General features: G+C 46.9%; 39 protein-coding genes and 4 riboswitches (1 of these 43 running past the window's edge). Of the genes, 17 read left to right on the top strand and 22 right to left on the bottom strand.

The genetic code is table 11. The features are described 5' to 3' along the window. Together KTG12_RS13855 and KTG12_RS13850 are read right to left on the bottom strand one after the other, a co-directional pair. Positions 1 to 152, bottom strand: partial view of a YncE family protein gene (locus tag KTG12_RS13855; protein ID WP_138273136.1) — the beginning only. Its footprint begins 1,255 nt before the window's first position; 152 of the gene's 1,407 nt are visible here — the first part of the coding sequence; it begins with the start codon at positions 150 to 152; its stop codon lies off the left edge, out of view. A 20-nt stretch (positions 153 to 172) separates the two neighbouring features. Beyond that, on the bottom strand, positions 173 to 2,173 hold the full coding sequence (locus KTG12_RS13850) for a TonB-dependent receptor (RefSeq protein ID WP_155144156.1): 2,001 nt from the start codon (positions 2,171 to 2,173) through the stop codon (positions 173 to 175). Between the two features lie 33 nt (positions 2,174 to 2,206). Further along, positions 2,207 to 2,465, bottom strand: a riboswitch (cobalamin riboswitch). A 302-nt stretch (positions 2,466 to 2,767) separates the two neighbouring features. Between KTG12_RS13850 and atpD the strand changes: the two genes are divergently transcribed. The 11 genes from atpD (at position 2,768) to nrdG (ending at position 13,444) form a co-directional block, all read left to right on the top strand. Further along, the gene (gene atpD / locus KTG12_RS13845) at positions 2,768 to 4,285 is read left to right on the top strand and encodes a F0F1 ATP synthase subunit beta (RefSeq protein WP_138273134.1); all 1,518 of its coding nucleotides are present in this window, start codon (positions 2,768 to 2,770) and stop codon (positions 4,283 to 4,285) included. Between the two features lie 8 nt (positions 4,286 to 4,293). Beyond that, complete coding sequence (locus KTG12_RS13840) at positions 4,294 to 4,527, top strand: F0F1 ATP synthase subunit epsilon (protein ID WP_138273133.1); 234 nt, start codon at positions 4,294 to 4,296, stop codon at positions 4,525 to 4,527. A gap of 20 nt (positions 4,528 to 4,547) precedes the next feature. Then, complete coding sequence (locus KTG12_RS13835; RefSeq protein ID WP_005633048.1) at positions 4,548 to 4,976, top strand: hypothetical protein; 429 nt, start codon at positions 4,548 to 4,550, stop codon at positions 4,974 to 4,976. Continuing rightward, complete coding sequence (gene atpB / locus KTG12_RS13830; protein ID WP_138273132.1) at positions 4,954 to 6,012, top strand: F0F1 ATP synthase subunit A; 1,059 nt, start codon at positions 4,954 to 4,956, stop codon at positions 6,010 to 6,012. The genes KTG12_RS13835 and atpB overlap by 23 nt, the downstream gene beginning before the upstream one ends. A 35-nt stretch (positions 6,013 to 6,047) precedes the next feature. Then, complete coding sequence (gene atpE / locus KTG12_RS13825) at positions 6,048 to 6,302, top strand: ATP synthase F0 subunit C (protein WP_005633044.1); 255 nt, start codon at positions 6,048 to 6,050, stop codon at positions 6,300 to 6,302. A gap of 13 nt (positions 6,303 to 6,315) precedes the next feature. Next, on the top strand, positions 6,316 to 6,816 hold the full coding sequence (atpF, locus tag KTG12_RS13820) for a F0F1 ATP synthase subunit B (protein ID WP_005633036.1): 501 nt from the start codon (positions 6,316 to 6,318) through the stop codon (positions 6,814 to 6,816). A gap of 3 nt (positions 6,817 to 6,819) precedes the next feature. Then, the gene (locus KTG12_RS13815) at positions 6,820 to 7,362 is read left to right on the top strand and encodes a F0F1 ATP synthase subunit delta (protein WP_138273131.1); all 543 of its coding nucleotides are present in this window, start codon (positions 6,820 to 6,822) and stop codon (positions 7,360 to 7,362) included. Between the two features lie 14 nt (positions 7,363 to 7,376). Next, positions 7,377 to 8,957: a F0F1 ATP synthase subunit alpha gene (gene atpA, locus KTG12_RS13810; protein WP_122204886.1), complete on the top strand. Its 1,581-nt coding sequence runs from the start codon at positions 7,377 to 7,379 to the stop codon at positions 8,955 to 8,957. 52 nt (positions 8,958 to 9,009) lie between these two features. Then, positions 9,010 to 9,867, top strand: coding sequence for a F0F1 ATP synthase subunit gamma (locus KTG12_RS13805; protein WP_022321389.1), 858 nt, complete (start codon positions 9,010 to 9,012; stop codon positions 9,865 to 9,867). Positions 9,868 to 10,135: 268 nt separating this feature from the next. Then, positions 10,136 to 10,343: riboswitch (cobalamin riboswitch) on the bottom strand. Positions 10,344 to 10,631: 288 nt separating this feature from the next. Further along, positions 10,632 to 12,839 (top strand): anaerobic ribonucleoside triphosphate reductase, encoded by a 2,208-nt coding sequence (locus KTG12_RS13800; protein ID WP_046452522.1) that lies wholly within the window; start codon positions 10,632 to 10,634, stop codon positions 12,837 to 12,839. Positions 12,840 to 12,943: 104 nt separating this feature from the next. After that, positions 12,944 to 13,444, top strand: coding sequence for an anaerobic ribonucleoside-triphosphate reductase activating protein (gene nrdG, locus KTG12_RS13795; protein ID WP_005633029.1), 501 nt, complete (start codon positions 12,944 to 12,946; stop codon positions 13,442 to 13,444). A 38-nt stretch (positions 13,445 to 13,482) separates the two neighbouring features. Here the strand turns inward: nrdG and KTG12_RS13790 are convergent, their stop codons facing one another. From KTG12_RS13790 to KTG12_RS13770, 5 genes are all read right to left on the bottom strand, one after another. Continuing rightward, positions 13,483 to 14,832: a threonine/serine exporter ThrE family protein gene (locus tag KTG12_RS13790; protein WP_005646742.1), complete on the bottom strand. Its 1,350-nt coding sequence runs from the start codon at positions 14,830 to 14,832 to the stop codon at positions 13,483 to 13,485. A gap of 154 nt (positions 14,833 to 14,986) precedes the next feature. After that, on the bottom strand, positions 14,987 to 16,519 hold the full coding sequence (locus tag KTG12_RS13785; protein WP_005633024.1) for an acyl-CoA carboxylase subunit beta: 1,533 nt from the start codon (positions 16,517 to 16,519) through the stop codon (positions 14,987 to 14,989). Next, positions 16,497 to 17,036 (bottom strand): biotin/lipoyl-containing protein, encoded by a 540-nt coding sequence (locus tag KTG12_RS13780; protein WP_005646738.1) that lies wholly within the window; start codon positions 17,034 to 17,036, stop codon positions 16,497 to 16,499. The genes KTG12_RS13785 and KTG12_RS13780 overlap by 23 nt, the downstream gene beginning before the upstream one ends. A 13-nt stretch (positions 17,037 to 17,049) precedes the next feature. Next, positions 17,050 to 18,567: an acetyl-CoA carboxylase biotin carboxylase subunit gene (gene accC / locus KTG12_RS13775; RefSeq protein ID WP_138273129.1), complete on the bottom strand. Its 1,518-nt coding sequence runs from the start codon at positions 18,565 to 18,567 to the stop codon at positions 17,050 to 17,052. A gap of 46 nt (positions 18,568 to 18,613) precedes the next feature. Further along, positions 18,614 to 18,820: riboswitch (cobalamin riboswitch) on the bottom strand. Between the two features lie 220 nt (positions 18,821 to 19,040). Continuing rightward, positions 19,041 to 20,129 carry an acyltransferase gene (locus KTG12_RS13770; RefSeq protein ID WP_005633020.1) on the bottom strand — a complete coding sequence of 363 codons (1,089 nt, stop codon included), beginning with the start codon at positions 20,127 to 20,129 and terminating at the stop codon, positions 19,041 to 19,043. An 829-nt stretch (positions 20,130 to 20,958) separates the two neighbouring features. On the opposite strand from KTG12_RS13770, the gene KTG12_RS13765 reads away from it, so the two are divergent. Beyond that, positions 20,959 to 21,495, top strand: coding sequence for an RNA polymerase sigma factor (locus KTG12_RS13765; protein ID WP_005650715.1), 537 nt, complete (start codon positions 20,959 to 20,961; stop codon positions 21,493 to 21,495). A gap of 59 nt (positions 21,496 to 21,554) precedes the next feature. On the opposite strand, the gene KTG12_RS13760 is transcribed toward KTG12_RS13765, so the two are convergent. From KTG12_RS13760 to KTG12_RS13735, 6 genes are all read right to left on the bottom strand, one after another. Next, on the bottom strand, positions 21,555 to 23,513 hold the full coding sequence (locus KTG12_RS13760) for a RagB/SusD family nutrient uptake outer membrane protein (protein ID WP_155144154.1): 1,959 nt from the start codon (positions 23,511 to 23,513) through the stop codon (positions 21,555 to 21,557). Positions 23,514 to 23,542: 29 nt separating this feature from the next. Further along, the gene (locus tag KTG12_RS13755; RefSeq protein WP_005633011.1) at positions 23,543 to 26,902 is read right to left on the bottom strand and encodes a TonB-dependent receptor; all 3,360 of its coding nucleotides are present in this window, start codon (positions 26,900 to 26,902) and stop codon (positions 23,543 to 23,545) included. A 97-nt stretch (positions 26,903 to 26,999) separates the two neighbouring features. Beyond that, positions 27,000 to 28,205, bottom strand: coding sequence for a FecR family protein (locus KTG12_RS13750; RefSeq protein WP_022321356.1), 1,206 nt, complete (start codon positions 28,203 to 28,205; stop codon positions 27,000 to 27,002). 226 nt (positions 28,206 to 28,431) lie between these two features. Then, positions 28,432 to 30,867: a TonB-dependent receptor gene (locus KTG12_RS13745; protein ID WP_022321357.1), complete on the bottom strand. Its 2,436-nt coding sequence runs from the start codon at positions 30,865 to 30,867 to the stop codon at positions 28,432 to 28,434. A 176-nt stretch (positions 30,868 to 31,043) separates the two neighbouring features. Next, on the bottom strand, positions 31,044 to 31,406 hold the full coding sequence (locus tag KTG12_RS13740; protein WP_005633128.1) for a hypothetical protein: 363 nt from the start codon (positions 31,404 to 31,406) through the stop codon (positions 31,044 to 31,046). Positions 31,407 to 31,773: 367 nt separating this feature from the next. Further along, complete coding sequence (locus KTG12_RS13735; RefSeq protein ID WP_138273127.1) at positions 31,774 to 32,151, bottom strand: thioesterase family protein; 378 nt, start codon at positions 32,149 to 32,151, stop codon at positions 31,774 to 31,776. 120 nt (positions 32,152 to 32,271) lie between these two features. Beyond that, a riboswitch (cobalamin riboswitch) is annotated at positions 32,272 to 32,479 on the top strand. A gap of 126 nt (positions 32,480 to 32,605) precedes the next feature. On the opposite strand from KTG12_RS13735, the gene KTG12_RS13730 reads away from it, so the two are divergent. Beyond that, a complete protein-coding gene (locus tag KTG12_RS13730) occupies positions 32,606 to 34,966 on the top strand; it encodes a TonB-dependent receptor (RefSeq protein WP_138273126.1) in 2,361 nt (786 codons plus the stop codon). A 26-nt stretch (positions 34,967 to 34,992) separates the two neighbouring features. After that, on the top strand, positions 34,993 to 36,531 hold the full coding sequence (locus KTG12_RS13725; protein WP_138273125.1) for an Ig-like domain-containing protein: 1,539 nt from the start codon (positions 34,993 to 34,995) through the stop codon (positions 36,529 to 36,531). 404 nt (positions 36,532 to 36,935) lie between these two features. On the opposite strand, the gene KTG12_RS13720 is transcribed toward KTG12_RS13725, so the two are convergent. Then, complete coding sequence (locus KTG12_RS13720) at positions 36,936 to 37,724, bottom strand: inositol monophosphatase family protein (RefSeq protein ID WP_005633122.1); 789 nt, start codon at positions 37,722 to 37,724, stop codon at positions 36,936 to 36,938. 174 nt (positions 37,725 to 37,898) lie between these two features. On the opposite strand from KTG12_RS13720, the gene KTG12_RS13715 reads away from it, so the two are divergent. Further along, complete coding sequence (locus KTG12_RS13715) at positions 37,899 to 42,527, top strand: translocation/assembly module TamB domain-containing protein (RefSeq protein ID WP_138273124.1); 4,629 nt, start codon at positions 37,899 to 37,901, stop codon at positions 42,525 to 42,527. Continuing rightward, a complete protein-coding gene (locus KTG12_RS13710; RefSeq protein ID WP_155144152.1) occupies positions 42,524 to 44,827 on the top strand; it encodes a BamA/TamA family outer membrane protein in 2,304 nt (767 codons plus the stop codon). The genes KTG12_RS13715 and KTG12_RS13710 overlap by 4 nt, the downstream gene beginning before the upstream one ends. A gap of 104 nt (positions 44,828 to 44,931) precedes the next feature. Here the strand turns inward: KTG12_RS13710 and rocF are convergent, their stop codons facing one another. The 3 genes from rocF to KTG12_RS13695 form a co-directional block, all read right to left on the bottom strand. Next, the gene (gene rocF / locus KTG12_RS13705) at positions 44,932 to 45,828 is read right to left on the bottom strand and encodes an arginase (RefSeq protein WP_005646713.1); all 897 of its coding nucleotides are present in this window, start codon (positions 45,826 to 45,828) and stop codon (positions 44,932 to 44,934) included. Positions 45,829 to 45,834: 6 nt separating this feature from the next. Further along, positions 45,835 to 47,043, bottom strand: coding sequence for an ornithine--oxo-acid transaminase (gene rocD, locus KTG12_RS13700; RefSeq protein ID WP_155144150.1), 1,209 nt, complete (start codon positions 47,041 to 47,043; stop codon positions 45,835 to 45,837). A gap of 623 nt (positions 47,044 to 47,666) precedes the next feature. After that, entirely contained in the window at positions 47,667 to 48,899 is a 1,233-nt protein-coding gene (locus KTG12_RS13695) for an MFS transporter (RefSeq protein ID WP_022321742.1), read from the bottom strand. A gap of 223 nt (positions 48,900 to 49,122) precedes the next feature. On the opposite strand from KTG12_RS13695, the gene KTG12_RS13690 reads away from it, so the two are divergent. Beyond that, positions 49,123 to 53,091: a hybrid sensor histidine kinase/response regulator transcription factor gene (locus KTG12_RS13690; protein WP_046452510.1), complete on the top strand. Its 3,969-nt coding sequence runs from the start codon at positions 49,123 to 49,125 to the stop codon at positions 53,089 to 53,091. A gap of 108 nt (positions 53,092 to 53,199) precedes the next feature. Here the strand turns inward: KTG12_RS13690 and KTG12_RS13685 are convergent, their stop codons facing one another. From KTG12_RS13685 to rpmH, 5 genes are all read right to left on the bottom strand, one after another. After that, the gene (locus KTG12_RS13685) at positions 53,200 to 54,357 is read right to left on the bottom strand and encodes a 1-acyl-sn-glycerol-3-phosphate acyltransferase (protein WP_005633106.1); all 1,158 of its coding nucleotides are present in this window, start codon (positions 54,355 to 54,357) and stop codon (positions 53,200 to 53,202) included. Between the two features lie 89 nt (positions 54,358 to 54,446). Beyond that, positions 54,447 to 55,424 (bottom strand): D-alanine--D-alanine ligase, encoded by a 978-nt coding sequence (locus KTG12_RS13680; RefSeq protein WP_005650732.1) that lies wholly within the window; start codon positions 55,422 to 55,424, stop codon positions 54,447 to 54,449. A gap of 3 nt (positions 55,425 to 55,427) precedes the next feature. Beyond that, positions 55,428 to 56,507, bottom strand: a complete 1,080-nt coding sequence (locus tag KTG12_RS13675; RefSeq protein ID WP_005633104.1) for an RluA family pseudouridine synthase — start codon at positions 56,505 to 56,507, stop codon at positions 55,428 to 55,430. 2 nt (positions 56,508 to 56,509) lie between these two features. Next, complete coding sequence (locus KTG12_RS13670; RefSeq protein ID WP_005650734.1) at positions 56,510 to 57,142, bottom strand: PASTA domain-containing protein; 633 nt, start codon at positions 57,140 to 57,142, stop codon at positions 56,510 to 56,512. A gap of 120 nt (positions 57,143 to 57,262) precedes the next feature. Next, complete coding sequence (gene rpmH, locus KTG12_RS13665; RefSeq protein ID WP_005633099.1) at positions 57,263 to 57,415, bottom strand: 50S ribosomal protein L34; 153 nt, start codon at positions 57,413 to 57,415, stop codon at positions 57,263 to 57,265. Between the last annotated feature and the right edge of the window lie 256 nt (positions 57,416 to 57,671).

Genomic DNA, 57,671 nt, shown 5'->3' with positions numbered 1-57,671 from the left:
CCTTCAACCTGATCCGTGTCTGTAAAAGTGACCCCAGTCACAACTTCTGTCGGAACAGTAAGCTGATTTTCATCTTCATCCTTACATCCTGTAAAGACAAAAGACATCAGTGCACATAGGACTGAAACAAAAAAAACACTTTTCTTCTTCATACTATTTCTATTTTATCTAATTAATATGTAATACTTAAACTAAATCTCCATGAACGCCCCGGCATCGGATAATACTGAATAATGTCATACGTTTTATCTGTCAGATTCAGGATATCTCCCTGCACCTTAAACATACACTTCTTCAATGCAAAACTCCGGTTTACAGAAAGACTGTGTTCGAGATATGAATCTATTTGATTTGCCTCTATATTCTGCGGAAGGGCATAACGGTCACCTGCTGCCACAAGCGTATAGGTCACATTCACCCAAGGGTTTTCCAATGATGCCGAAACAGACCCCGAATGCCGTGGGGTATAAGGTATCTGGTTCTTATAGTTTTTTTCTTCCGGGTCAGTTACATCGATCGCATCCTGGTAGCTATAAGCAGACAAGAGCAAGAGGGAAAAAGTCTTATATAAAGGTATATTGGCACTTAGATTTACATCTATCCCCTTTATTTCCACTTCTCCCATATTCATCATTTTCCAGATGTACATATTCGGAATGGCGACAATCTTATCACTTACCTTATTATAATAGCCGTCAACAGAAACACTTAACAGGCGTATAAAAGGACTTATCTCATCATTCCATGTAAACCCGATATTATATTGAGTTGCTTTTTCCGGTTTCAAATTGACATTCCCCATACGCAGATAATACAGATCCGTAAAAGTCGGGACACGGAATATATCTTTATAAGAAGCCCGAATACGAAAAGACTGTTCCTGGAACGGACGCCAGGAGATACTTACTGCCGGAGAAAGCCTTTTCTTATCTGCCGGCCTATCTCCATTCTCAACCTTGTCCGTTATATAAGTGCTCAGCAAACTGGCTGTAGCTGTCAACACCGGGCTTTTATATTGTGCGGCAAATGCGGTAAGCGAAGTCCAACGTTTGGGAGTCGGAGTATTTACGAAATTGTTTACCAAAGTATTCCGCGCGATATCCGTATTCAACGAAAAAGAGACATAAGAACAGGGCGTATACAAAATTCCTGCCGATCCGTAATATTCGTTTTGAGTATTCAGATCTTCCTGTTTGCCTCCGGAATATTTATTGCTGATATCGCGATACTTGCTGAACGAATAATTGTATTTGGCATTTGCCTGGAATTTCAAGCGATCAAACCATTCGTTCTCATAATGAAGCTGTGTAAAAAAGTCATTATCCCATACCCGTTCACGGGCATTGCTATTATAAAGAATTACCGAACCGGGAAGTCCCCGTTCCGAATCGTAATAATAAACCTTGCCATTCAATTTTCCACCCCGTCCGAAATGACCATACACATTTCCTTCCAGACGAAGAGACTGAACATCGCTGTTCTTACGGATTTCTTCTGTAACCTCCTTACCATTTATCAGTGTAAAAGGATAATCTCCTTTTGCACTCAACCAATCTGCATGCAGAGATGCGGACCACCGATTTCCTATTCTCTGCTCATAACGTACCACCGGGTTGAACAATCCGAATGAACCTCCTTTCAGTTTCACATAAGCATTATAAGATTTTTCCTTAAACAGGGGAGCCGCAGTCTTTATGCTCAACGCCCCTGCCGAAGCGTACATCCGTGCCGTCTGGAAGATGTCGTCGGCCTGACCGATCGACAGGGAGATCATATCGACATTGTCCAGTGAAAAGCGACTGATATCCACCTGGCCGCTCTGTGCATCCGTGACCGTCACCCCGTCATAGCAGACAGCCGTATGTTTGGCACCGAGGCTGCGGACGGAAACGGTTTTCAAACCTCCTATACCTCCGTAATCCTGTACGGTCACACCGGAAAAGCGTTTTACGGCTTCCGACAAGTCCTGCACACCGAGCCGTTCGATCCCAGCCTTGTCCATCACCTGAAGCGGTGTACTCTCACGGGTGGTGGAAGGGCGTACCTTTCCTAACACCTCGACACCCGAAAGCTGGTGATAGGTCGTCGTGTCTACCTGCGCATACAAAGCGGCAAACGGAAATAGCCAGGCACATAACAGGCCCGACAATCGTTTTACAAATATATTCTGCATACCTTTTCGATTCATCAGTTCCTTTACCCGAGGAACCGGATACCGAATAATGGCAGGTTTTCTGGCTTGTTCCCCCCTTTTCAATTGATAATTGATAATGGACAATTACCAACTAACGGCAGCCTTCCCGGTGTTCAAATTGTCAATTCTCAATTGAACCACCAGTGGCAACAAGATTTGCCGGGGTTTCAGAACTTACAGCTACAGGTACAGCTCCGGACTTTCACCGGATTCCCTTTTACTAACCGTCAGCGGAAGCAAATACGGTTACACCATAATCCGATTGCAAAGGTAGAAAAAACAGATGAGTAATCCTTTTTATTTAACAAAGTAAAACATTTCATCTGTTTTTCGCCAACAAAACGGCATATCATGCTTAGAATCTTCTATCTCTATGGTTTACAAAATAAGCTATTCCTACTATTTTGGTTCATTTCAGAACTCGATTGGTTCATTTTAGAAGAGGTTGAAATTAGTTGAATATTTAACTAAGTACAAAAAGACTCAAAAAGTAATATTTCCGGTTTTCGGAAATTCATAATTCGTAATATTGCAGCTGAAGATTTGAATAGGATTAAGGAAAAAAGAGATTGTATGGGAGAAATAAAAGGTTATATCTCACAGGTTATCGGTCCGGTCGTGGACATCCATTTCGATAATGACAAGGAAGAAAAGATAACACTTCCCCGCATCCACGACGCAATGGAGATAACCCGCCCCAATGGAAAAATCCTGATTGTGGAAGTCCAGCAGCATATTGGGGAAAACACGGTCCGTACCGTAGCGATGGATACGACAGACGGACTGAAGAGAGGAATGGAAGCCATTTCGCACGGTTCGCCCATCACGATGCCGGTCGGCGACCAGGTAAAAGGGCGTTTGATGAACGTAACGGGGAATCCCATTGACGGAATGACCGAACTCGACAAGAAAGGGGCTCTTCCGATCCATCGTGAACCGCCCAAGTTCGAAGACCTGACCACCAGCCGTGAAGTCTTATACACCGGTATCAAGGTGATCGACCTGCTCGAACCTTACTCCAAAGGAGGCAAGATCGGTCTGTTCGGGGGAGCTGGCGTAGGAAAGACGGTTCTGATCATGGAGTTGATCAACAACATCGCGAAGAAGAACAACGGATTCTCCGTCTTTGCTGGTGTGGGTGAACGTACACGCGAAGGAAACGATCTGCTGCGCGAGATGATCCAATCCGGAGTCATCCGCTACGGCGAAGAATTCAAGAAAAGCATGGAGGCAGGTCATTGGGATTTGTCCAAGATCGATTATGATGAACTGGCCAAGTCGCAGGCGACACTGGTCTTCGGCCAGATGAACGAACCGCCGGGAGCCCGCTCTTCGGTAGCCCTTTCAGGACTGACGATCGCCGAGTCTTTTCGTGACCTAGCGGCAGAGGGGGAAACAAGAGACATCCTTTTCTTTATCGACAATATCTTCCGGTTCACACAGGCCGGTTCGGAAGTATCCGCCCTGCTGGGACGTATGCCGTCCGCCGTCGGTTACCAGCCGACACTGGCCACCGAGATGGGAGCCATGCAGGAACGCATCACTTCCACTAAGAAAGGTTCCATCACTTCCGTTCAGGCAGTTTATGTGCCAGCAGACGACCTGACGGACCCGGCTCCGGCAACGACCTTTACGCATCTGGATGCTACCACGGTATTGAGCCGTAAGATCACCGAACTCGGTATCTATCCGGCCGTCGACCCGCTGGAATCCACTTCGCGCATCCTGGACCCGTTGATTGTGGGCAAAGAGCATTACGAAACGGCACAGCGTGTGAAACAAATCCTCCAACGCAACAAGGAACTGCAAGACATCATCTCGATCCTCGGTATGGAAGAACTTTCCGACGAAGACCGTCTGACCGTCAACCGCGCTCGCCGTGTACAGCGTTTCCTTTCACAGCCGTTCTCCGTGGCGGAACAATTCACCGGCGTGCCGGGCGTCATGGTCTCCATCGAAGATACGATCCGAGGATTCAAGATGATCATGGACGGAGAGACGGACGATATCCCCGAACAGGCTTTCTTGAACGTAGGCACGATCGAGGACGTAATGGAAAAAGCAAAACGATTGGCAGAACAAGCAAATTAAAAATGGATATGAAATTGGAAATTGTATCACCGGACGGCATTCTTTTCGAAGGCGAAGCAGAGCGTGTTTCCTTTCCGGGCATGGTCGGTTCATTTGATATCCTCCCCCATCATGCCCCGCTAATAGCCGCCCTCCGACAGGGAGCCATCCAATATGAACACGATGGCAAAAAAGGCGAACAGGCTATCAAGAGCGGATTCGTAGAGGTTAAGGATGATTACATATCTGTTTGCATCGAATAAATAAAAGTATATACGACGACATGACTGGATGGTTAAAATTAAAGCTGATGGGATTGATTACATTTATCAATGCAGCCATCGGTGTGACGTTAGGAGGATTATTATACACGATCTGGCCGGATCATTATTTCAAATGGTATCCTTCCATTCCGATCTTTTACTGGGTGATGGCAATTGTGATGACCTATATACTTGACCGGAAGAAAAGAAAAAACGGCGATGTGACGATTACCGCTTTCATGGTAGTCCGTTTCTGCAAGTTCACCCTTGCCGTTGTTTTCCTGTGGCTTTATGCCGCACTGGTCAGAGAAAATTTGAGAATGTTCGGCTTCACCCTGATGCTTTTCTATTTTATCTATTTGGGATTGGAAACGTATACGGTTTATCTGTTCGAGAAGAAAAGAATGAAAAGAGAGAAAAAGGAAAATGATGAACAATATCAAAAATAACAGGTTGATATGGATAGTATTGCTGATGTGGCTCTGTTTTCTGGCCCCGGCTCATGCTGATTCCCAAAAGGAAGGCATCGATGTCCAGGATATTGTCTTTTCGCATATCCAAGACGCTTACACCTGGCATATTACCGAATGGAACGGAAAGGAGATCGCCATCTCTCTGCCGATATTGGTCAAAAGTGAAGAGCGTGGATGGGACATGTTCCTCTCCCACCATTTACATCACGGCCAAGCGCATCACAACTATTATATCGCTACAGAAGGCGAACACGCCGGCAAGGTGGTGGAAAAGAACAGCCGCGGAGAAGAGGTGCGTCCGGTCGACTTGTCGCTGACCAAGAATGTTTGCGGCCTGTTCCTGAGTTGCGGCATCCTGCTGTTCGTAGTTCTACGGACCGCCCATTGGTACAAGAGACATCCGAACCAGGTTCCGAGCGGGTTTACCGGCCTGATGGAAATGATTATTTCCTACATACAGGACGGCGTCATCAAGGAGTCGATCGGCAAAGAAGAGTACAGGCCGTTTTCCTCTTATCTGCTGACGGTCTTCTTCTTTATCCTGATCAACAATCTGATCGGAATCATCCCGGTCTTTCCGGGAGGGGCCAACATCACCGGCAACATTGCGGTCACGGCCGTCTTGGCGGGATGTACGTTTATCGCTGTCAACCTGTTTGCGACAAAGGAATATTGGAAAGAGATATTTTGGCCCAAAGCGCCGATCTACCTGAAACTGCCGTTACCGATCATGCCCTTTGTCGAGTTTTTCGGCGTATTCACCAAGCCGTTTGCCTTGATGATCCGTCTGTTTGCCAATATCATGGCAGGACATACGATCATCCTCGCCCTCACCTGCCTGATCTTTATCACGGTATCGATGGGGTTGTTGGTGAATTTCGGAATGACGATCGTTTCGGTGCTGTTCTGCGCGTTCATGAACTGTCTGGAATTGCTGGTGGCTTGTCTGCAAGCATATATATTCACATTATTGTCAGCCAATTATATAGGTTTGGCTAAGGTTAAAGATTAAATATATTAGGTTACTAATTTAAAGTTTAAAGCACAATGTTATCGACTATTTTATTACAAGCAGCTGCCGGAATGGGCATAGCGAAGATGGGAGCAACAATCGGAGCGGGATTTGCCGCTATCGGTGCAGGTATAGGTATCGGTCTGATCGGAAAAGGAGCTGTCGAAGCAATCGGCCGCCAGCCTTCTGCAGCGGGCGAGATCCGTACCTCGATGTTGATCATGGGAGCTCTGGTTGAAGGTGTGGCGTTGTTTGCCATCGTGGTATGTTTCCTGGCTTTGTTCCAATAAAAAGTAACAGGTTATGTCATTATTAACACCGGATTCGGGACTTCTGTTCTGGATGATCGTTTCATTCGGGATTGTCTTTGTCATCCTTTCCAAATACGGATTTCCTGTCATCATCAAGGCAGTGGAACAACGGAAAGCCTACATCGACAACTCTCTTGAAACGGCTCGCCAGGCGAATGAACAGCTTGCCAATATCCAGGCCGAAGGGGCCCGGATACTTGCCGAAGCAAAGGAAAAACAGAATGCCATCCTGAAAGAAGCATTTGCCGAAAAGGAACAAATCATCGACGAAGCTCACCGGAAAGCTGCCGCCGAAACTCGTTTGCAGGTGGAAGAGGCAGCCCGACGTATCCGCGAAGAGAAGGAGAAAGCAATCCGCGAGGTCCGTTCCGAGATTGCCGACCTTTCGATCGCCATAGCAGAGAAGGTGATGAAAGAAAAGATCAGCCGCGACAAGGAACAACAACAAATCATCGACCGGCTGTTGGATGAGGTATCGTTTTGTAAATCGTAACGTATGGATATAGGAACAATCTCTTCCCGGTATGCGAAAGCCCTTTTCTCCTTAGCGAAGGAGAAAGGACTGGAAACGCGGGTATACGATGATATGAAGATGCTGGCAGACAGCTTCTCGCTCGAACCCGGACTGCGGGTCGCCCTTGGCAATCCGATCCTCCCGGCAGAGGAAAAGCTCAAGCTGCTGACAGCGGCAGGCGGCATAGAGGTCTCCGACTTGTATGAACGTTTCATGCACCTCGTACTGGAACATAAACGGGAAAGCCTCCTGCTCTTCATGGCGCATATCTATATCCACCTGTACCGGAAAGACAAACGCATCACCCGCGTGCAGTTCAGTACCGCAGTTCCGGTAAGCGAGGAGGTGAAAGTACATCTCCAGGACAAGCTGAAGGAAGAGACAGGCAGCACCATCGAATTCTCCGGCATTGTACAACCGGAACTGATCGGCGGTTTCCGCCTGCGTATCGGGAACTACCGGATAGATGCCAGCTATGCGACACAGCTACGGGATATCCGTAGCCGGTTACTCGAAAACAGATAAAAACAGAAAGAAGTATGACAGATCAGATAAAAGTGAGTGAAGTTTCCGCCATCCTGCGCCAGCAATTGGAAGGGATCAGTACCGGTATCCGGACGGAAGAAGTAGGTACGGTGCTCCAGGTGAGCGATGGCGTAGCCCGGATTTACGGTCTCGACAATGCCGAGGCTAACGAACTCCTGCAGTTCGACAACGGGATGGAAGCGATCGTGATGAACCTGGAAGAGGACAACGTGGGAGCTGTCCTGCTGGGACCAACAGACCAGGTAAAGGAAGGCGACATCGTCAAACGCACAGGACGTATTGCCTCCATCAATGTCAGCGAAGGTATGATCGGACGTGTGATCGACCCGCTCGGAAACCCTATCGACGGAAAAGGGGAAATCACGGGAGAGACCTGCGAGATGCCACTCGAACGCAAGGCGCCGGGGGTTATCTTCCGCCAGCCCGTCAATGAACCGTTACAGACCGGTATCAAGGCTGTCGATGCGATGATCCCGATCGGACGCGGACAGCGCGAACTGATCATCGGAGACCGCCAGACCGGAAAGACCTCCATCGCCATCGACACGATCATCAACCAACGCAGCAGCTACGAAGCCGGAAATCCGGTCTACTGCATCTATGTAGCAATCGGACAGAAGGGTTCTACCGTCGCCTCGCTTGTCAACACGTTGCAAGAAAAAGGCGCGATGGACTATACGATCGTTGTCAGCGCGACAGCATCCGATCCGGCAGCCATGCAATATTTCGCTCCTTTTGCGGGTGCCGCCATCGGTGAATATTTCCGAGACAGCGGACGTCATGCTTTAGTTGTCTACGACGACCTTTCGAAACAGGCAGTCGCCTATCGAGAGGTCTCCCTGATCCTGCGCCGTCCTTCCGGACGCGAGGCATATCCGGGAGATATCTTCTACCTGCATTCCCGTCTGCTCGAACGAGCTGCCAAGATCATCAATCAGCCCGAAGTGGCCCGGCAGATGAACGACCTGCCGGACAGCATGAAGGATAAGGTAAAAGGCGGCGGTTCCCTGACTGCCCTGCCGATCATCGAAACCCAGGCGGGTGACGTGTCAGCCTACATCCCGACGAACGTCATCTCCATTACCGACGGGCAGATCTTCCTCGAAACTGACCTCTTCAACCAAGGAAACCGTCCGGCTATCAACGTCGGTATCTCGGTATCTCGTGTAGGAGGTAACGCCCAGCTAAAAGCGATGAAGAAGGTGGCTGGAACGCTGAAGATCGACCAGGCACAGTTTCGCGAACTGGAATCATTCTCCAAATTCGGCGGAGAGATGGATGCTGTAACGGCTTTCACGATCGACAAAGGACAAAAGAACACGCAACTGCTGATACAGCCCCAATACAGCCCGATGCCTGTAGAAGAGCAGATCGCCATCCTCTACTGCGGTACACAGGGATTGCTGAAAGGAGTCCCGTTGGATAAAGTGCACGACTTCGAAAAGGAATTCCTGCACGAACTGCATACATCACACCAGCACGACGTACTGGACATCCTGAAAACCGGAACCATCAACGACGATATCCGGAAGAAACTGGAAGAAACAGCAAAACAACTGACAATGAACAATTGACAATGGACAATTACAACAAGCGACACCTAATTGTCAATTAAAAAAAGGGATTATGGCATCATTAAAAGAAATAAAAGTTCGGATCGCGTCTATCCGGAGTACGCAAAAGATCACCGCAGCCATGAAAATGGTATCTTCAGCGAAACTCCATCATACCCAGACGCAAACCGCACACACACTCCTTTATGCAAACAAACTTTCCGCCATCTTAAACGGTCTTTTAGATGCGGAATGCGATCTGGAATCACCTTACACTGAAAAGCGTGAGGTGAAACAGGTCGCTATCGCCGTTTTCTCATCCAGCAGCGGACTATGCGGCACGTTCAATGCCAACGTATGGAAAGAGCTATCTGCCCGTTTGCACGAATTAGAAGCACAACACACCGCCGTCTGCCTCTACCCCATCGGGAAAAAGATTGCCGACGAATTGCACAAGGCTGGCTATACGACTGAAGACGATTTCCTGCATTTAGGAGAGAAACCTTCGTACGAAGAGGCTGTCCGCCTCGCCGGAAAACTGATGGAGATCTTTTCTTCGGGTAAGGCCGATCGAGTGGAGCTGCTTTACCATCATTTCAAGAATATGGCCACACAGGTATTGACCCATAAAGTCTATCTGCCGGTCACCCTGCCACAGGCCTCGGTTGAAAACACCGTCCCGACAACCGATTACATCCTGGAACCGTCGCCGGAAAGCCTTCAGGCATTGCTTTTTCCGAAGCTGCTCAACTTAACGATTTACACGACATTACTCGACACAACGACATCCGAGCATGCCGCCCGCATGATGGCGATGCAAACGGCCAACGACAATGCCAACGACCTGATCCAGGAATTGACCTTGCAATATAACAAAACCCGCCAGCAGGCTATCACCAACGAGCTGTTGGATATTATGGGAGGACAGTAAAAAAACATCCGGCTATGCGCTTAAAAGACACGAAACTCCGGCGAATCACTTCGACGGAGCTTCTTACTTTAATTACTATTGAACAATATTCTAACAACGAATAACAATACTATTTATGTATAGAAAAATAAGTAGCAGCAAAGTCGCCTGACAATAAATCAATATTGCCGGAAAACTTTGTGCCACAACACAAGCAAAGTTTTTCCATCTTTTTACTATTTATGAAGTTAGAAACATTTTCGAACCATTCTCCTAACCCACGAGGAAAGAATAGCCTTTAATGAACGGCAGGTCTTCTGACTGACTCCCATCCCGAAGCCTTCCCGGTTTATAACCATAAGCCAGTGGCAAAAGTAGTTTTCAGGATGTTGAAACGGAGCTTCACAGCAGCGGGACTGTCCGGGATTTTCACCCGATTCCCTTTTAATCCGTATCATCTGATTTGATCATACGAAACCGATCCGAAGACAAAATTAGACAAAAAAAGCATAGCGTGTATCTCTTTTCCAAGTTATTTTTTCACGTTAACACTTCCTTCAGAAGTTTTCCACATTATACACGAAAAGTTGAAAAAGATATACACTTTTGGACAACATTAAAACATGATAGTCATTTAAAGTTTTCCAATTACTCAAAATTTATAATTGTATATCAGCAAATTGACATATTTTAACCACATAAAAGTTTTCCAAAAAGTTTACCATATTGTTATACTATATACTTTTGCAACTACAAAATTCACAAACCTCAATAATAAATTTATCATGATTCAGACAGTTATTAAACGTGATGGACGTATCGTTGGATTCAACGAAGAAAAGATAGCAACAGCTATCCGCAAAGCGATGTTGCACACAGAAAACGGGGAAGACCGGGAGCTGGTTCGCCAGATCACGGATCATATTTCTTTCAAAGGCGACTCGCAAATGACTGTCGAAGCCATCCAAGACGCTGTCGAGTTGGAACTGATGAACAGTAGCCGCAAAGACGTTGCACAAAAATACATAGCTTACCGTAACCAGCGCAGTATCGCCCGCAAAGCCAAGACACGCGATATGTTCCTGGAGATCATCAATATCAAATCCAACGACATCACCCGCGAGAATGCCAATATGAATGCTGACACGCCCGCCGGCATGATGATGAAGTTCTCCAGCGAAACGACCAAGCCGTTCGTCGACGATTACTTGTTGAGCGAAGAGGTCAAGGAGGCGGTAGAAAACAACTATCTGCATATCCATGATAAAGACTATTATCCGACCAAGAGCCTCACATGCGTACAACATCCGTTGGACCACATCCTGAAATACGGTTTTTCAGCCGGACATGGCGAATCACGCCCGGCAAAGCGTATCGAAACAGCCAGTATTTTAGGCTGTATCTCGCTCGAAACAGCCCAGAACGAAATGCATGGTGGTCAGGCGATCCCGGCATTCGATTTCTATCTGGCTCCTTACGTGCGCAATAGTTTTATCGAAGAAATCAAGAACCTAGAAGAACTGAACGGACAGAATTATTCACATCTCTACCAGCAGAAACTGGATGACTATGTGAATCGTCCGCTCGAAGGATTGAGTGGCGATGAACGTATCATCCAACATGCCGTCAATAAAACTGTCAGCCGCGTGCATCAATCGATGGAAGCCTTTATCCACAATATGAACACCATCCATTCTCGTGGAGGCAACCAAGTAGTATTCAGTTCCATCAATTACGGAACGGACACTTCTGCCGAAGGACGCTGTATCATTCGCGAGATATTGAAAAGCACATATCGCGGAGTCGGCAATGGCGAAACGGCCATCTTCCCGATTCAGATATGGAAAAAGAAACGCGGGGTAAGCTATCTGCCGGAAGACCGTAACTACGACCTTTACCAGCTTGCCTGCAAGGTTACAGCTCGCCGTTTCTTCCCGAACTTCCTCAACCTCGACGCGACATTCAACCAGAGCGAAGACTGGCGTGCCGATGATCCGCAACGTTATATGCACGAAGTTGCGACCATGGGATGCCGCACGCGTGTATTCGAGAACCGCTTCGGTCCGAAAACATCTATCGGCCGCGGTAACCTCTCTTTCTCGACAATCAATATCGTACGCCTCGCTATCGAATGCATGCACATTGAAAACAAGGAAGAACGGATCGCCCAATTCTTTGCCAAGCTCGACCACATGCTGGATATAACCGCCCGCCAACTACACGAGCGCATGGAATTCCAAAAAACGGCATATGCCAAACAGTTCCCGTTGCTGATGTCATCTCTTTGGCTGGGTAGCGAGAAATTGAAACCGAACGACACGATCGCACCCGTTATCAATCAGGGTACATTGGGGATCGGTTTTATCGGCCTGGCAGAATGCCTGGTCGCCCTCACCGGCAAACACCACGGCGAAGATGCGGCTTCGCAGGAGTTAGGCCTGAAGATCGTCAGCTATATCCGTAACAGGGCCAATCAGTTTTCAGAGGAATACCAGCATAATTACAGCGTACTGGCAACACCGGCCGAAGGCTTGTCGGGCAAATTTACCCGTCGTGACCGTAAGAAATTCGGTTCGTTGCCCGGTATCACGGACCGCGACTACTATACAAACTCCAACCATGTACCCGTTTATTACAAATGTAGCGCCCGCCACAAGGCAGAAGTGGAGGCTCCCTATCACGAGATGACACGCGGAGGCCATATCTTCTATGTCGAAATGGATGGAGACGCGACCCATAACCCGGAAGTGATCATGCAAGTTGTCGATATGATGGACCGTTATAATATTGGCTACGGTTCCGTCAACCACAATCGTAACCGCTGCCTCGACTGCGGCTACGAAAATGCGGAAACCCATTTGGAGAAATGTCCGAAATGCGGCAGCACCCATCTCGACAAACTACAGCGCATCACCGGTTACCTGGTCGGTACGACAGATCGCTGGAACAAAGCGAAACTGGCAGAACTGAACGACAGGGTCGTCCATAATTAAAAATTGAAGATTGCGAGAGATATAAACAGTTATATTATAAACCAAGAATTGAAGCTTATAAGTCAAGCATTTTATTTTTCAATTCTTAATTTTCAAATTCCAAAGTGCTTTCCATCATTGATATCATAGAAGATACAACTGTCGACGGTCCGGGATTCCGGACCGCGATCTATGCGGCAGGTTGTCCGAACGCTTGTCCTGGCTGTCATAATCCCGAATCGTGGGACATAAAAAAGGGGAAACAAATATCGACGGAAGAGATTCTAACGAAGGTCTTGGCAGACGACTTTGCCAACGTGACCTTCAGCGGCGGCGACCCCATGTTCCAACCGGAAGGTTTCACCAAGCTGGCACAGGCGATCAAAGAAAAAAGCCGGAAAAACATCTGGTGTTATACCGGCTATACTTTCGAACGTCTTCTGGACAATCCGAAACAGGCAGAGCTGCTCAAATACATCGACGTCTTGGTAGATGGTAAATTCAAACAAGCCCTACGCGATGAAAGCCTTCTTTTCCGTGGCAGCAGCAACCAACGCCTGATCGATGTCAAAGCTTCCCTAAAAGCCAACAAGACTGTCTTGTTGGAACTGAATTATGATTTATGAATCTTTTATAACTCATAAATCATAATTCATGAATCTCCTTACCATTCAATGAACTTACCACGCTGCCTGCGTTTTTCAAGTTCTTCTTCAAGATAACGCTGGCGGTCTTTGGCAATGTAGCGACGAGCGAAGATATTCGGAACGGCAACACCTAAAGAGATACACAGGATAATTAAAGCCGAATTGATCCCGTTAGCAAAAGCATTGGTCACTTCACCAATCACCCCGTGCAGGTTGATAAAAGCAAACAACGAACGATACATCAGTACTCCCGGAATCATCGGGATAACAGACGGGATCGTTAACACATGATTGGGGACATCGAACCAATGAACCGCCTTTACCGCAATCAGACTCACGACAAAACTTCCCATAAACGAACCGATCACCGGACCATATCCCAACTCAAAATTCACAAAATTACGGGTACACACTGCAATGATCCCCCCTAAAGCCACAACCCACAACAAACGTCGCTGGATATTGAAAATCATTGAAAAACCCATCGCTGCAATAGCCGCTGCAATGGCATAAATATAATAAGGATCGTGCGGCACCATGCTCAATTCACTGAACTTATGGTCGATCTCTATATCGTTCATTACCAACACCCGCATGGCAAAAGCAATCCCGAACGTCATCGCTCCGACCATCATCATCGTATTGGCCGCCCGCGTAATCCCGACAAGCAAATGATTGTCAATCATGTCATCCACAAAATTGATTAACGGTACTCCCGGCACGATAAACAGAGCACAAGCCAGCAACGGATGGTAAGGCGTGGATGACAGCCCCGAAAAAGAAGAAGCATACGCCAGACAAGTCGCCACAAACGCCGCAATCGCAATACTCATATACACATTTATCCCGAACTCGATACAACGCGCTCGGACACGGAATCCGACAAATGCACAAATAGAAGCGAACAAAAACGCGATCCAGTCACAGCCGAACAACTTACAGAAACCGCCACAAGCAAACCCGGCACCGATTGCCACCAGGTAAGGCATATAGTTACGAGGTTTACGCGCAATCCGCTCAAGCTCTTCCTCATACTGGTCCAACGAATAGTCTTGTTCAATCGCCTTCCATGACAGATGGCTGACCTCCGTAATGGTCGTCATATTGATACCATGCTTCTCACACTTCTGAAATTTTGAAAAGGAATGTGTCTCGTCGCTCACATTCACCATAATCATCGTCCATCTGATATCCAGATGAAGCTTTTCTTCAGGAATCCCCATAAAAGCAGCCACACGCTTCATGTTCCGTTCGATGCGGTTCGTATCCGCGGCACTCTCCATCAGCAATTTTCCCGTACGGAGTAATAAGTCCAGTTTTCTCCGTAACAACAAAACCTCCCGGTCTGTCAAAGTCTCTTTTTCCATCCTTTTTGTCTTTTCTCTATTAAATGCGGGCACAAAAGTAAGAAGGCTGACTTTCACAAGCAAGCCTTCCTCTAATCAATTCTATTGATTCTGTCGAATGATTCTTTTGTTCACCATGTTAGTTATTTATAATTTTCAAATCGACGTCCTTGATTTACAAAGGCATATTGCCATGTTTCTTTGGCGGATTGCTCTGGCTCTTATTTTTTGCCATTTCAAGCGCCTGTATCAACTTGTAACGTGTCTGACGGGGCATGATGATCTCATCGATAAATCCTAATTCGGCTGCTCGATAAGGATTCGAGAACTGTTCATTGTATGCCTTCATAGCCTGTGCTTTTTCTTCTCCTTCCGCTTTCCGGTACAGGATATTGACAGCCCCTTCGGCTCCCATCACTGCGATTTCCGCCATCGGGTAAGCCAAGTTGATGTCGGCGCCGATCGGTTTGCTCGACATCACGATATAAGCGCCGCCGTAAGCTTTACGCGTAATCAACGTAATTTTGGGAACTGTCGCCTCGGCATAAGCGTAAACGATCTTCGCCCCGTGGCGGATAATCCCGTCATGCTCCTGCTGACAGCCGGGTAAAAAGCCGGGTACGTCCTCAAACGTCACCAACGGGATATTGAAGCAATCGCAAAAACGGATGAAACGAGCCGCCTTGTCCGAGGCATCGATATCCAGCACACCAGCTAGGAAAGCCGGCTGATTCGCCACAATACCAACCGACTGGCCACCCAGACGGGCAAAGCCGACCACCACATTCTTTGCAAAATGAGACATCACTTCGAAAAAATAATGATTGTCGACCACCGGCTCGATCACGTCCTTCATATCATACGGCACGTTCGGATCATCGGGAATCACCGTCTGTAACGTTTCCGTTTCACGACGGATATCGTCAGAACACGGGAGAGACGGCGCATCCTCCATATTGTTTGACGGCAGGAAGCTCAGCAGCTCGCGGATACTCATCAACGTTTCCTCCTCCGTATCGCACACGAAATGCGTCACGCCACTTTTACTGCTATGCACATAGGCGCCTCCCAATTCCTCTTTCTCCACCGTCTCATGCGTAACGGCCTTCACGACATCCGGTCCGGTTATGAACATATGGCTCTTCTCTTTCACCATAAAAATGAAATCGGTCAGTGCCGGCGAGTAACAAGCTCCACCGGCACAAGGACCGAGGATAGCCGAAATCTGGGGAACCACCCCGGAGGCCATCGTATTTTGATAGAAGATCGACGCATAACCTGCCAGGCTACCGACTCCTTCCTGGATACGCGCACCTCCCGAATCGTTCAATGCGATCACAGGCGCACCATTTTTCAGAGCTAGCGTCTGAACCTTTACGATCTTGGCGGCATTGGTCGAACTGAGCGTTCCTCCGTAAGCTGTAAAATCGTAGGCGTAGACAAAGACCTGACGACCTTCGATCTTACCATATCCAGAAACGACACCGTCTCCCGGAATCTTGTTTTTCTCCATGCCGAAATTCGTACATCGATGCGTCACGAACTTATCCAGTTCAACAAACGTACCTTTATCCAGCAACATATCAATACGTTCACGGGCTGTCATACGCCCCGCCTCATGTTGCTTATCGATACGAACTACGCCGCCACCCAGAGCAGCCACTTTATCTAGTTCTTCAAACTTCTTATATATCTCTTCTTTCTGCATTTCCTTCCTGATTAATTACTTCCAATGTCATCAACACCTGATTCACGTTTACCGTGTCTCCTTCCTTCACCAGGATTTCACGTACCCGACAATCAGAGCTGACCTTATAGTTGCTCTGCATCTTCATGGCTTCGAGCACCACCACGATATCCCCGGCAGACAGAAGGTCTCCTTCGTTCACAGGAATCTTCATGACCTTTCCGGGCATCGGCGATACAACCTTGTCGCCCTGCTTCTCTTCGCTGTTCTTGCGCATACGTAGATATTTGGCCTGCGAATCGATTATGTCGACCGAATAAGAGGAGAAAAGCGTGTTGACCTGATAGTTCTTTCCTCCTCCCGAACGGATCAGCTCGGCATTGTAAGAATGTCCGTCATGCAAGATCGAACAAGCCCCGTTCTCAGCCATCACGATATCCACCTCGTAGGGTTGTCCGTCTATGTCGAGCCGCACCTTGTTTCCATCCTTTCCAAGCAGCTCCACATCAGCCACCCGGTTTCCAATATGTATTTCCATTATAAACAATTTTTCAAATCCTTAACACACCTTTCTGCAACCCGAACTCACGCCAACGGCTGATCGGGCGGTTGTCCGCCGAAGAGCCCGATGCGTTCTCCTCCAGGTTCATCAGGTAATCCATATAAGCAGCGATCATGGCGATATTTTCCGATTCATGCTCGTCTCCGGGGTTCACCGGATGTTGCAGCTCCTCGCCATGCTTTCCGATAAACGATGTATCGTAGGTTCCATGCACAAAATCAGGTATATCCATGATCCGCCTGAGATAGCTGATATTCGTCTTCAGCCCGGTAATCTTGTATTCGTGCAAGACACGCCTCATTCGTTCGATCGCATACTCGCGGCTGGTAGCCCACACGATCAGCTTGCCGATCATCGGGTCATAATAGACCGGAATCTCATAACCTTCATAGACATAGCTGTCGATTCGCACTCCGATCCCGTTCGGTTCGGTCAGCTGGCGGATAATGCCGGGAGATGGCATGAAATTGTTGGCGGTATCTTCGGCACAGATCCGGCATTCGATAGCATGCCCACGCTGGGAGATATCTTCCTGCCGGATATGCAACGGTTCGTTGTCGGCAATACGAAGCTGCTCCTTTACCAAGTCGAGCCCCAACACCTCTTCGGTAATCGGATGCTCCACCTGCAAACGGGTGTTCATTTCGAGAAAATAAAAATTACGGTGTTTATCAACCAGGAACTCGATCGTCCCGGCACCGGAATAGTCGACGGCCTTAGCAGCCGCAACCGCCTTCTCGCCCATCTCTTTCCGCAGTTCCGGCGTAATGAACGGCGACGGACTTTCCTCGACAATTTTCTGGTTACGGCGTTGCACAGAGCATTCGCGTTCGCAGAGATGGACCACATTCCCGTAATTGTCGCCTAAAATCTGGAACTCGATATGATGTGGTCCCTCCACGTACTTTTCCAGATAAACTGTATCGTCACCAAAAGAAGAGAGCGACTCCGAGCGAGCGGCGTTGTAAGCCTCTTCCACCTCTTCTTCCTTATGGATCAGACGCATTCCCTTTCCACCGCCTCCCATCGAGGCTTTCAGCATGACCGGGAAACCGATCTCCCGGCAGACCCGGCATGCTTCTCCAACATCCTGCAAAGGCTGCTGCGTGCCAGGAACGACCGGCACGCCGGCGTCTATCATCCGCTTGCGGGCGGATATTTTATCTCCCATCGCCTCCATCGTTTCTGCCGACGGGCCGATAAAGACGATTCCTTCTTCTTTGCACCGGCGGGCAAAATCCGCATTCTCGGACAGGAAACCATATCCGGGATGAATCGCATCCACCTTGTGTTGCTTGGCTGCTCGGATGATCTTTTCGATATTCAGGTAACTATCTTTTGATGCTGCCGGTCCTATCAAGACCGCATCGTCGGCATAAAGGACATGACGTGCCGTCCGATCTGCTTCCGAAAAAACAGCCACCGACCGTATCCCCATTTCGCGACAGGAGCGCATAACCCTCACAGCTATCTCGCCCCGATTCGCAATCAGAACTTTTCTTATCATATTTATTGTATTTATGTTTCGCATCCATAGCCTAACCCACGAGGATATGAACCTTATAATGAACGGCAGGTCTTCTGACTGACTCCCATCCTGAAGCCTTCCCGACTTAATTATAACAAGTCAGTGGCGAAAGTAGTTCCAAGATGTTAAAACGGAGCTTCACAGCAGCGGGACTGTCCGGGATTTACACCCGATTCCCTTTTAATCCATATTCCCGAACGGGAAATACAGAACCGATTCGGTGGCAAATGTAAACTTTTTTTCTGATACGCTCTATTTCGACCGCCAAAATTCGGTACGGACACACGAAATATTCTGTAATCAATGGCAGCAATTACAAAATCAGCGACAGCAATTATATAATCACTGCCACTGATTACAGAATTGCTATCGCTGATTTTAGAATAAATGAAGGGATAACGATCTTTTTACCCCTTACAAAGTGAAAATCGAAAGTAACAAACGAATATATTCTACCCGACGATCCATTTGCCGCCCGGAATGAGCGAAATAACCTTGGTTGTCACGAAGCAGCAAATGAACGTGCATGTCGCAATCGCAGGAATGGCGGCAACAGTCGGTAACGGCAAGACGGACTTGAACACCGCCACCCACAGACCGAGCCAAAAGATATGCATCAGATACATCCCATAGCTGAGTTTAGAGAGTTCCAATACGAAGCGCGGAGTTTCGGGAAGTTCAATACAACTGAACATCAGGAACGTGCCGGCCGTAAGCAACACACAGTTGATGGTGCAGAAAGCCCACCCTATTTCCAGCACGGGCGTGGGGAGTATTTCTCCGGGAACGGCCTGAACATAGAACGAATATATGGTAATAGCTGCACCAATGAGCATCGAAACAATTCCGATAATAAAACGTTTGGAACGGTTCCAGGTCAGATGGACATGTATATAATGTGCGAGCACAAGATAGCCTAAGTAACCGGAGAAATACCACAGCATATGGTATTCGTTCCAAAAGCACTGTCCCCACACTTCTCCGAACCAACGGTTCAGATATGGCATACAGGTCGACAAGAGAAACAACCCGATAAAGAAACGTTCTTCTTTGACCGTCACTCTGCTCAACCAGGGCGAGATGATAGGAATAAACAGGTAAATGCTGATCAAGGGATACATAAACCATAGATGCCCGGCCAGCGTCGGGAAGTTCAGAAATATCCGCGACAGATCCTTGATCGAGGTCGCTCCATCAATCTGTCCCCACAACATCGGCAGAGTACTGTAGAGTATCATGAATATGAAAAACGGTGGTAGAATGCGGATACAACGCCGACGATAGAACTGCCACATGGTCTGCCCTTCCTTCATCGGCGCAAGAAGAAAAGCGGAGACTATTATAAACAACGGCACGGCCATACGCGAAAACCCATCGTATATGGACACCCATAGCCGGTCTGACTCATTTGCCAGAAAGGCTTGCGGTCCCACCATGTCCGTCGAACCGGGGGCACCGTAAAAGTTTTCACTGGCGTGGACGACCATAACAAGGAAACATGCGAACACGCGTACATAATCCAAAAAAACTATACGTTTCATTTTTTTGCTTAATTACTATATTAATAAGAGATTTAATTCTTTAGGCGAAGCATGCATTCATGGCGGAAATCTTCGTAATTTTCCTGATACTGCTTAATTGGCGGTAAAGATAGGAAAAAAGCCGGAAATCCTCTCAAACAGATTTGAACAACCAGGGCAACCGCACCAAAACCCGGAAATCGCATGAAATATACCAAAGAAAAAACAGAGCCTTTTTCTCTAAAAACGGCTATAAAATAGGTAAAACCGGGTGGTTTTGATTGTCCGGCAAGGCACTTTTGTTGCCGGACATCCCCATGTTGCCCCCTCTTACACCCGGATGTACCGACCCTCTACACCCGGATGTTAAGGATGGCAACATGGGGGTGTTTACGGAATTATCTGCTTGTTTCTGCTAAAAAAAGAGAGGACTTTTGTGAAATGAAGAACCGTATTTCTCCAATTTAATACCTATTATATTCGTTTTTACATTTGTTTATTCGATTATTTCATATGCTTTTTCAAAAGCGAAAGAAGGCAATACGCTGGTTTTCAATTATATGACAAAAGCACCATGTGTCAGAAGTGATAGAGGAGTGATAGAGGAAAACGTCCTGTATCACAGCCTCTAACGCTTGAATATTAATAGCCATAACCTTCGTAGTGATAGAGTGATAGAGGATTTGTGAAAACTCCGTATAGAGATCATGACCTTAGAAAATTGTGATACGGTCACCCTGTTGAACAACTAAGGCAATTACAATTTTGGTGCGTAGCCTTGATATTTCATTGCCTATTCGAATGAGATTCTATATTTTTGCGGTTTTGAATTTCACTGTACCAATACGAAATGTCAAATATCAAATCAGAAATTGATAAATGGTATGAGAACTATATAGATGAGTTGTTCGCCTATGGAATAGCCTTCGGAGTGGAAAAAGATTTTGTATTAGATGCAATACATGATCTCTTTTTGCACTTGTTTGAATCGGCTGATAAAATAGAAATTCTCGGTTCTCCGAAATCCTATCTGTTTAGTGCTCTCAAGAACAAGATAATAACATCTTTACGTAAACAGGCGAACTGGCTTAGCTTAGATGAAGAAGTCGAATACGATTTCAAAATAGAAGTTGATGCCGAAGCTTTAATGGAAGATGAAGAAGAAAGAAGAAACTATGAGAAAGAGGTTGAAAACCTATTGAATTTACTGACAAACAAGCAGCGGGAAGTCATATATTTGCGCTTTATCAAAGCACTCTCCATACAAGAAATTTCCGAAATACTTAATATCACTCCCAAAAGTGTGCGAAAAATGATCTACCGTGCCATAGAACGTATGCAACAAGGAAAAATTGAACTATTGTTTCTACTGATGTTCCTGAGATAAACAATAAAGAGGGGCAGTTTTGCCCCTCTTTAGCATTACGAATAACTTTTTGTACATTCTCACTTGTCCCAGAACGGAGCCTGAACAAGTGTCGGGTCTTTATCTATTTGATCTTGATAGATCGGATACCAATAGAATTTACGCTCGTAGACACGTTTGATATATTGCGTGCGCTTGAAGAATGCAGCATCATCATTTGGATCATCCGACAACTTCGTTCCACTGAAATTCATACCATACATAGGTTGATTCAACACTTTTTCCGCTTTCTTCCAACGACGGAGGTCTAAATAACGCAAGCCGTTTTCACAGCAAAGTTCTACGCGACGTTCATGATAGATCGCTTCGCGCACCTCATCCTGGCCGTTCAATGGAATTTTATCAAAACCATTACTATCCTTTCCGGTTCCATACTGCGGCATACCGGCACGTTCACGAATCAAGTTCAGATACTTCAAGATGTCAGGATTACCCGGATCGCACTCATTCAAAGCCTCGGCATAATTCAGATAAGCCTCGCCCAAACGGTAAAGGATACCCGGACGATACGGATGTATACCGTTACGCTGGTTTTGATCCAATGAGACTTTCTTACGGTTCAGATAACCGTTTTGCGGAGCGTCATGCGTAGGACCGCCGTCTTGTTCGTTCGACATCATTTGTACTTCACGTTCTGCCTGATGATACCACTGACGATTCCACATCACCGTCAAATAGAAACGAGGTTCACGACCGACATACATATTGTAAGTGCCGGAGGCAGCCACTTGATTATAGGTACAACCATCTGCGCCAACCGAGTCGACTGTAGCTCCCGGACAATTACGGTAAAGATTGTACTTAGTTTTACGGATATCCTTTTGCGCAGAAAAACCGCGTTCCGTATAGCCGGATTCCTTGTTGATAATCGGTTTTCCATAATTGCCATCATAACCGGTAATCGGAAGGGAACCATCCTTCATGGCGAAGGCATCGACCAATGTCTGATAGACACCCAAACCGCCGTTACCGGATGCTCCACGCGGAGTAGCATGTTTTTCAAACTCACTGAAATTACAGTCGGAACGGATGAACAGAGCTTCCGGATTCTGATCGCCGCGCAGGAAAAACACATTATAACAAGACATGAAAGGATCAATACTGCCATCGGCATTATATTCACGTACCAAATCATGACCGGCAGCATGTGCTGCTTCGATCAACTCCCGGTTAGCATCTGCGGCACGTTTCCATTTTGCAGGATCGTAAGTTTGGCTGAACCGGAATTTACCATCATAATTTTTGAAACCTGCATACCATTCGTTCCCATTTACCAACGGACTTGCAGCAAACAACAACATACGGGCACGAACCGCCAAACACATGATGGAAGTGGCACGACCATAAAATTGTGTAGATTCATTCAAGTAAGAAGCCGGAAGTTTCTTGGAAAGGTCAACCAACTGTGCATCAATCCAATCTACCATTTCATCGAAAGGCATTTGTCCACGCATCAAATTCGGATCATTCACATCTGCCAGTCCATCGAAAAAAGGAACACTTCCATAAGCTTCAATCATTTGCCAATAATAATAGGCAATCAAAAAACGACATTCATCCTTCATCCGTTCGATGTTAGCCTCACTCACCCCCTGATCCGGCAACGCGTGAGCATTTTCAATGAAAAGATAAGCCGAACGAATACGAATCGGGTTCGCACTCCAAATGGCAGCATCCCAGGTCGAACTAGTAAACCACTGTCCGATGATGAAGTTCAGTGAATTCCCCCACCATTGATACCAACGCTGCGACGGATCCAAATCATCCCCCATCGAGTCATACCCCCAAACTTTCAACAAATCCCAATAATTATCTGGAATACGATTATATACACCTGATAACCAATCCTCTGTACGAGTTCTATCATTGAAGACCATTTCCATTGTCAACGTATCATCCGGAGCATTATCCAAATAGTCCGAACAACCACACATAAAAAGACTTGAAAAAGCTATCGTTATGTATTTAAACAGTTTCATGATTCTATTTTTATAAACTTAAACTCAAATTAGAAATTAACATCAATACCGAATGAGACAGATTTCATAATCGGGTATTTCGCACCGTTCTGCGTATCAAGTTCCGGGTCCCAGAGATCAAAAGCCGAGAATGTCAATAAATTTGACCCTTTAGCATACAGGCGGATATTTTCCAATCCGATCCGACTCATCCAACGTTTGGGCAACGTATATCCGACTTCTATATCCTTCATACGCAGCATGCTCATATTACGCAGCCACCAAGTCGAATTCTGGCTGTTGTTCGTATTCGCCCCATAGCTTAGGCGCGGATAGAAAACATCTTCGCTCGGATTTTCCGGAGTCCAGCGGTCATTGTAGTTAGTCAAGACATTGCCCATTGCACCTTGTGAAGATCCGGGCAAGAAGTTCGAAGCCACACCACCGATGAAACGATGAGTCTTACCGTTTCCTTGGAAAAAGACATTGAAATCGACCTGCTTGTAACGAGCTGTCGCCCCGAAACCATAAACAATTTCCGGATTGACCGTTCCTCCCATGGCAACCTCATCCTTATTTGTGATCGATCCGTCACCGTCAATATCCACATATTTAATATCACCAGGACGCACACTGTTAAACGTATGCGACGGAATACCTTCTTTCAACACCAGATCCCCTTTATCATTAGTAACAAAATCATCTTCCGTAAAGAGCCCGTCTGCCACTAACCCGAACAGTTCGTTCACAGAATGTCCCGTCCGCTGGCGGTTCGTTCCCATAACACCGAGCGCTTCATCCATTTCGACAATCGTATTGTGAGCATATGTAAACGTACCTCTAAAACCGATATGCAAATCTTTTGTAATCTGTTGGTTGTAAGTCAGCGACAAATCCACACCGATATTATCCACCTTACCATAGTTTGCCCACGGCGTTTTACGGAATCCGGCTGCCGACGGAATGTTGTTACGCTGCATAAAGATGTCCCGACGCTGCTCTTTAAACCAGTCCACTTGCAAATCCAAGGCATTCCATAAACCTATTTCGGTTCCGACATTCAGTTTCTCAACCGTTTCCCAAGTCAGATTCATCACCCCAAATTCTCCTTCAAAACGGGAAGCACGGTTATAATCGTTGTTGACTCCCCATTTATAACTGCCATCCGTATCAATGGTCGGCAAAAAGGCAAAACGACGGCCATCCAACTGGTCATTACCGGTCAACCCCCAAGAAGCACGGAATTTGATCTTAGAAAAAGTATCTTTGTATTTCTCCATGAATTTTTCCTCTGAGAGCATATAGCCGACAGCCACAGAGGGGAAGAAACCAAAGCGGTTCCCTTTCGTGAAGTTTTCGGAGCCGTTATATCCAAAGTTAAATTCGGCAATGTAGCGATTGTCATACGTATAGGAAGCACGTCCGGCGATACCCATGCGGCGGAAAGGGACGACATTGCCGTCCTGATAGTCGCGTTGGTTATAAAGAAACATGGCGTTGACGGCATGTTTCCCATCAAACGTACGATCGTACGTGATATTTCCTTCCAAGTAAGTAGCCTTATTACCCCATTCGCCTTTGTTTTCCGTATCGAGGAACTCCTGTCCGTCCGTTCCGACACTCAGCAGTAAGTTACCCTCCTCATCACGGCCCGTAGCCGGATTGTAGTAGGTTGGTGTGCGATGCCGTTTCACCCACGACTTCGAATAGCGGTCAAAAGAAAACAGACCTTTGAATTTCAAACCGGGAGTAATAAATTTCAGATCTTGTTCAACCGAGAACAATGATTCAACTTTGGAACTGGATGTTGTCTGATAACCATGTTGTGTTGCTTCTGCCCATGGATTAGTTCGTTCCCGGACACGTACATCACGTCCCTCTGAATATTGGATCGGATGAACGAATGGAGGCGTTTCAAATGCATGATTCCAGACATCCTGTCCACTGACAGCCATACCGTTCTGTTCTTGCAGGTAACCACCGATACTAATGCCCACAACAGTCGTCTTCGTCACATTGATATCCACATTCGAACGAATATTATATTTGTTCAAGCGTGTAGACGAATCCCAATCCTTACTTTCATCCCGAACAAAGATGCCTCGTTCACCATAATACGATGCGACCAACGCATAACGAAGGATATCGCTACCACCGGTAATAGTCAAATCTCCACGCGTATTGGAAGCCATGTCTTTCGATACGGCATCCAACCAATTGACATTCGGATATAACTCCGGATCTACATTATTACGGTAGTTGTTGATCATTTCCTCTCCATAAAGCGGATTCGGATTACCGGCATCCATATACAATTCATCCATCAAGGAAAGATAATCTACCGAACCGATATAATCAGGCAACTGTGTCGGCTTGGTAAAACCTTGTTCCAAATGGAAATTGACTTTCGGTTTCCCCAATTGACCTCTCTTCGTTTTCACAAGGATGACACCGTTTGCACCTCGTACGCCATATACAGCACTAGCCGCTGCATCCTTTAGTACGGAAAACGATTCGATTTCGGCAGCCGACAAGTCATCCAGCGTACGCTCAATCCCATCGACCAACACCAATGGCGAAACACCAGTCCCCTTAAAAGAAGAGATACCGCGAATCCAAAAATCCGAACCATCAGATCCCGGTTCACCATTACGTTGTACGGCAATCACACCAGCCAATTGTCCTGCCAGATTGTTAGACACGGCACGGGTAGTCCCTTGTTGTAACTGAGCAGGCTCTATCGCTGTGATAGAACCGACTACAGAAGCTCTTTTCTGAGAGCCATAGCCGACAACCACCACTTCATCAAGGCTATTAGACTCTTCTGACATATTGACATTGATATTGATTTGTCCACCAACCTTCACTTCTTGCGATTCAAAGCCGATATAACTGAAGACTAGCACTGCATTCTTATCGGGAACGCTGATAAAATAATTTCCATCGATATCCGTCGTCGTACCGATAGTCGTACCTTTGACCAATACGTTGACTCCGGGCAAAGGTTCCTGTTGGGCATCCCTGACAGTTCCGTTGATTGATATTTTTTTCTCTTGCTGCGTTTTTTCCTCTTTCCTGATAATCATCACCTGCCTGTCGTTAAGGAAATACGTCAGATTCGTACCATCCAAAACTTCCGATAAGATTCGGTCAATGGTTTTATTCTTAATATTCACATCGACATTCCGGTATAATTCCGCACGAACTGCATCAGAATAAAAGAAACGATATTCACTATTTTTCTCAACAGATGCAAAAACATCACTGATCGTTGCGTTGGATAATTCCAATGACAAACGCGTAGACTGCGCATATGATTGTTCAGCCCAAAGTACAGGGCTAGGAATCAAAAATAAATTTGCGACTACGCATGCTGTGTACAAATTTCTTTTTAATTTTTGATATTTCATGATAGCATAAATTATTAAAAAAAATCACATGATTCATATTACCAAATACTTGGTTTCAATTAAACTTCACTTTGTATGTTTTCTCATAGGCTTTTTATTATTTATGAACATATTCTATTTTTATTACTTCATCCCGATGGCTAAAAGAAATAGAGAGAGTCCGTTGAAGTGTCTGCAAGACTTGGTCAATGTCATCAAACAAGACCAAATTACCCGAGCACTTTATCTGCCCAATCTCCATAGGGCAGTCAAAACGGACACGATAATAGCGTGATAAGCTGTTCAACACCTTTTGTAAACTTTTCTCATGAAATTGAAGTACACCATCTATCCATGAGATATAATCATAAACATCAACGTCCTTGACGGTCATTTCTTCTTTTTCAACCATCAGACATTGGTTAGGTTGAATTGTCTGTCCATTTCCCTGGTTATTCTTAACAAAGACGCTTCCTTCTTTTAATACGACAGTCTGGAAAATTTCGTCATCATACGCAGTAATCCCGAAAGAAGTACCTAAAACCTGTACTTCCATTTGATTCGTTTTAACATAAAAAGGCCATTGGGGATGTTTGGCTACTTCAATATAGATTTCCCCGTTCACATAGAGCACTCTTTTCTCTTTCTCGAATGTTTCAGGAAACTGCAATACCGTTCCTGAATTAATCCATACTTTTGTCCCATCAGACAAGATCAATGAAGATCGTCGCCCATTTGGGACACTCAACATGTTCAGATGTTCGTCTTCTTTTTCCTGCTCAGAATGTTGCTTTCGATCAATTGATTTTATTTCTATTTCAGCAACTTGTACATTACCCTTTTTATCGACTGAAATTGTAGAATTATCCGTAACCTGGATTTTTTCCTTTGACAAATGAAGTTCAACTTCTTTTTGTTCCGGATCCACTTTGACATCAGCTAAGACCGAAGTGCTCAATTCCACATTCGACACTTCTTGATACTGCAAGTATAAAGATCCCAAAAAACAGAATATCAACAAGCAAGCAGCCGCAGACAGCCAACTTAACCTAATATATTTAGGCTTACGGTGTTTCTCGTAATTATCCAGAATTCTTTTTTTCAATGCAGTCTTTTCCGCAAAGGCAAGTTGTACGTGGTTGAATTTAAGTCGGCAAACCTTCTCTCTAGCCAACATCAAAGTCTCCGCTTCTTCAGGATAAAGTGACAAATAATTCTCCTTCCATTGTTTATCCGATTCCTCTGTAGGAAACAGACACCAAAGAATAAAAGATTTGTCATGTAACAATTGGTCTATATTTTTTCTATGTCGCAGTTCTTCCACTTTGAGTTTGTTTTACCAAAAGACAAAAGAACGCCCCAAATGACCCCATCTTATTCGTTAAACACTGTTAACGATCAATTTTTCTTTTATCTTGACATAGTTCTCCCAAAATTTCGTCTATTCTTTTACAATCTACAACAACATAAAGAACCCGCGTATGGACGCCTGAATCGAAAGTTTAAATAAGAAGGAAATGAAATAACGAACAGGCGTCCATAAAGGAAAATCAAAAACTGAACTTTGCCCCCGCATAGTAGGTGCGGGGAGTTCCCGGACCGTAAATGTAGCCGGAGTCACGGGTTGCCCCTTTGTCGAAGTCATTCTGATAGGAATCGAACAGGTTCTGGATACCCAGGTTAAGTTGCAAGGTCATGGCTGCCGTCAACCTGAAATCATAGCTCAACTTGACTCCCAATTCAAAGAAATCCGGACTCTTCACCAAAACATCCGCCGTCCCATTCACTTCAGACATCAGATGAGGTACATACATTCGCCCGGTATAATTACCGTTAAACGCTATTGTAAACGGTTTTACCGGTGTATAGGATGCAGTGAAATAACCGTACAGATTCGGAGTACGCAAAATTTTATCGCTATACCGCTCCGCATCCGTCAAATGTTCCTTATCTGCGCTCCATTCCTCTGGTTCGTCATATAAACTCCGTTGTACCGTTATACCTGCCTGTATCTGTACTTTATTCCTCCAGACAATCTTTCCCTCCAGCGTAGAACCGTACACCTTTGCCCCCGAACCGTTGCTGCGAGTCTGCACCAGCGAACCATTTTCCGATTCTACAGGGGCTGACAAGACAAACGGGTCACTCAATTTCGTATAGAATCCTTCCAGTAACATATTTACCTGGAAATCTCCAAAATAATGATACCAGTCGACAGACCCGTTCACGCTCCGCGAACGCTCTTCCTTCAGATTCGGATCCCGCACGATCGAGACGCGCGCACCTCCGACATTACTGATATGCAAATCTTCGTCAAAGGCCTGCGGGGCACGGAAACCTTCGGCATAGCTCAACCGGAGATTGACGTCGGCTGTCGGATTATAGCGCACATTGGCACGTGGACTGAAAACAGCCTTATCCATAATGCTGTTTTTATCGACACGCCCACCGATAAGGAAGCTCCATTTATCATTTTTCCACTCGTTCTGTGCATAGGCGCTCCATACGTTTATGATCTGATGCAAGGATGCCGGCGTATATTTTTCGATCAGTTCCTGCAAATGCTGTCCGGTAGCCGTCGGATCTTCCGCCAGGGCCGCTTCCCGGTACTTCTGCTTGTCGGTGGCACGATCGTCCAGATCGTCGTGACTGAACTCGATACCTCCCGTCAGATCGGCAGGCATGAAGAGGCATTTGTCAAAACTGTAGATATACTGCGCTCCCATCACTCCTGTGAAATCCGTCGTCCGGCCATATGCGCTGTAATAACTGTCACGGTGGATATGCTGTCCGGACGCATAGAAGCTGAGGTTATGTTTCTGGTTCGGAGTAAAAAGATTAAACTTTAGGCTTCCCGTATTAATCGAATGTTGTAACTGTTCGACAAGCCCGGCCTCACCTGTTCCGTTGAGCTCGGGGTCTTCGGCGATATGCGGCGGAAGTTTCATTCCACTACCGCCTCTACGATATTCTTCCATATGATGGTATTCAATATTCAATTTGGAGTAGGCACTGGTCTTATAGAAGCCGTTGAAACCAATCGTCTGATTTTTCAGCTTTGGAAGCTCGGAAAAGCCGTCTCCATTCGAATCCCAGGCCGAACGATAGCGGTTTTGCCCATAGATATAAGCTCCCATCTTATTGTCAGACGATACCCACGAGAGGTTGAGGGTCGTATTGTTATCATACGCTCCAGATCCGTCCAGATTAGAAATCGTATGTCCAAAGGAACCGGAATTGCGAATGGGCTCTTTCGTTATGATATTGATTGTTCCGGCGATAGCCGACGAACCGAACAAAGCAGATCCTCCGCCCCGTATCACTTCGACCCGTTCGATCATATTGGCCGGAATTTGTTCCAATCCGTACACGCCAGCCAATGCAGAGAAGATAGGACGGGAATCAATCAATATCTGTGTATATTTTCCTTCCATACCGTTGATGCGGACTTGCGAGTAACCACAGTTCTGGCAATCGTTTTCGACCCGGACGCCCGGTTGGAAAACCAGCCCTTGTGCTAAAGTCGTGGAGTTGGTCTTTTCGAACACGGTCGGGCTGAGTACCTTCACCAGGGTAGGCGCCAGACGGCGTTTCGTCTCGTTGCGGTTGGCAGAGACGACCACTCCTTCGAGCGATATCAAATCTTCTTCAAGCTCAAAATTCAGTTCCTGCGTCTTCCCTTTTCCGGTCGTTACTTTTTTCGTAACTGTCTTGAAGCCGACAAAAGAGACTTCGATCGTAAACTCTCCTTCGGGGAGATTTTTTAACATATAATGCCCGGAGTCATCGGTCACGGAACCGATCGTCGTTCCTTTCAGGATGATCGTTATTCCCGGCAAATGTTCACCGGTCGCCTTATCCACGACATGCCCAAAAATATTGGCATCCGTAGGGCTCGTCACTTCTTTATCATTTTTATAGGTGTTTGCCATTATTGCCGAAACGGCATAGCAAAGGCATAGGAAAAGTATATAAATTTTGTTCATTGAGATGTCTTTTAAAAATTAATAATATAGGAAGTGGTAGGTATACAGAACCGCCTTGTTCCCACGTTAGACGCGAGATCACATAAAAGCCGGCCATAAAAACATCTGGTTGATAAGGCATGTTCTTTTACGGTCTCGCCGCAAGATGCAGGGACAAGTAGATTTTTGTACCGTCATTAATTATTAAAAAAGACAAATGGTGGCGCACGAAGCGAAACCTTCCCCAGGACGGGACGAAGGTGATCCGGATAAACCGGACAGGTGGATAAAACACAAAATGTTGCAAGAAACGCAGCAATCAGCACTTGTGCAAAAGCAGCACCGCTGATTTGAATAGTCGAAAGTTGGTGCAGCAACTGAAACTCGGCGTAGTTATGTTCTTTCTTGGGAGTCCCGTCGTCATTTTTCTGATAGGGATGGGAGTGGACGATCGTCACCCCGTTCACTATATGAACGTGGGTAAAAGCTATCAGGCATCCCAAATACGATATGAAAAGTAATGGGAGCGCAATCCTTAAATATTTCCTTAATCCTTCCATTTATCGAGAACTATAGACATAACAGCCATTTAGGTGACAAAGTTCGCAAATTTAACGATAATATCCAATCCCTATTTACAGGTAAAACAGACCTCCATACTACCTACATATAGTCATTTTCAGGATCGAGTTATCGGTAGAATACATTCAAATAAAAAAGGCCTCTCTCACGAGAAGCCTTCTTCGATTTTAGTTTCGTTGTCTATGCAAATTAGCAATTATGATTATATCTGATTATTTTAAATTGAGGCAAAGATAGAAGGTGGAAAAGAAATATAAAATCACCATAAATAACTATTCAGCAGACTGTAAATACCTACAAATAGGTAACTTCATATTCCTTTTCTCGCAGCAATCGAAGTGATGGTTAGCCTTTCAGTTTCAACAAAAATTTCGCTCTGTCGACAATATAGCGGATATGCGTGCCTTCGCCGATCACATCTGCCGAATCCCTGGCAACCAACGAGAAGGTCAACTTTCGCCCTTCCACCTCAACCAGCGTCGCTTCCGCATGCACTTCCTCACCTTCACCGGAAGGACGAACATGTATCATGTCCATTTTAGCACCGACAGTAGTCGCCCCTTCGGGGAGTTCAGCCGCTACGGCCAACATTGCCGCATTTTCCATCAATGCTACCAAAGCCGGCGTTGCCAATACAGGCAAATCTCCCGATCCCATCGTCAATGCGAAATTATCCGGCTGCACGACAGTCCGGCTGATATGTTTCAATCCTTTTTCCAACATAGTCACTTCATTTTTAATCGTTCCACATTCTGTTATTCTTTCACGGAGTCTAACGAATCCGGCGCCAAAAATAATGAATTTGTTTTTTAATCCGTTTTTTGTACAGACAGACTTTTTTCATACCTTTGCCACAGTTTTGGTTTCACGGCTCCCAACCGCTACGGGAGGCGTGATGAAAAGGGAATCAGGTGCGAATCCTGAACAGACCCGCTGCTGTAAGTTCCTCTCCAAATCTTTGAATACGCTACAAGCCACTGTCCGTCACCGGATGGGAAGGCATTCAAAGACGGAACAAGTCAGAAGACCTGCCAAAACAAACATAGTTTTAAAGCTTTCGGGAAATAAAGCTACAAAACATCGAGTCAAGTCATTCTTTATCCCCTTACATAAAGATATCATTTCTCCTTGTGTGTATTCCCTTAAGCAAGTCATGAACACTATATCAAGGATTAAAATGAAAGTCTTTGTACATGTATTCCTTTTGCTTGTCTGCCTGTTGCAACTAAGTCTGACGGCACAAAACAAAATTACGCTCTCCGGGAAAGTCACCGATCAGCAAGGTACGCCCCTGTCGTTGATAACGATCGCCGTCGAAAACACGGTCTCCGGCACTTATACGGATGACAGTGGGCTTTATTCCCTACAAGTATCCCCTGGCAAACACACATTCGTCGTATCCTCCTTAGGATACCAAACGATCAAAACCTCACTCGACCTTCATCACAACAAAACCCTCGACTTCAAACTGGAAGAAAGTTCCGTAAGCATAAGTCCAGTGGAGGTGTATGGGAAAACACAATCACAACAGGTAAGAGAAAGCGCACTTTCGGTTAATGCTCTTGACGTTAAGCCTGTCATTAATTCACTTAATAGCCTGAATGAATTAGTGAATCGTACAAGCGGTGTCAAAATACGCGAAGAGGGAGGCGTAGGTTCCGATTTCGACCTCTCGATCAACGGTCTGTCAGGTAATTCCGTCCGCTATTTCATAGACGGTGTTCCCTTGGATAGCAAAGGGAGCTATGTGACGCTCGCCAATCTGCCCGTCAACCTGATTGACCGAGTGGAAATCTATAAAGGCGTAGTACCAGCCTCATTGGGGACGGATGCATTAGGCGGAGCTGTCAACATTATCACCCAGGCAGAAAAGAAAAGTTTCATGGACGCTTCTTATAGCATCGGTTCCTTCCATACACATCGTGCCAACCTGAACGCACAGTTTATGGAACGGCACACCGGATTGGTCGTGCGTCCTGCCATCGGTATCAGCTATTCGAAAAACGACTACCGGATGAAAGACGTGCAGATGCGCAATGAGACAGGTGATCAATTCATCTACGGCAACCCAAAACGTTTCCATGACGGCTATTTTTCGCTATTGGCACAGATAGAAGCTGGAATCACAGGTAAGTTTTGGGCTGACGAACTTTTCGTTTCCGCTTCCTACTCCAAAACAGACAAGGAACTGCAGACCGGATCCATACAAACCAAAGTTTATGGTATGGCGGAACGTAATTCGGATGCATGGAACGTATCGGTTCGTTATAACAAATATAATTTCATGACCGAAGGCATGACATTGAAAGCAACTTTGTCACATACATGGGATCATTCCATTACTATCGATACAGCTTATCGGAAATATTATTGGGATGGAGGCTATATCGTGAGTCAACGCAACGAAATCAGAGGTAATGAACCTTCTATACGTCATTACAAACGCCCTCTGACTATCGTGCGTGTCAATTTGGATTACCAACTGGACGGACATCACGGTCTTAACCTGAATTATCATATGAACCGGACCGGAAATGATCGCTATGATGATTTGGACCAAAGTTTCGAACCATCAAACGATGCAGTTACCAAACATATCATCGGACTGACCTACAGCCAGTCGTTTTTTGATGGGAAAATGCAGAATGTATTCTTTGCCAAAGATTATGTGAATCACCCGAATATCCGGCAGACCGACCAGTCCACCGTGACGGGATCGGACAAAGTGCAAGGTTCTACTACCAAAAATTACTTTGGATATGGTACCGGACTGCGCTATATGTTCTTCGACCCATTAGCGGTAAAGGTTTCTTATGAACACAGCGTACGCTTGCCCATCGCCCGTGAATTGTTAGGCAACGGAACCACCATTTATGCAAATGTAGCGCTGAAACCAGAAAAAAGCAACAACGTCAATCTCGCCTTGTTCGGCACATGGCATCCTGCCGGCAGACATACTATCTATTACGAGGCAAACGGATTCCTACGTTATGTGGACAATTATATTCAAACCTCCGTCATTGAAAAAGAGGGTATGATGCAGTTTGTCAATGATCCAGCCGTCCATATCAAAGGCGTAGAAGGGGAAATTCGTTATGATTGGGACGGTCGATTACAACTCATGGCCAACGTCAGCTATCAAGACGCCCGTGACCAACAAAAATACAAAGAAGACGGCAAACCATCCGCCACATACGACAACCACGTACCCAACCGTCCCTGGCTATTCGGCAACGCGGAGGCGAGTTATACGTTCCACAACCTCCTACTACATGACAACAAGCTACGTTTAGGCTGTACATTCCAGTGGGTACATTGGTATTTCCTGACATGGGAAGCCTATGGCAACCGCGATACCAAAGCCCGTATACCCTCACAGCATATCTGCAATGCCAATATCACCTATTCATGGAAACACGACAGCTACAACATCTCACTGGAATGTTCTAATTTCCTCGACGAAACAGCTTATGACAACTATAAACTGCAAAAACCCGGACGCGCATTCTTTGCAAAATTCAGAGTATTTATCAATTAACATTCATATTTAAAAACAAGAAAAAAATGAAGAAGTTCAAATTTGCATTACTCACCTTCATGACAGCCCTGATCTCACTTAGTTTCACGGCTTGTTCTGATGACGATGATTTGAAAAACGTGTCTGTGACCGGTGTCACGATCACTCCTACCACATTAACACTAAAAACAGGAACTACAGGAACACTGACTGCGACTGTCGTTCCTGAAAATGCAGCTGTTACAACTGTCGCTTGGAGCAGTTCGGACACGAATATCGCTACAATAGAAAATGGTATTGTAACAGCAATTTCCGAAGGTTCGACTACAATCAAGGTAAAAACGGACGACGGTGGATTCACTGCCACTTGTGAAGTGACTGTAACCAACGATGCACCTGCCTTCGACGAAAGCAAGTATCATTTCGACCTGTTTCTGACCGTAGGAAAACATGGCGGCATGAGCAGCAAGAACACGACGGTTGTCAACAGCGTCAATAAACTGACAGCCGATATGGGGACTATCACTGTTAAAGGTGAAGGAACCGAATTGGGAGACTACTCGATGGAAAGCATCTCGAAAGGGAAATATTACTATCAGATCCCTTCAAGCAACGACCGTTTCGTAAAATATCAGATCAAAGATAACAAAGTAATAGAATGTGCATCATCTCCCTTTAAGACAAATACATACAAAGTACGCTCCTACACCCATGCCTGGATAGATGACAACACGCTTGTTGTCATGGCTGCCAACGGCGATGCAAGCAAGGTCATCTGGAGTAAGCTGAACACCGATAATATGTCGATTCTGGCAGAAGGCACACTGGACATCCTACTACCGGAATCAGAGGTTACAGGAGAAGAAACAAAGAAATTCACCACATCGGGCATCCTTACCTATAATGAAAAAACGGGAAAACTGTTCTATTTCTATTACGGGAAGAACGGTCTTTCAGGAAAGAGCGGCAAAACCACTACTGCTTTTTATACAGCAGTGCTCGATCCTGTCACTCTGGCGGTAGAAAGCAACAAGCGCAACTCGCTTGCCCGAGAAATGGCGGGAAGTGCCTACGGCGAATTGATGCAAGACTGCGTAATGTATGATGAAAGCGGTAACCTCTACCTCGCCGCAATCACCGAAAAGGGCGATTTGGAACAAGGACACCTGTTGCGTATCAACAATGGTGAAATCGATTTCGACGCCACTTACGAAGGATATCCGAATGCAGACGGTAAATTGCTCACCATCCAGTATTTGGGAAACGGCAAAGCTCTAGCTTATGCACGCAACGATGCTGCTGGTACAGCAATTGACAGTTACAGCCATTATTATTCTATCATCGATCTTACTACAGGCGAAAGGACACGTTTGAGCTATGAAGGAAAAGAACTCGCTTACAGTGGCGGCCGTTTCTCACAGCGTTCTGTCGTCTTCAACGAGAAAGCTTATTTCGGTGTGAACACTGAAGCCGACACTAATGCCATCATCTACATCTACGATACAAAGACAGGAGTTGTAGAAAAGGGAGCAGAAGTAGCCGGCGAATTCTACTTCGACATGATCCGTGTGATAGAAAACGATTGATCCGTTCCTAATCTGCCTGTATCTATTTAAATAAAAAGGTTGTGCGGGAACAAGACTGTTTCGGCACAACCTCTTTCACCAGAATTGATTAGTTTCGAGGGCTTGTTAGCAGGGATATCGCTCCTCATCACGATTCTTTCCGACAAATAAATCATTCTGCCCTTTACATTCATACCTAAAAATAGGTAGGACTTTTTTCATCTATCCGCCCAAAAGATACATTCCGAAGCAATACCCGATAAACAGGCCGACAAAGCATTGATGCCAGAGAACCTTTCATTTCTAACTCTTATGTTGATCAGCCTCTTTTGGATAGCTATCATATTTATCCCAATCATCCTAATCCGAAAGAAAGCCCTCAAAAAGGACTGGAAAAGGAAATAACGGCATTGATAAAAACAATACTACAACAAGCGGAGGATCTTATCATGTATCACCCCGTTACTCGCCATCACCTGCTCGGCAGAAGGCCAAGTGTCGCCACCGGCAAAGTCTGACAGCCTGCCACCCGCCTGCATCAGGATCAAGCCGCCTGCCGCAACATCCCACGGGCCGAGATGTCCTTCTATCCGAGCATCGAATCGCCCACAGGCGACGTAACAGAGCTCGGCCGCAGCAGATCCCAACAGCCTCGTCCCCCCGGCATAACCATACAAACGGTCCACCAGCTTTTGGGCGACCGGACGATAGTGGTCGGAATCATAGGGGAAACCAAGCGCAACAAAAGCCTTATCCAAAACAGCTACATCCGTTACCCGTATTTCTTTACCGTCCAGATAAGCCTTACTTCCTTTCCAAGCATAAAAACATTCATTGCGACAGACCTCATATACAACACCTAACAACAGTTCTTCCCTATCCCGCAAGGCAATACTGACACTGTAAGGAGCCATATCATGGATATAGTTGGAGGTTCCGTCGAGCGGATCGATCACCCAACAATACTCCTCGTCCGTCAGGCTTCCCGAACCCTCTTCGGCAATAAACCCTGCTTCGGGAAGCAATGTCGAAAGTTGTTCGACCAGACGCCGTTCGGATTCTTTATCCACATACGAGACATAATTGTGTGCACTCTTTTCCTCCACCCGCTCCCGATCGAACTTTTGCCGTTCATCACGCAGAAATGCACCGGCTTTACGGGCTATTTGCCGTACTTCCGCACAAAGGTATTCCAGGTCCGATATTCCAATCATCGTTTAATCTTTTTATGTTCAGCCTTAATATAACGGCTCCAAGCAGTTATTATTACCGTTTTATCGATATTACTTCTTTATTTTTAATTTATTCCCTATTTTTGTTAATGGAATGTCAAACAAAACAGGTCCTTTAACCGTTATGATTATAACGAAAACACACAATAAGAACAAATGAGACGTTGGATGAAGCGAATAGGGATCATATGCCTGATACCGGTGGTATTGGTCATCTTGATTTCAATTCTTTTATATATACCCCCCCTCCAGAATTTCGCTGTGCGGCTAGCCACCGAATATGCCAGTGAAACAACCGGTATGAATATCGGGATCGGGCAGATACGTCTTTCCTTCCCGCTGAATCTGACGATCCGGGACGTGAAAGTCATAACTCCTCCCGACACGTTATTGTCACTCGAAAGTTTCCAAGTCAACATCCGTCCGCTGCCACTGCTGAAAAAAGAAGTCTTGGTGGATGCGATCGACCTGCGCGGCGTGAAAGCCAATACAGGCAACCTGATCGAGGGAATGGAGATCAAAGGTACTTTAGGAAAGCTCTATGCTAAAGCAGATCGTATAGACCTCGGAAAAGAGATCGCCCGGCTGAACAAAATCGACCTTTCGGACACAGCCATCACTCTCCTGATGAACGACACGACAACAAACAAGGATACGACATCGACGGCGGTCAACTGGAAATTGATGCTGGATCAAATCGACCTGGATCGGGTAGCGTTTGCCATGCAGATACCGGGCGACTCGCTGCGTCTTTCGACTTATATCGACAAGGCTGGATTAACCGACGGGATAGTCGACCTCGGATCGGCACGCTACAGTGCATCCCAGTTTCTGCTGTCCGGCTCTTCCCTGAGCTACGACGGTAGCTATAGTGACCCGGCGCCGGGTTTCGATCCGGCACATATAGCCTTGAACGATGTGAATATCCGGATCGATTCGCTTTTGTACGGAGGCAGGGACATCAGTGCACGGATCAAAAAATTTTCTGCTAATGACCGCTCGGGTTTGACGCTCAGTTCACTGACCGGAGACATCAGCAGTGACAGCACGACGATACAGGTTCCGGGGCTTCTGTTGAAAACACCTTACTCAGAGATCCGCCTGCTGGCAACCGTTCCCTGGAATACGTTCGACAATACACCGAGCGGTACGCTCCATAGCCTGCTGACAGCCTCGGTAGGAAAAGAAGATGTATTTATCTTTGCCGGTCCTCTCCCCAAGGAGTTCAAACAAGCCTATCCCCAAAAAGAAATCAGCCTGACAGCCGGAATAGAAGGGAACCTGGCTGCTTTACGGCTGCGCCAGCTGAAAGGCGAACTGCCTGGCATCTTCAATCTGAATATCACAGGAGAAATGAGAGCCGTGGCAGACAGTATCCGCCGTTCGGGTAAGTTTCAGCTGGATGCCCAAACCGGGAATCTTGACTTTGTTCTCAGCATGCTACCGGAATCCGAACGGTCACGCTATAACCTTCCGGTAATGAAACTGAAAGGGGAAGCGACTTTGCAAAACCAAGAGTACCGCGCCGACCTTTTGCTCACGCAAGGCGAAGGCAAGGTCGGACTGACTGCACGTTATAACCCCGTACAAGCGTCTTACTTGGCTGACCTGAAGATTGACAGCCTGAAACCAACCGATTTCTTACCCAAAGATTCCCTTTACCACCTGGCCGCCTCGTTCCGTGCCGAGGGGAAAGGGTATGATCCGTTCCACGTTTCCACTTGGGCTAAATTAGAGGGGAAGATTACGAATATCGAGTATGGGGCATACGCCGTATCCGACGTAAGGTTAGACGGTTCGCTGGAAAAGAACTTGTTGAAATTCGACCTGCTCAGCCATTATCCGCTTGCGAAGATGGATATGTCGCTCAATGCAACCCTCCACAAGAAGAAAGTGAATGCGATGCTAATCGCCGACGTGCAAAACCTGGACCTATACGGCATGCACTTTATGAATGATTCGCTGGCGACCTCCTTCCAACTTTTCGCAGAGGCGGAAACAGACATGGGAAAGAATAACCAAGTGGACGTTACCCTCGGTAACTGGGAACTGATAAATCCGACCGGTAAGTTCCACCCGAAAACATTGACTTTACACGCTCACAGCGATAAAGACACTACCCGCGTCTCTTTCCACGCCGGAGACTTTGGAATCGTCCTGACCGGAAATGCGGATATCGAGACGATGACCGATAAGTTCACGAAAATAAACGAAGGTCTCACCCAACAGCTAGAACGCGATTCGATGATCGACATTCCATCTTTCCGTCCTCTCCTCCCGGATATGGACCTGAAAATCACAGCCGGTAAGGATAATCCGATCTACAACATCCTGCAACAATATTATATTACCTTCGACAACCTGAATATCGAAGCCAACACTTCACCAGAAAAGGGTTTCTTCCTCGATGCCGATCTCTTCAACCTGATGCAGGACACAACACGGATCGACACGATCTGCCTCATTGTCCGGCAGGATTCGCTCGGCTTGTTGTACGACACGAAAGTCATCAAGACAAAATACAGGAAACAACAACCTTTCACCGCCAGCTTGCTGGGAAAGCTCCGCAACACTTTTGTCGATGCCAAACTGGAATATACCGACGGCCAAGGTAAAACCGGTATCCGGTTAGGGGCTCGTGTCGACAAGGAAAAAGAGGGATTGCGCCTGCATCTTTTCCCGGAAGACCCGATACTGGCTTTCCGTACATTTAAATTGAATACCGATAATTATATCCTGTACCGCAACATAAAGGATATTGCCGCCGATGTCCGGCTGACCGGTGAAAACAATGCTTCGCTCTGGATTCACTCGCTTGCCGGAGAAGAAGGAATGGAAGAAATCCATGCCGAGCTAAGCCAGATAGACCTAGATGCGATCACGAAGGGATTCCCGGACCTCCCTTCCATGCGAGGAATGCTTAGCGCCGACTTGCAGTATGCCCCTTCGGACAGCAGCTTCATGGTTGTGGCGGACGCTCATATCGACAGCCTGTTCTATGAAGGGGGACGGGTAGGTGAACTGATGTTCAACACTGTTTACCTGCCACTTAGCGACAAGGAGCATCAGGTCGACATGCACCTTTTCCGCGACCGTAACGAGGTTGCGGCGATCAATGCCTATTACAAAATGGGAAAAACGGATTATCTGGACGGAAATATGAACATCACCGCCTTGCCATTGGAGATGGTAAACCCGTTCATTCCGGACAAGATGGCCAAACTGACGGGAGCCTTGCAAGGGGAACTGGCGATAACCGGAACCACCTCGGCCCCTGCCGTCAACGGGTATGTGCGGATGGACAGCTCGGCGGTATATGTCACGGCAGTCGGTTCTTCCTTCCGTTTCGACAAGCAGGATATCAAGATCAAGAATAATCTGATCAGTTTCGACAAATACAACATCTATGCATCGGGGATCAATCCGTTCGTAGTCGACGGAACGATCGACATTCACAATCTTTCCCGAATGACGGCAAACTTGAAACTGACAGCCCACGACATGCAACTGCTGAATGTGAAACGCAATAAGGAAAGCATGGTGTACGGCAAGCTGCTTGTCAACCTCAACTCGACTGTCAAGGGGCCGCTCGATGCCTTGATCATGCGAGGAGATTTACAACTGTTGGGCGGGACAAATGTCACTTACGTGATGCAGGAATCCCCGCTCACGGCTCAAGACCGCTTAGCAGACCTTGTGACTTTTACCGATTTCTCCGATACGCTGCTGACCCGCCGGCACCGGCCGGAAGCACCTCTGCCCATCGGCGGACTGGACATGTTGATGACGATCCGGATCGACCAGGCCGTCCGTCTGAACGCAGATATCACCCCCGACCAATCGAGCCGTGTGGAACTGGAGGGAGGGGGCGACTTGTCATTCCAATATACGACACAGGGTGAAATGATCCTGAACGGACGTTATACACTTTCGGGAGGCATGGTAAAATATGCCATGCCGATTATTCCGCTCAAGGAGTTCACGATACAGGACGGTAGTTACGTCCAGTGGAGCGGCAACCCGATGGACCCGATGCTGAACCTGACAGCAACCGAACGGATGCGGGCATCCGTCACACAAGACGACGGCAGCTCACGTCTGGTCACCTTCAATGTCGGTGTGGCGATCAAACAGACATTGGAGAACCTGCAACTGCAATTTATCCTCTCCGCACCGGAAGACCAATCCATGCAACAGGAACTGGACAAGATGGGCGAAGGACAACGCTCGCAGATCGCCGTTACGATGCTTGTCACAGGGATGTACCTCAACATGAGCGATGTCGGCGGCGGCGGAAAGAAACCGAGCCTCGATATGGGAGCCGCCCTGAACAGCTTCCTGCAAAGCGAGATCAACAATATCGCGGGTAGCGCCTTGAAGTCTGTGGATATCACTTTGGGCATGGAGCAGTACGACCAGAACGGCACAGGATCGGGCGGGGAGCGGACAGACTTCTCCTTCCGCTTCGCCAAGCGGTTCTACAACGACCGGATCAGTATCATACTGGGCGGACGTGTTTCGACCGGACAGGATGTCAACGCCGGACAGTCGCAGCAGTTCATCGACAACGTTTCGATCGAATACCGTCTCGACGGCAGCGGAACCCGCTACATCAAGCTCTTCCACGACAAGAACTACGAGAGTCTGCTGGAAGGCGAGATCACAGAAACCGGTGCCGGTATCGTCCTGCGCAAAAAGATGCTTCACCTCCGTGAACTCTTCATCTTTAAAAAAAACAAGCCCAAACCGGTAACGGACGACAAACAAACAGAAGAGAAAAAATGAAACACATCAAATATATTGCATATATTTCGTTATTCCTGCTTGCTTCCTGCTCTACAACGAAGAATTTGCCGGAGGGGGAAGTTTTATATACGGGAATCAAGAAGATTGAAGTGACGAATGAGGACAAAAGCAAGGAAGGGGAAGAGGCGCTGACGGAAATAGAGGCCGCTCTTGCCTATCCGCCCAATAACGCCCTGCTAGGGAGTTCGTCTATCCGTATCCCTTTGCCGTTCGGACTATGGATGTACAATGCATTCGTGAACAGAAAGGGAAAAGTGGGTAAATGGATATTCAATAAACTGGCATCCAAACCCGTCTTCATCAACACGGTCAATCCGGAAGTCCGGACAAAGGTAGCCTATAACCTGCTTCGCGAATATGGATACTTCAACGGAGCTACTTCCTACGAGGTGGAACCGGACCCCAAGAACCCCAAAAAGGCAAAGATCAGCTACAAGGTGGAGATGAACAATGCCTACACATACGACAGCATTGCTTACGTCCGGCTACGGCATCGCATCGACACACTCGTCCAGCGCAACATCGGCGACCGGCTTCTGCGCGACGGAGATAATTTCAATGTCGTACAACTCGAAGCCGAACGCCAACGCATATCTTCCCTACTCCGTAACAACGGGTATTACTATTTCCGTCCCGAATTTATCAGCTACCAGGCCGATACGATCATGAATCCCGGAAAGGTAGCGCTCCGTATCTCCACAAAGCCAGGGCTGCCACGCACCGTACTGCGCCCCTGGAAGATAGGCGACATATCGGTATTCCTGAACGGCTACAACAACGAGCCACCGACAGATTCCATCCGGTATAAAGATATGACCATCTTTTACGAAGGGAAGTTGCGTATCCGTCCGAAGGTGCTGTACGACCGGCTGAAATTCCGCCCCGGCGATCTCTATTCGCAGCAACAGCAGGAAAAGACCCAGACCGGCTTCTCCCGTCTCGGCATTTTCCGTTATTCGGAAATGCAATATATCCCCAAAGATACCGCCCGCCGTTGCGATACGTTGAACTTGCAGATCAACACCGTTTACGACCTTCCTCTGGATGGAGAACTGGAACTGAACGTGACTACCAAGAGCAATGACCAGACAGGACCGGGCGCCATTTTCAGCGTTACCAAACGGAATATATTCGGAGGAGGGGAGACATTCGGCGTCAGTATGCGCGGTTCTTACGAATGGCAGACCGGCAAACGGGTTTCGGGCAACAGCTCGGCGATCAACAGCTGGGAGTTCGGTATCAGCGGTACGCTGACTTTCCCGCGGGTACTTTTCCCCAGTTTGATAAAGCATGATACGAAATACCCTTCCAGTACCTCTTTCTGTATCTATGCGGATCAGTTGAACCGTGCCAAATTCTTCAAGATGCTGGCATTCGGCGGAAGCGCCTCGTACGAGTTCCAGCCATCGGCGACCAGCCACCATTCGGTGACGCCGTTCAAGCTGACCTACTCGCTGTTGCAGCATACGACGCATGAATTCGACTCCATCGTAGATGTCAACAAGGCGTTGGGGCGAAGCCTCGAGAACCAGTTCATCCCGTCGATGGGCTATACATACACGTATGACGATTCTCCCATCACTACCAAAAAGAACCATCTCTGGTGGCAGTCTTCCATCACACAGGCGGGCCTTATTCTCGACGGTGCCTATGCCATCGCCGGTAAGAGCTTTAACAAACGGGATAAGAAACTGTTAGGGAACCGCTTCGCCCAGTTTGCCAAACTGACGAGCGAAATACGATACAACTATTATCTCGGAAAGAAGCAACACCTGGTCGGACGCCTGATGGCCGGAGTCGCATATAGCTACGGCAATTCGATCACGACACCTTACAGCGAACAATTTTATATAGGCGGTGCCAACAGTATCCGGGCTTTCACGATCCGAAGCATCGGACCGGGCAGTTATCGCCCGACCGACTCAAAATACGGCTATTTGGATCAGACCGGTGACATCAAATTTGAAGCCAATCTGGAATACCGTTTCCCGATTTTGGGCGATCTGCACGGAGCGACTTTCCTCGATGCCGGCAACGTTTGGCTGCTACGCTACGACAAAAGCCGCCCCGGCGGACAGTTGAAATGGGGCCGTTTCCTGAAAGACCTGGCTTTAGGAACCGGTATCGGACTACGCTACGACCTGACCTTCCTCGTTATCCGCCTGGATTGGGGAATCGGCTTGCACGTACCGTACGATACGGGAAAGAAAGGCTATTACAATATTCCGGACTTCAAAGACGGCATGGGCGTCCATCTGGCAATCGGTTATCCGTTCTAAAAAACGGTTTCGAATATGCTTACGCTTCAAGAACGGCTCTTGGAGTTTCAAGACAGTTTCTTCTACGAGGAACCCCAAGTCCCATTCTCAACAATAGAATCCGCTTACAAACGGGCTGTTATATAATCGATTATGTCCAAGCACAGATTGGTTGTCTGATCGTTCACATCCAGTTCGGGATTCAGCTCGACCAGATCCATCGACTTGATCAGATTGGTGGATAGTATATGTTCGACGAAATCCTTGAACTCGTCCGGCATCAACCCTTCGCACACGCGTGTCCCTGTACCGGGTGCAAAGCGGGGATCGATACTGTCCACGTCTATGCTGAAATGGACATTCCGTATCTTCCGTTCCTTTAGCTTCCGTTTGATATCTTCGGCAACAAAACCGATACCCTTCAGGTGGATCATGTCCATCGTATAAACGCTTAACTGCTCACGCTCGATCAAAGCCTGCTCCCCTTCATCCAGGCTCCGGGTCCCGACCAGGAAGACATTCTGCGGGTTCACCTTATTGCCGGGCGCATAGATATTGACTAATTCTTCGCTCCCCATCCCCATCAAGGCGCTAAGCGGCATCCCATGAATATTGCCGCTGGGAGAAGTCTCGCTCGTATTGATGTCGCCATGCGCATCCAACCAGATGATACCGAAATCATCAAAGCTCTTTCCCACCCCTGACGCACTGCCCAACCCTAACGAATGATCTCCGCCTATCACCAAAGGGAAAGCCCCTCCGCGCAACGTGTCGTAGACCAGCTCTGCCAGGTTATTATTGACTTCGACAATCGCATCCAGATATTTCAAGCTCCGCCCTCTGGCAAACTTATCCGCCTCCGAAACCAAAGGAACATACAGATTACCCAGATCGAAGGCCCGATGTCCGTTTTTACGGATAATCCTCATCAGGCCCCGTTCACGCAGATGGTTCGGAGCGCGCTCCACACCTTCGCGGTCACACCCTAAATTGAGAGGTACTCCTATCACATTTATCTTCATAGGCAATCAAAATTGAGCGAACGTATCTTCAATAATGCCAATAGCCTCCATCATCTGATCCCGGTCAATGACCAACGGGGGAGTGAAACGGATGATATGGTCGTGCGTTGGCTTGGCTATCAATCCTTTTTCTTTCAGTGCCAAACAGATATCCCAGGCCGCTTTTCCACCTCGCGGCTCAGTGACAACAGCATTCAAAAGTCCTTTTCCACGCACCTGGCGGATCATCGGATTGTCGATCTTCTCCATTTCACTGCGGAAAAGGATACCCATTTCGAAAGCATTCTCCGAAAGATGCTCGTCACGCACCACCTCAAGGGCAGCTATCGCTACACGGGCAGCCAACGGGTTACCGCCATAGGTGGAACCATGTTCACCCGGAGCGATCGTCAACATGATCTCATCGTCGGCAAAGACCGCCGAGACAGGAGTGACACCTCCGGATAAAGCCTTACCTAAAATCAGTATGTCAGGATGGACATTCTCATAATCACAGGCAAGCAGTTTACCGGTGCGTCCGATACCCGTCTGGATCTCATCGGCGATAAAGAGGACGTTATGTTGCCGGCAGAGGTCATAACACTTACGCAAATACCCCTCGTCGGGGACGACCACGCCAGCCTCCCCTTGTATAGGTTCCAGCAAGAAACCGACTACGTCCGGATCGTTCAATGCCTCTTCCAATTCGGCCACATTATTATATTGCACTTTGATAAAACCAGGCGTATAAGGCCCGAAGTCCGCATACGAACTGGGATCGGTACTCATAGAAATGATCGTGATCGTCCGTCCGTGAAAGTTCTCGCTGCAGACGACGACCTTCGCATGTTCAGGGGTTATCCCCTTCACCCGGTATCCCCAGCGCCGCGCCAGCTTCAGAGCCGTTTCGACCGCCTCGGCTCCGGTGTTCATCGGCAACAGTTTGTCATACCCGAAGAACTTGCAGGCAAACTCCATGTACTCTCCTAAAATATCGGCATGGAAAGCACGCGACACTAGTGTCAACTGCTGTGCCTGGTCGGTAAGTGCCTTAATGATCTTCGGATGACAATGCCCTTGGCTCAGGGCGGAATAGCCGGACAGGAAATCAAAATATCGTTTTCCTTCCACGTCCCAAACATAAACACCTTCTCCCTTCTGGAGAACGACAGGCAGGGGATGATAGTTGTGCGCACCAAACTTCCCCTCACGGGTGATGTAATCTTCCGGTCTCATCTTCATTCAGATTTAAAATTAGCAGACTGTAAGCGTTTCTTACGTCCTTGTCCCAAAGATAAGAAATAAGGCTAACATTATGTCACCCAAAAGAGTATGTTAAGAAACATACGCCAGTGTCATTCCTTTCTGTCGGCATCGGACAGATGAATGCCGGTAGTAAAAGGAGTTTCACCGCTTACGTCTGCCTCCATCAGGGATAAAGTCGAGCCCCGAAAGGCTCTATTTAAGTGACAATCGCCATGCTACTATTGTCAAACTGCCTGCTCATAGACCTTTTGCCTTTAGTCGAAAACCTTTTCGCCCTTGGTCAAAAGCCCTTTCGACACAGGTCAAAAACCTTTTCGACTAAGGGCGAAAAGTAAAGGAGTGGTAGTAATGCTGTTAATACCTGTGTATTTGTTGATTAATTAATAATACAATATACATATTTGTAGATCACGTAACAAATAAAAAAACAGTAACTATGAAAAAGGAAAAATAAGTGCCCGGAGCTAATTCCCATCAATAAAAGCGGGCCATCCAAAGTTGTTGGACAGCCCGCATTACATCTGGCGTGTGATAATATATTTGATCTTGAGAATTAAAAGGGTTTGATAAAATTATTACTTTACTACTCTTTACTATTTACTAGTCTTTAATGCTACCGGTTTGAATAAAAAGACAAAAAGGATCAACAAGACGAACGAGAACAGGGTCGAGATGGCAAAGACGACAGGCCAATCACATTTATCCCCGTCACGGAAAAGGCCGATCAGCCAGCCATTCCAAAGCGTCCCGATCAGGAAGCCGATGCCCCACACCAGGAAGAAGAGCAAACCCTGTGCCTGTGCTTTCATTTCTTTTGGAGCCACATTGTCCGTATAGACCTGGCCACCGACAAAGAAGAGGCCGAAGATCAACCCGTGTACGATAATCCCGATATAATAGAACCATTGCAGACCGGTCTCCGCACCGATATAGAACGAAGCATACCGGACCACGAGAGCGATCATACCGAAGATCAAGGTATTCTTAATCCCCGACTTTATCAGTATAGAAGTGGTGATGACCAGGAAAAACATTTCGGCCAACTGCCCGAGGTTCAGCGTCACCGTTATATTCTGCACATGCTCGTCGGCGAGAATCATCGAACCATATACATGGTACAAGTTGAACGGGATGATAGCCAAGAACGTCAGAATCATAAAAACCCGGTAATTCTTATCCTTCATCAGGGAGAAAGCGCTGAAGCCGGTTATATCCATCACCGAGATACCGGCACTCTTATCGACCGAAGGCGGGGTGTGCGGCAGTCGCAAGTTCAGAAGCGCAGCCACGAAACAGACAGCGGCGCCGCAATACATCGGCAGGTTCGTATCATCGAAAGCGGATAAATGCATCACATGAAGGGCGATCACGCTGAAGATACCGGAAGCTACCCATCCTACCGAACCGAACATACGGATACGCGGAAACTGTTCCGAAGGCGTATGGCTCATGGCGATCGTACTGGTCAGGCTCTGTGTCGGCATATGGCAAAGCATGGCCAGCACGACACATGCCATAAGAGGAACAAATGATGTCTGCTGGGCAGCCAGAAGCAAAAAGGCACCTGTCAGTATATTCAATACAGCCAAGATCTTCTCTGCGGCAAAATAACGGTCGGCTATCGCGCCGATAAAAGAGGATGCCATCGCACCGATAGCCATCGCACTTAATACCAACGAGACTTGATACACTTCCAATTTAAGCGTATGGGAAAGATAAGCGGCTAAAGGAACCCACCAGACTGCACTCAGCATATACTGCATAAACATCATTGTGCAGAGTTGAACCTTCGTTCCGATTCCTTGTTTTGTAGTAAGAGTATTCATATTATTAGAATAAAAGGTTTTTTATTACCTGTGTTTCACATGGTACAAATGTATCGATTCCTCCACGGCCGGTTTGTTTGACCTTGTTGCAATCTTTTCCGTATTCATCTCATTCTCTGCCGTTATCACCCTTATTGAGATGATTTATGAAATCCGTGACACAATAAAAGGAAATCCATAATACATTTTTCAGTATCTTTCGCCCATAATAGCAAAGTCATATATGAAACATCTGAAGTTAATCTTATCCATCCTATTCATATTTTGTCTCACCCGGACATATGCAGACGACAGTAACTATCTTTTCCGCCATTATCAGGTCGAAAACGGACTCAGCGACAATATGGCCACTTGTTGCGTGCAGGACAGGAAAGGATATATCTGGATCGGGACACGCGACGGTCTGAACCGCTTCGACGGATATACGTTCAAAGTATTCCGTAACGACCCCGACGAAACCGAAACATTGGGAAGCAACTGGATCACATGCCTGGGGTGCGACATGAACGGCGACTTGTGGGTAGGGACGCTTTCGGGATTATATCAGTATGACGATGAAAAGGAATCGTTCCGGCACATTCCTTTCACAGCAGACAAAGGGATCGACATCTTCCAGTTCGACAAAGACAATAAACTATGGATACTGATGGACGGTAACCTGATCCGGTTCAATACGGAGGACAGCCAGTTCCGTATCTTCGCTCCGGAAGACAACCAAAGCTACACCTCTTTTTGCATTACCCGCGAAAACAGTATCTGGATCGGGAGTTCGGACGGGTTGATTTCATTGCTGAATCCGGAAGACGAGACGATGGAGTCCTATAATGTATTCGCCCACTCATCCCCGAACACGCCACGGAAACTTTCCATGTTATATCCCTCTCCTACGACTGATCGCATTTACATCGCTTTCGAGCATGACGACGTGAAGATATTCGATCCGGCCACACGCGACTACCAGGATCTGAACATTCAAAAGATCAACCAGCTTACGATCCTGATCAACAGCTTCCTCGAAAAAGACAAGGACGAATTGTGGATCGGGACAGACTCCGGCTTGTTTATCTATAAGGTCAACACCGGCGAGTGTACCCGTATCCGCCAGGACCCGTTGGACCCATACGCCTTATCGAGCCATTTTATCTCTGCATTCTGCCGAGACAGGGAGAACGGCATCTGGATTTGTTTCCACCAAAACGGCCTCAACTATTATTCCCCTTTCCGCCCTTTCCATGTGCATTATCCCTGGGACGGGCAGTATTCGATGAAAGGAGAAGTGATCCGCGATATCTGTACCGATATATACGGTAATATATGGGTCGGGACGGAAGATGCGGGCATCAACTGCTTGGAAAAGAAAACCGGGACATTCACCAACTACCAGCCGGTTCCGGGGGGAAACGGCTTGTCGCACACCAATATCCGAGGCTTGGCTGCATCAGGTGACCGGCTCTGGATCGGACACGTTATCCACGGCATCGACTTGATGGATATCAAGACGAGAAAGGTCATCAAGCATTACAACCTGCTGAAAGACTCGCTGACGGTAAAGAACAGCACCGTCCGCTGCATCAAAGTATTGCAGGAGGGACAAGTCTATGTCGGGACCGATGACGGTATCTATAAATATGACTTCCTGAACGACCGTTTCCTGTATGCCCCGCAATTTCCTCCTTTCGCAGTAAACTGCATTTACGAAGATCGCTTAGGAAGAATCTGGACCGGCATGTTCAACCGCAGTTTCTATTATAATCCGATCAGCAATACCGGCATGTATCTGCCGTACGACAAATTGAACACTCAGCGCCACAATTTCGTTAACGACGCCTGCGAGGACAAAGACGGCAATATGTGGTTTGCTACCGTAGAAGGGGTTATCAAATACGACTTCCAAACCGGCGAATCCCTACATTACACCGTCAAAAACGGTATGCCGAGCAATGTTGCTTTCCGCATCCTACCTGACGAAAACGAAACCTTATGGATCAGTACGGCCAACGGACTGGTCAGCCTGGAAACAGGAACCGGTAAGATCACGACCTACACGGAATCCCACGGACTCATCACTCGCCAATTCAACGATAACTCCGCCTTCAAAGACAACGAAGGGACTTTCTATTTCGGTTCGGTCAAAGGCTTTATCCATTTCAAGCCATCCGAAGTAATCCCGGCAGCCGAGAAGATGAACGTCCACTTGGGAAGCCTCGAAATCCAGAATGAAGCCGGAGAGAAACGCATCATCAACTCTTCCGCCGAATCAGAGGCTAAGAAGATCACGCTGACCTACAAGCAATCCACATTCAGCATCAACTTCTCCGCACTCAACTTCATCGCCCCTAAATCCATCCAGTATGCATACAGGATGGGAAATATGGACAAGGAATGGATTCCGATCGGAGAACGCAACACGGTCTATTTCGCTGAATTACATCCGGGCGACTACACCTTCGAGGTACGGGCTGCCAACCTGTCGAACAACTGGAGCGACACTCCGACACGACTGAATATTACCGTTTTGCCCCCTTGGTGGGCATCGACTCCGGCATATGCTTCTTATATTGTCGTCACTCTCGCCATCATCGTCGGCTTCTTCTGGTCTTGGCGCCGGAAAACCAAACGGGCAATGGCCTACAACATGCAGTTGTTCGAAGATCAGAAAGAGAAGGAACTGTATCAGGCCAAGATCGATTTCTTCATCAATATCGCTCATGAGATCCGTACGCCGCTCACCCTGATCAAGAACCCGCTCGAACGTCTCCTGAAATCCGACAAGATCGGGGAAAAAGAGAATAAGTCGCTTACGTTGATGGATAAAAATGTATCCCGCCTCCTGTCATTGGTCAACCAATTGTTGGACTTCCGCAAAACAGAGATAGAAGGATACCGCCTCAGTTTCGTCCGAACGGAGATCGTCTCGCTCCTAAACGATACAGCCAAGCGGTTCCAAGAATCGGCAACGGCACACAACCTGTTGCTGAACCTCGATTTGTCTTTGCCGGAATTGTACGTGTTCGTGGATAAAGAAGCGATCACAAAGATATTCAGCAACCTGTTTACGAACGCAATCAAATATGCATCCGGCAGCATCATTATACGCCTGCAACTTTCTCCCGATTATGAGACATTCACGATAGACTTTATCAACGATGGCACTCCTATCCCTGCAGAATTAAAGGAAAAAATATTCGAACCTTTCTTCCGGGTGAAAGAAGGCGCTACGGATAAACCGGGGACAGGGCTTGGATTGCCCTTGGCACGTTCATTGGCAGAGATGCACCACGGTAGCTTGCAGTTGGAGACTTTTGCCGACAGTTCATCCATGACGATGTTCCGCCTGACCTTGCCCGTCAAGCTGCCCGAATCCATCAAGCAGACAGAAGAAGAGGCTATAACGCAAACCGTACCTCAAAAAATAGAATTCGTCCACGACGAATCGCGCCCGACGATCCTGATCGTCGAAGACAATAAAGAAATGGCCGTTTTCATCGCCGATGAAGTCAACCAGTTATATAATGTAGAGATAGCCGGAAACGGAGCCGAAGCAATCACGTTATTAAAGAAACACAGCATTCAACTGATCATCAGTGACGTGATGATGCCTGTCATGGATGGCTTCGCCCTTTTGAAAGAGGTAAAGACGGAGATCGAATTCAGCCATATCCCGGTCATCCTGCTGACAGCCAAAAACACCATACAGTCACGCCTGGAAGGTCTGGAATTAGGAGCCGACGCTTACCTGGACAAACCCTTCTCCACCAACCTGCTGATGGCGCAGATTTCCAATCTGATCTCCAACCGCGACAATATACGCAAATTCTATTTCAACTCTCCTATAGCGAATATGAAATCGATGGCCTATACCAAAGCGGACGAAAGTTTTCTGGAAAAGCTGAACGAGATCATCAACGAGCATATCGGCAATCCAGCCTTAGATGTAAATATGATCGCAGACCTGATGCACCTGAGCCGCCCGACCTTGTACCGGAAAATCCGTGCCATCTCCGACCTGACTCCTAACGAGTTGATCAAGATAAGCCGTCTGAAAAAGGCCGCTGAGCTGTTGATACAGGGGAATATGAAGATCTATGAGATTTCGGAAGCTACAGGCTTCAGCTCCCAGTCTTATTTCTGGTCCGCCTTTATCAAGCAATTCGGTATGAGCCCGTCGAATTACGCGAAAGAGAATAAATAGAAAAAGGTGTGCCTAAACAAAATCCAACTTACTAACAGAAATAATTCAGGCCCGAATCACACGATGTGAAATCCGGGCCTGAAAGATCGTGATGAAACACGTTTGACCTTATTCCTGATTAGCAAAAAAATTCTTCAATGGATTCGTATACATTTCCAAGATTTTCGTACGCAAAAAAGCTTCATCCTTGTTCGGTAATACGATCTTATCCAACTGACCTTGCAGATAATCTTCAAACTGCTTTTTATCTTTCAGTCCATAATGTTCGCTGAAACGGCGTGTGCCTGTCAGCATATCATAGGCAACATAGTTGCAGGGATAAAAACGATAGTGCTTGTAAATCTCCTTATCGATAATGGAGGCGATAGCGGCGATCAACTCGTTCTTTTCCATATTCGGATCCAATTGCGCCAACTGATCGTTAATCGGCGACGTCAAGGTGAAATGAACACGTCCCTTGTTATTCAGGATACCGGTTTCCATGCTCAACAGGTCGTCACGCTGGCTCTTCACAAAGTCCGGATCATCGCGTTTCTGCTGAAACTCCTTTGCTTTCAGGAAATCGCACGGATCGAACTCGTACGAGATTGCAACCGGAAAAATATTCAATTCCATCAGGTTTGACAGGATATCCTTGTCACCACTCATGTTCAGCATCTTCAAGATACTGCCCTGGGTACGGTCATCCGAATCCTTGGCACGACCTTCACGTTGCGCGATCCAGATGGATTCTTTCGTCTCCGTGATCGTACGACGGATATAAGCGGAAAGGACTTTGCTCACTTCCAACATCTGGCGCACCGGGACATTGCGTTTCACGATGAAGCTATTGTTCAAACGAACCAGCGTTTCGATCCACGGACGGATCAACAAGTTATTACCAATAGCAACCTGTGTCATTCCATACCCTACATCATACAGCATGACGTTCAAAAAAGAGGCATCCAATACAATATCGCGGTGATTAGAAATAAAGGTACAAGGCTTTTTGTCCTTCGGCAAACGGCTACGACCGGAAATCGTCAGTGAGAAAGTGGTTTTATTTGCCACCATCATTACCGCTTCATATGCCAACTTCGCTTTGAAATCCTCCTTTGTCTTGAAGGAACGCATGGTTTCTGAAAACTCTTTCCAATTCACATCCGGATTTATATACCGAAAGGCCCGCTCAAAATCTTCGTTGGCTATCAGCGATTCGATCGCGTCTTTCACCTCGTCGTTATTCAGCGGACGGATATCGTCAAAATCATTAATAGGAACTTCCATATTTTTATAATTGACAATTGACAATGGACAACTGACAATCGACAATTCGTTTCTCATATAATTGGCAATTGGCAATTGTTCATTGTCAATTAGTTAAACTCGTTTTCTATAATATCTGTCATCACATCTTTCATCTCCAGACCGGCAGCCCGTACCTGCTGTGGGATAAAACTGGTTGCCGTCATACCGGGAGTCGTATTGACTTCGAGCAATTTTGGTTCACCGTCCGCCGGAATGATATAATCCACACGGATCAGACCTTTCGCCCCCAATATGTCGTAAATCCTCGATGTCTCGCGTTGTACTTTTTCTGTTTGTTCTGCAGAAATACGGGCCGGCGTTATTTCCTGTACCTGTCCGTTATACTTGGCGTCGAAATCGAAGAACTCGTTATCCGTCACGACTTCGGTGAGCGGGAACACCACCTCCTTATCGGATGTCTTATAGCAACCGCATGTAACCTCGGTCCCGTCGATAAAACTTTCGATGACCACTTCCCGGCCTTCACTGAAAGCCTTGTCAATCGCCGGCTGGATAGCCGAGGCTTCTTTCACTTTCGTCACTCCGAAACTACTGCCGCCGTCGTTCGGCTTCACAAAGACCGGAAGCCCCAAACGACTGACCACTTCTTCGTCTGTCACAGTCTGTCCTTTAAACAAATGTATAGAACGGGCAATATCGACACCGAATCCCTTCAGATAATGATTGCAGGCAAACTTGTTGAATGTAAGTGCGCTTACAAACATACCACAAGAAGAATACGGCATTCCGATCATATCGAAATATCCTTGCAGACGTCCGTCTTCTCCCGGAGTTCCATGGATCGTAATATAGGCGAAATCAAAATGTCTGATCTCGCCGTTCTCACGGAAACTAAAATCATTCTTGTCTATTGGTGTGTGTTCCCCGCCGGGAAGTTTTACCGCCCATTCGTCTCTTTTTACGATGGCAATATATACATTATATTTGTCTTTATCAAGAAAAGAGAAGATTCCTTCCGCACTTTTTAATGAAATAACGATTTCGGAGGAATCGCCTCCGGCTACAATAGCAATGTTCCTTTTCATCATCTATAATTCTTTAGTATTTGCATATACGCGCCATTTATCGATCAACGCAGTCATGTCGGCAGGTATTTCGGAATCAAAAAACATTTCCTCGCCTGTAGTCGGATGAACAAAACCCAGCGTCTTGGCATGGAGTGCCTGCCGCGGGCAAATGGCGAAACAGTTATCGACAAACTGTTTATATTTAGAAGAGGTTGTTCCTTTCAGGATCTCGTTTCCGCCATAACGTTCGTCGTTGAATAGCGTATGCCCGATATATTTCATGTGGACACGTATCTGATGCGTACGTCCGGTTTCGAGACGGCATTTCACCAGCGTGACGTAGCCTAGACGTTCCAAAACAGAATAGTGGGTGACCGCCGTCTTTCCCTGGTCGCCTTCTGGGAAAACCGTCATCTGCATACGGTCACGCGGGTTACGGCCTATATTGCCTTCTATCCGTCCTTCGTCTTCACGCACGATCCCCCACACCAAGGCCCGATATTCCCGCTTGGTTGTCTTATGGAAGAATTGCATACTGAGGTGTGCTTTCGCTTCCGGCTTTTTGGCGACAACCAGCAGGCCGGATGTATCTTTATCGATACGATGGACGAGTCCCAGGGCAGGATCATTGGGATCGTAGGTAGGATCGTCTTTCAAATACCAAGCAAGGGCATTCACCAGCGTTCCGGTATAGTTTCCGTGTCCGGGATGTACGACCAACCCTGCCGGTTTGTCGACCACCAGCAGATCGTCATCTTCGTACACGATCTTTATAGGGATATTTTCAGGGAGAATCTCGAAAGTCCGCGGAGGTCGTGTCATCATAATTGTCACAACATCCTCCGGTTTCACCCGGTAATTGCTTTTCACCGGTTTGCCGTTTGCCATGATACAACCGGCATCGGCAGCCGACTGTATCCTGTTACGCGTAGCACCGAACATCCGGTCTACCAGGAATTTATCCACACGCAACAACGACTGCCCGCGATCGGCCACGAAGCGGAAGTGTTCATACAGTTGAGGAGCCTTATCTTCACCCTCTTCCGGTTGTAACAGGTCGTCTACCTGTTCATCATCCATTTCGTCTAAAAACTCATCCATAGTTAAAACCAGTTTTCTTCTTCACTATCCAACGATTCGACCGGCACGCTGTCATCCGGTAGTCCGAGCGAGTCGGCCGGCATCTCAGCATCCCCACTACTGACCTTCAACACCAACGGAGCGGTAAGCGGTACATGCTCGCCTTTCTGCAAAACACGCCCGTGCAGCTCGACACCAAGAGCTAAGTCTTTAAAATCACCGGGGACATATTCGATCTCGATCTTTTCAAACCCGCGGGCACGAAGAATGGCGTAAGCCTGCCGGAACGAAAGGTCTTCCACTTCCGGGATTGTCGCCATCTGCGAAGTGAGCGCATTCACGGTGACGAACACGATACGTCCTTCCTTCACCTTCGAACCGGCCATCGGGACCAGCTCGACAATCGCACCGGGCTTCACGTCTTTTGAAAAGACGGAATCGATCACGTTATAGCGTAGATTACTATTCTTGAAAAATTCGGCGGCCTCTTCCATTCCCAATCCTTTAACATCCGGCACTACCACAGCCTCATTATGCCGGGTGTACGAGTCGAGCCACTTCAATGTTCCGAACACCAGAGCACATGCCACGACCACAGCCAGCAACAGATTTAAGACGTACGGATTTTTTATCAGTTTAACCAAAAAGTCTTTCATTTCTATCTTGTATTTGTCGGCGGATCAAAAGTAGAAAACAAAGCCGTTAAAACAAAGAAAGTAAAGGCTTTTTAGTAAAAACCTCTACTTTCTTTATGAAAAATCTTCAAACGGAAAGAATTATCCGTTGTATTCGTCAGAAACTGTTAATTTAGCTCTTCCTTTAGCACGACGAGAAGCTAATACTCTGCGGCCATTAGCTGTAGCCATTCTTGAACGGAAGCCGTGCTTGTTCTTTCTTTTCCGGTTGGAAGGTTGAAATGTTCTTTTCATCTTTCTGTATATTATTTATTATTATCTTATTCTCATACCAATTTGGGCTGCAAAGATAGAGGCTTTTTTTTAATAAACAAAGAGTTGCAAGAAAAACTTTATCTATACAGAGTCTCTTTTAATCACAAATAGAATATTCAATCAAAGTCGCCCTTGTCTATTATCTTTTTTACTTCTTCCCGCATTTCCCGGATTGCGGTCGTTTCCACCTTCGGCTTTTTGGCCAGCACGACACTGGCGGCAGCCCGCAATTTAT

The organism is Parabacteroides sp. MSK.9.14, from assembly GCF_019041495.1.
Classification (GTDB): Bacteria; Bacteroidota; Bacteroidia; order Bacteroidales; family Tannerellaceae; genus Parabacteroides; species Parabacteroides merdae.
Note: the sequence above shows the minus strand (reverse complement) of the source record. Positions and strands in the feature narration are given on the sequence as shown.

Coding starts and splice junctions, on each gene's coding strand:
- atpA (WP_122204886.1), top strand. CDS start 7,377: ATGACAGATCAGATAAAAGTGAGTGAAGTTTCCGCCATCCTGCGCCAG.
- KTG12_RS13840 (WP_138273133.1), top strand. CDS start 4,294: ATGAAATTGGAAATTGTATCACCGGACGGCATTCTTTTCGAAGGCGAA.
- KTG12_RS13675 (WP_005633104.1), bottom strand. CDS start 56,507: ATGGATGAGTTTTTAGACGAAATGGATGATGAACAGGTAGACGACCTG.
- KTG12_RS13790 (WP_005646742.1), bottom strand. CDS start 14,832: ATGGAAAAAGAGACTTTGACAGACCGGGAGGTTTTGTTGTTACGGAGA.
- atpE (WP_005633044.1), top strand. CDS start 6,048: ATGTTATCGACTATTTTATTACAAGCAGCTGCCGGAATGGGCATAGCG.
- KTG12_RS13730 (WP_138273126.1), top strand. CDS start 32,606: ATGAAAGTCTTTGTACATGTATTCCTTTTGCTTGTCTGCCTGTTGCAA.
- KTG12_RS13815 (WP_138273131.1), top strand. CDS start 6,820: ATGGATATAGGAACAATCTCTTCCCGGTATGCGAAAGCCCTTTTCTCC.
- KTG12_RS13670 (WP_005650734.1), bottom strand. CDS start 57,142: ATGAAAGACTTTTTGGTTAAACTGATAAAAAATCCGTACGTCTTAAAT.
- atpF (WP_005633036.1), top strand. CDS start 6,316: ATGTCATTATTAACACCGGATTCGGGACTTCTGTTCTGGATGATCGTT.
- accC (WP_138273129.1), bottom strand. CDS start 18,567: ATGATAAGAAAAGTTCTGATTGCGAATCGGGGCGAGATAGCTGTGAGG.
- KTG12_RS13680 (WP_005650732.1), bottom strand. CDS start 55,424: ATGAAAAGGAACATTGCTATTGTAGCCGGAGGCGATTCCTCCGAAATC.
- KTG12_RS13725 (WP_138273125.1), top strand. CDS start 34,993: ATGAAGAAGTTCAAATTTGCATTACTCACCTTCATGACAGCCCTGATC.
- KTG12_RS13685 (WP_005633106.1), bottom strand. CDS start 54,357: ATGGAAGTTCCTATTAATGATTTTGACGATATCCGTCCGCTGAATAAC.
- KTG12_RS13695 (WP_022321742.1), bottom strand. CDS start 48,899: ATGAATACTCTTACTACAAAACAAGGAATCGGAACGAAGGTTCAACTC.
- KTG12_RS13740 (WP_005633128.1), bottom strand. CDS start 31,406: ATGGAAGGATTAAGGAAATATTTAAGGATTGCGCTCCCATTACTTTTC.
- KTG12_RS13765 (WP_005650715.1), top strand. CDS start 20,959: ATGTCAAATATCAAATCAGAAATTGATAAATGGTATGAGAACTATATA.
- KTG12_RS13755 (WP_005633011.1), bottom strand. CDS start 26,902: ATGAAATATCAAAAATTAAAAAGAAATTTGTACACAGCATGCGTAGTC.
- rpmH (WP_005633099.1), bottom strand. CDS start 57,415: ATGAAAAGAACATTTCAACCTTCCAACCGGAAAAGAAAGAACAAGCAC.
- KTG12_RS13785 (WP_005633024.1), bottom strand. CDS start 16,519: ATGCAGAAAGAAGAGATATATAAGAAGTTTGAAGAACTAGATAAAGTG.
- atpB (WP_138273132.1), top strand. CDS start 4,954: ATGATGAACAATATCAAAAATAACAGGTTGATATGGATAGTATTGCTG.
- atpD (WP_138273134.1), top strand. CDS start 2,768: ATGGGAGAAATAAAAGGTTATATCTCACAGGTTATCGGTCCGGTCGTG.
- KTG12_RS13735 (WP_138273127.1), bottom strand. CDS start 32,151: ATGTTGGAAAAAGGATTGAAACATATCAGCCGGACTGTCGTGCAGCCG.
- KTG12_RS13770 (WP_005633020.1), bottom strand. CDS start 20,129: ATGAAACGTATAGTTTTTTTGGATTATGTACGCGTGTTCGCATGTTTC.
- KTG12_RS13800 (WP_046452522.1), top strand. CDS start 10,632: ATGATTCAGACAGTTATTAAACGTGATGGACGTATCGTTGGATTCAAC.
- KTG12_RS13715 (WP_138273124.1), top strand. CDS start 37,899: ATGAGACGTTGGATGAAGCGAATAGGGATCATATGCCTGATACCGGTG.
- KTG12_RS13745 (WP_022321357.1), bottom strand. CDS start 30,867: ATGAACAAAATTTATATACTTTTCCTATGCCTTTGCTATGCCGTTTCG.
- KTG12_RS13690 (WP_046452510.1), top strand. CDS start 49,123: ATGAAACATCTGAAGTTAATCTTATCCATCCTATTCATATTTTGTCTC.
- KTG12_RS13710 (WP_155144152.1), top strand. CDS start 42,524: ATGAAACACATCAAATATATTGCATATATTTCGTTATTCCTGCTTGCT.
- KTG12_RS13780 (WP_005646738.1), bottom strand. CDS start 17,036: ATGGAAATACATATTGGAAACCGGGTGGCTGATGTGGAGCTGCTTGGA.
- KTG12_RS13760 (WP_155144154.1), bottom strand. CDS start 23,513: ATGAAACTGTTTAAATACATAACGATAGCTTTTTCAAGTCTTTTTATG.
- rocD (WP_155144150.1), bottom strand. CDS start 47,043: ATGAGACCGGAAGATTACATCACCCGTGAGGGGAAGTTTGGTGCGCAC.
- rocF (WP_005646713.1), bottom strand. CDS start 45,828: ATGAAGATAAATGTGATAGGAGTACCTCTCAATTTAGGGTGTGACCGC.
- KTG12_RS13835 (WP_005633048.1), top strand. CDS start 4,548: ATGACTGGATGGTTAAAATTAAAGCTGATGGGATTGATTACATTTATC.
- KTG12_RS13850 (WP_155144156.1), bottom strand. CDS start 2,173: ATGCAGAATATATTTGTAAAACGATTGTCGGGCCTGTTATGTGCCTGG.
- KTG12_RS13720 (WP_005633122.1), bottom strand. CDS start 37,724: ATGATTGGAATATCGGACCTGGAATACCTTTGTGCGGAAGTACGGCAA.
- KTG12_RS13805 (WP_022321389.1), top strand. CDS start 9,010: ATGGCATCATTAAAAGAAATAAAAGTTCGGATCGCGTCTATCCGGAGT.